The following is a 57,671-nucleotide window of genomic DNA, read 5'->3' on the forward strand; positions in this document are numbered from 1 at the left end:
AGGGTGATTGACTGGGCAAAAGGACACGTCACCTCCACGCTGTTTGTGTGTTGGGCGGTACAGGCGGCGTTAAATATCCTGTACGGTATTCCGAAAATGACCCGTACGGATAAGTTATCAGGCGTCTATTCGCATCATACGCAGCAACCGCATGCTTTATTGACGCGGGGCTTTGATGAAACCTTTTTGGCGCCTCATTCGCGCTATGCCGATTTCCCCTCTGACGTTATTCGCAGACAGACCGACTTGGAGATTCTGGCTGAATCCGAGGAGACCGGCGCGTACCTGTTTGCCAGTCGGGATAAGCGGCTGGCTTTTGTTACCGGCCACCCCGAATACGATGCCTTGACGCTGGCGAGCGAATACTTTCGCGATCGCGATGCCGGCCTCGAACCGACGATCCCGGTGAACTATTTTCCTGATAACGACCCGCAGGTTGTGCCCAAAGCAACCTGGCGTAGCCATGGGTATCTACTGTTTGTTAACTGGCTTAACTATTACGTTTACCAGATCACGCCTTATGATCTGAGCCGTATGAATCCTACGCTGGACTAAACCGTTTTTTACCCTGCTACTGGCGCCTTTCAGGCGCCTTTTTTACCTCCATGCTTTGTTGTTTGAAATCCATTTCCCATAAATATATTTTTTAAATATTTTATTTATCAAACTGATAGGTGTAATTAAAAATAAAAATGGAAATAGTTTTTGATTTTTATTTTTAATGAATTACGCTTAAAACTGTCGGTTAATAAATGTTCATATCTTTGACGTCAGCTGACCGGACTGCTGGTGAAAAAGAATCTGGGGAAGGAAGCAACGAAATGGCGCAACAGACGATAAGCAGAGACCTGGCCTTCAGCCAACGCTTTGGCGATAAGGAACGGGAGATCCTGAATGACGAGGCGATTGGATTTTTAACCGAGTTGGTCGACCGTTTTACCGCGCGGCGCAATCGGCTACTGGCCGATCGTCAGGCGCAGCAGGAGAAAATCGATAATGGGCTATTGCCGGATTTCCTGGCGGAAACCGCTTCCATTAGAGAAAGCGAGTGGAAAATCCGCGCTATTCCCGACGACCTCAGCGATCGCCGCGTTGAAATCACCGGGCCCGTTGAACGCAAGATGGTGATCAATGCCCTGAACGCCAACGTAAAAGTCTTTATGGCGGATTTTGAAGATTCGCTCTCTCCCGGCTGGGATAAAGTGATTGATGGTCAGATTAATCTGCGGGATGCGGTAACAGGGACGATTTCCTACACTAGCGAGGCGGGGAAAATTTATCAGCTGAAACCCGATCCCGCCGTGCTGATCTGCCGGGTGCGCGGTTTGCATTTGCCTGAAAAACATGTGACCTGGCAGAGAGAAGCCATTCCCGCCAGCCTGTTCGATTTCGCACTCTACTTTTTCCATAATCATCAGGCCCTGCTGGCAAAAGGCAGCGGGCCGTATTTCTATTTGCCCAAAATGCAGTCGTGGCAGGAGGCGGCCTGGTGGAGCGATATATTTTGCTATACCGAAGATCGCTTCGATCTGCCGCGCGGCGCCATCAAAGCCACGGTGCTGATTGAAACCTTGCCCGCCGTCTTTCAGATGGACGAGATCCTTTATGCGCTGCGCGATCATATTGTCGGTCTGAACTGTGGCCGATGGGACTATATTTTCAGCTATATCAAGACGTTGAAAAACCATCCCGATCGCGTTCTACCGGACAGGCAGTCGGTGACGATGGATAAACCTTTCCTTGGCGCCTATTCGCGCCTGCTGATTAAAACCTGCCATCGGCGCGGCGCGTTCGCCATGGGCGGCATGGCCGCCTTTATTCCCAGTAAGGATCCGCAACGCAATGACTGGGTGCTGGATAAGGTGCGCAAGGATAAAGAGCTGGAGGCCGGGAACGGTCATGACGGCACCTGGATCGCGCATCCCGGTTTGGCGGACGCGGTGATGGAGATTTTTGATCGGGCTTTGCAGGCGGGCAAAAATCAGCTTGAGGTCACGCGCGAAGAGGATGCGCCCGTCACCGCCGCGCAGTTGCTGGAGCCCTGTCCCGGCGAGCGGACGGAGGCGGGAATGCGCGCCAATATCCGCGTGGCGGTGCAGTACATCGAAGCCTGGATTTCCGGCAACGGCTGTGTGCCGATTTACGGGCTGATGGAGGATGCGGCGACGGCTGAAATTTCCCGTACTTCAATCTGGCAATGGATCCACCACGGTAAAACCCTGAGCGACGGTCGTCCCGTCACTAAGGCGCTATTTCGCCAGATGCTGGCGGAGGAAATGCTGGTTATTCAGGACGAGTTGGGTGAGGCGGATTTCAGCGGCGGGCGGTTTGATGAAGCGGCCCGTCTGATGGAGAAAATCACCACCCAGGATGAACTAATCGACTTCCTGACTTTGCCCGGCTATGCACTGCTTGATTAACCCTGACCGCCGACCATAAGGAATCTCAGCGATGACCATCTCTCGTACCCAACAGATCCAACAAATTGAACAGCAATGGAAAACGGCCCGCTGGGAGGGCATTACCCGCCCTTACCGCGCCGAAGACGTGATTAATCTGCGCGGTTCGGTCAACCCGGAGTGTACCTTGGCGCAGCTGGGCGCCGGTAAATTATGGAACCTGCTGCATGGCGACGCGCGCAAGGGTTACGTCAACTGTCTGGGGGCATTAACCGGCGGCCAGGCGTTACAGCAGGCCAAAGCCGGCATCGAGGCGATTTATCTTTCCGGCTGGCAGGTGGCGGCGGATGCGAATCTGGCGGCCAGCATGTACCCCGACCAGTCGCTGTATCCGGCGAATTCGGTGCCTGCCGTTGTCGAGCGGATTAATAACACCTTCCGGCGCGCCGATCAGATCCAGTGGGCCAATCAAATCGAACCGGGCGCTAAAGGCTATACCGACTATTTTCTGCCGATTGTCGCTGATGCGGAGGCGGGATTCGGCGGGGTGCTGAACGCTTTTGAACTGATGAAATCGATGATTGAAGCCGGGGCGGCGGCGGTGCATTTTGAAGATCAGCTGGCCTCGGTGAAAAAGTGCGGCCATATGGGAGGAAAAGTCCTGGTGCCGACGCAGGAAGCGATTCACAAGCTGGTCGCCGCGCGTCTGGCGGCGGACGTGCTGGGCGTGCCGACGTTATTGGTGGCCCGTACCGATGCGGACGCCGCGGATTTGCTGACGTCGGACTGCGATAGCTACGACCGGCCCTTCGTGACCGGCGAGCGCACGGTGGAAGGGTTTTACCGCACCCGCGCCGGGATAGAGCAGGCCATCAGCCGCGGACTGGCTTACGCGCCTTACGCCGACCTGGTATGGTGTGAAACCTCCACGCCGGATCTGGCCGCGGCGCGTCGTTTTGCCGAGGCGATACATGAAAAATATCCCGGTAAATTATTGGCCTATAACTGTTCCCCCTCCTTTAACTGGAAAAAGAATCTGGACGACGGCGCCATCGCGCGTTTCCAGGACGAGCTGTCCGCCATGGGCTATAAATATCAGTTTATTACCCTGGCCGGCATCCACAGCATGTGGTTCAACATGTTCGACCTGGCCCATGCGTACGCGCGCGGCGAGGGCATGAAGCATTACGTCGAGAAAGTGCAGCAGCCGGAATTCGACGCCATTAGCGAGGGCTACACCTTCTCGTCGCATCAGCAGGAGGTCGGCACCGGCTACTTTGATAAGGTGACGAATATCATTCAGGGCGGAGCGTCTTCGGTGACGGCGCTGACCGGATCCACGGAAGAGCAGCAATTCTGATCCCGGCCGCTTTTCCGGTGGAGAACATGATGGCGCGCGACCTTGAACAGCTGACGGCACAGACCATCCTTCAGGGGTTTGACGCCCAGTACGGACGCTTTCTGGAAGTGACCGCCGGCGCGCAGCAACGCTTTGAACAGGCGGACTGGCCGGCGGTGCAGCAGGCGATGAAACAGCGGATTCATCTGTATGATCATCATGTCGGGCTGGTGGTGGAGCAGCTACGCTGTATCACCGGCGCGCGCTGCGACGATGCGGATTTTCTGGCGCGGGTAAAACGGATTTACACCGCGCTGCTGCCCGATTACCCGCGCTTTGAGATCGCCGAAAGCTTTTTCAACTCGGTCTATTGCCGCTTGTTTCATCACCGCGAACTCACGCCGGAAAAGCTGTTTATTTTCAGCTCCCAGCCCGAGACGCGTTTTCGTGAAATTCCGCGCCCCATCGCCCGCACGTTTGCCCCGTCCGACGGCTGGCGGATGATGCTGGAAAAAGTGCTGGGAGAGGTGCCGCTGCGTTTGCCGTGGGAAAATTTGCCGCGGGATATCTTATACATCGAGACCTATTTGCAGCAGGCATTCTCGTCTGAACAACTTGCCCAGGCAACGCTGCAGGTGGCTAACGAACTGTTCTACCGGAATAAGGCCGCCTGGCTGGTGGGAAAACTGTTCCTGCCGCAGGGCGTTTTTCCTTTTCTGTTGCCGATTCACCATAACGAGCAGGGGGCGGTGTTTATCGATACCTGCCTGACCGGTAAAGCGGAAGCCAGCATCGTATTTGGTTTTGCCCGATCCTACTTTATGGTTTACGCCCCGCAGCCCTCCGCGCTGGTGGCCTGGCTGCGCGATATTCTGCCGGGGAAAACCACCGCCGAGCTGTATCTGGCGATAGGCTGCCAGAAGCACAGCAAAACGGAATATTACCGCGAATATCTGCATTTTATCGCCGCATCCCAGGAGCAATTTATTAGCGCGCCGGGCGTGAAGGGAATGGTGATGCTGGTGTTCACGCTGCCCTCCTTCGACCGGGTGTTCAAGGTGATTAAAGATCGCTTCGCGCCGCCGAAAGAGGTCGACGCCGAACGGGTGAAGGCGTGCTATCGGTTGGTGAAAGATCACGATCGCGTGGGAAGGATGGCCGATACCCAGGAGTATGAAAACTTCGTTATTGATAAACGGCGCATCAGCCCTGAATTAATGGCGGAACTGCGGCGGGAAGTGCCGGAAAAACTGCAGGATGCCGGCGAGCAACTGGTGATCCGCCATCTGTATATGGAACGGCGGATGACGCCGCTGAATCTTTACCTGGAACAGGCCGGCGGGCAGCAACTGCACGATGTTATTGAAGAGTATGGCAATGCCATCAAACAGCTGGCCGCCGCCAATATTTTCCCCGGCGATATGCTGTTTAAAAACTTCGGCGTGACCCGCCACGGCCGGGTGGTGTTCTATGATTACGATGAAATTTGCTATATGACGGAGGTGAATTTCCGCGATATTCCGCCGCCGCGCTATCCGGAGGACGAGTTGGCGGCGGAGCCCTGGTACAGCGTGGCCGACAACGATGTTTTTCCCGAGGAGTTCCGGCATTTTCTGTGCAGCGACAGAAAAGTACAGGCGCTGCTGGAGGAGATGCACGGCGAACTGTTCCGGGCCGACTATTGGCGGGCGTTGCAGCGGCGCATTCGCGACGGCCATATTGAAGACGTTTACGCCTATCGGCGCAGAAAACGCTTTAGCCAGCGGGCGGCGGCCGATCATGGGATGGAAGCGCTGCCCTTATCCGCGAGCTAGTCTATGCCGCTGTATTGGCGGGTGACCTCTTTTGCCGCTTTGATGACAAGGGCGCCCAGTTCGGTGACGCGATCGTCGGTAATGCGCGATACCGGTCCGGAAATGGAGATGGCGGCAAAAGCTTCATGGTGCTCGTCGAGAATGCCGGCCGCCACGCAGCGCAGCCCCAGCGCGTGTTCTTCGTCGTCGAAGGCGTAGCCTTGCTTGCGGATGACGGACAGGTTTTCCTTAAGGTTTTGCGGCGAGTTGAGGGTGTGCGGGGTATAGGCGTGCAGTCCCTTTTTATGCAGCAGGCGGATCACCTGTTCGTCCGGCAGGCCGGCCAGAAAGGCTTTTCCCGCCCCGGAGGCGTGTATCGGCAGCTTGCCGCCGATGGGCGCGGACATGCGCATCAGCGCGGTACACTGCACCTGATCGACAATAACGGCCTCAAAATCGCTATGGTCCAACACGGCCAAATTCACCGTCTCGCCGGAGGTTTCCATCAATTTGCGTAAAATCGGGTGCACGAGCGCCAGCAGATTACGGCTGCGCAGAAAGCTGCTGCCGACGATAAAGGCGTGGGAGGCGATGGTCCATAAACCGAGATCGCCCACCTGACGCACGAAACCCTGCTGCTGCATGGTGGTCAGCAAGCGGTGCGTGGTGGAGTTGGGCAACCCGGCCTGCTGCGCCAGATCGGTCAGCGCCACGCCGCCGTTGGCCCTGGCGATATATTCCAGCAACGTCAGACCGCGGGTCAGCGATTGCACCTGTCCGGCCGGCTGGACAGACGCGGCTGCGCTGGCTCTGGGTTTCTTCCCTCTTTTGGCTGGCTCTGCTGGCGACATGGTTTCGATTCCTTTTTTCAGATAATGGAATTGATTTTCGTTTTTCTGTCGAAGAATGCAACTCTTCTTTATCCGCGGCCTGTCTGAAAAAGTATCATGCGAGACCGCGCCAGACGATTGGCAACTTATGCTAGGATAAGCGCTTGCATTGGTGAGATATTCATCGCTGGAATGGGGTTTTTTGTGATTAATCGGCTAGACGAATTGCGCCGTCAGTTAGCGCAGCGGATTATGGTATTGGATGGTGGCATGGGAACCATGATCCAAAGTTATCATTTGCAGGAGGAAGATTATCGCGGCGAGCGCTTTGCGGACTGGCCGAGCGATGTAAAAGGCAATAACGATCTTCTGGTACTGACCCGGCCTCAGGTGATTAGCGCCATCCACGACGCCTATCTGGAAGCCGGCGCGGATATCCTCGAAACCAATACCTTTAATTCCACCACCATCGCCATGGCCGATTATGGGATGGAGTCACTCTCCGCCGAGATTAATACCGCCGCGGCGCGGCTGGCCCGCGCCTGCGCCGACAGGTGGACGGCGCTGACGCCGGATAAACCGCGCTTTGTCGCGGGAGTGCTCGGCCCGACCAACCGCACCGCCTCCATTTCCCCCGACGTCAACGATCCGGCATTCCGTAATATCAGTTTTGATCAGCTGGTCGCGGCTTACCGTGAATCCACGCGCGCGTTGATCGAGGGGGGTGTCGATCTAATCATGATCGAAACCATCTTTGACACCCTGAATGCCAAAGCCGCGGTCTTCGCGGTGGAAACCGAATTTGAGGCGCTGGGGGTGGAGCTGCCGGTAATGATCTCCGGCACCATCACCGATGCCTCCGGGCGCACGCTGTCGGGACAGACCACCGAAGCTTTCTATAACGCCTTGCGGCACGCCAGGCCGCTGTCGTTCGGCCTGAACTGCGCGCTGGGGCCGGAAGAGCTGCGTCAGTACGTGGCTGAACTTTCCCGCATCGCCGAGTGTTACGTATCCGCTCACCCGAACGCCGGGCTGCCGAACGCTTTCGGCGAGTACGATCTGGATGCGGCGGACATGGCGCGGCATATCGGCGAATGGGCGCGCGCCGGCTTTCTGAATATTGTCGGCGGTTGCTGTGGTTCAACGCCGGCGCATATCGCCGCGGTCGCCAAAGTGGTCGACGGCGTTGCGCCGCGCAAACTGCCGCAGATCCCGGCGGCCTGCCGTCTGGCAGGGCTGGAACCGCTGAATATCGATGCCGATACGCTGTTTGTCAATGTCGGCGAACGCACCAACGTAACCGGCTCGGCGCGCTTCAAACGGCTGATAAAAGAAGAGAAATATAATGAAGCGCTGGATGTGGCCCGTCAGCAGGTAGAGAGCGGCGCGCAGATTATCGATATCAATATGGATGAGGGCATGCTGGATGCGCAAGCGGCGATGACCCGCTTCCTGAGTCTGATTGCCGGCGAGCCCGATATCGCCCGCGTTCCCATCATGATCGACTCCTCGAAATGGGAGGTGATTGAGCAAGGGCTGAAATGCATTCAGGGCAAAGGCATCGTGAACTCGATTTCCATGAAGGAAGGGGTCGAGGCCTTTGTGCATCACGCCAGGCTGGTGCGCCGCTACGGCGCGGCGGTGGTGGTGATGGCGTTTGACGAGACGGGCCAGGCGGATAGCCGGGCGCGCAAAATTGAAATATGCCGCCGCGCCTACCGCATTCTGACGCAAGAAGTCGGTTTTCCCGCGGAAGATATTATTTTCGATCCAAATATTTTCGCCGTCGCCACCGGGATTGAAGAGCATAACAACTATGCGGTGGATTTCATCGAAGCCTGCGCGGATATCAAGGCGCAGCTGCCTCACGCGATGATCTCCGGCGGCGTCTCCAACGTGTCGTTTTCTTTCCGCGGCAATGACATGGTGCGTGAAGCGATCCACGCCGTCTTTCTTTATCACGCCATCCGCAACGGTATGGATATGGGGATCGTCAACGCCGGCCAGTTGGCGATTTATGACGATCTTCCCGCCGAGCTGCGCGATGCGGTCGAAGATGTGATCCTCAACCGCCGCGACGACGCCACCGAACGTCTGCTGGATCTGGCGGAAAAATACCGCGGCAGCAAGTCGGAAGACGAGAGCACCAAGCCGCAGGCGGAATGGCGCGGCTGGCCGGTGAATAAGCGGCTGGAATATTCGCTGGTTAAAGGCATTACCGAATTTATCGAACCAGATACCGAGGAGGCGCGCCGTCAGGCGCAGCGGCCGATTGAAGTGATCGAAGGGCCGCTGATGGACGGTATGAACGTGGTCGGCGACCTGTTCGGCGCCGGGAAAATGTTTTTGCCGCAGGTGGTGAAATCCGCCCGGGTGATGAAGCAGGCGGTGGCCTATCTCGAACCCTATATCGAGGCCAGCAAGGCCAAAGGCTCCACCGCCGGCAAGATCCTGCTGGCGACGGTGAAAGGGGACGTACACGATATCGGCAAGAATATCGTTGGCGTGGTATTGCAGTGCAACAACTATGAAATAATCGATCTGGGCGTAATGGTGCCTACCGATAAAATCCTCAAGACCGCTCGTGAAGAGCAGGTGGATATCATCGGCCTGTCCGGTCTGATCACCCCCTCGCTGGATGAGATGGTCAACGTGGCGAAGGAGATGGAGCGCCAGGGCTTTACCCTGCCGCTGATGATCGGCGGCGCGACGACGTCGAAAGCCCATACCGCGGTGAAAATCGAGCAGAACTACAGCGGCCCGACGGTCTATGTGCAGAACGCTTCCCGCACGGTGGGGGTGGTCTCCGCGCTGCTGTCCCCAACCCAGTACGCCGACTTTGTGGCGCGTACTCGCAAAGAGTATGAAACGGTGCGCATTCAGCACGGCCGCAAAAAGCCAAGAACGCCTCCCGTTACGCTGGAGGCCGCCCGCAACAATGCCTTCTCGCCGGATTGGGCAAGCTACACGCCGCCGGTTGCCCATCGATTAGGCGTGCAACAGGTTACCGCCAGCGTCGATACGCTGCGTCATTATATCGACTGGACGCCATTCTTTATGACCTGGTCGCTGGCCGGCAAATACCCGCGCATTCTGGAGGATGACGTGGTGGGCGAGGAAGCGAAGCGGCTGTTTGCCGACGCCAACGCCATGCTGGACGAACTGTCGGCGAGCGGTTCGCTTAATCCCCGCGGCGTGGTGGGATTATTCCCCGCCAACCGGGTGGGGGATGACGTGGAAATTTATAGCGACGAGCGGCGCGACAAGGTTCTGCTGGTCAGCCATCACCTGCGCCAGCAAACGGAAAAAACGGATTTTCCCAACTACTGTCTGGCCGATTTCGTCGCCCCCCAATCCAGCGGCAAGCCCGACTATCTGGGCGCTTTTGCCGTCACCGGCGGGCTGGAGGAGGATACGCTGGCCGAACGCTGGGACGCGAAGCATGACGATTACAACAAAATCATGGTCAAAGCGCTGTCGGATCGGCTGGCGGAGGCTTTCGCCGAGTATCTGCATGAGCGGGTGCGCAAAGTCTATTGGGGCTACGCGGCCAATGAAAACCTCAGCAATGACGAACTGATTCGGGAAAGCTATCAGGGAATTCGTCCGGCGCCGGGCTATCCGGCCTGTCCCGATCACACCGAAAAAGCGGAAATCTGGCAGCTGCTGGAGGTGGAAAAGCGCGCGGGGATGAAGCTTACCGACTCGTACGCCATGTGGCCGGGGGCGTCGGTATCCGGTTGGTACTTCAGCCATCCGGAGAGCAAATATTTCGCCGTGGCGCAGATTCAGCGCGATCAGGTGGAGGATTATGCCAAACGTAAAGGTATCAGCGTCAGCGAAATTGAGCGCTGGCTGGCGCCGAATCTGGGGTACGACGCGGACTAAGTCCGCGCCTGACGGATGGCGATGATGTTGTGAAAAACAACCCGATGAGAATAGTTATCAATATTATTGATGCTTGCCGACGGCGATGATATGGTGAGCCTGATAATAATTACTCTGGCATTTTTCTCCCCAGCGATGTCTGGCCTGATTCCGGGTTCAAAGCATGGTCAACTCCGTCTCTTCCGCGCTAGTAAAACGCCGCTTCTCGATAGAGGATTTTTTTGATTTTGGCGAGCGCTATGGGATTCGCTACCATTTTCCCACGTTGGCGAGAAGCGGCGATGGTGATAAAGAAAAGCGCATCGTCGTCCAGGGAAATGTTGAAGAGCTGGTGCTGTCGTCCGGTATTTGCCTGACGAACTCCGACGTACGGGTTTTGCAGCCCTATGAGTCGACCTCGCTGCAGTGTTCCCCCATGTATACGCTGGTGGTGCTGGAAGGCTGTGTGGCGATCCGGCTTAACGGCCGGGAATTCGTCGTGCGTTCGGGGATGGCGCTCAGCACCCGGCTGGGCGAGCATCTGGTGATGAATGCCAGCCACCCGGCCGATCGTCATCTCAAGACCCTGACGCTGGGCATTAATCCCGCCAATTTCCAGCCGCAGCCGATGATGTCCTCTCTGCTGCATGAATGGACGCATTCCCAAACCTGCGCGTTTATGTGGCAGGTGCCCGGTTATTTGCTGTCCGGCCTGCAACAAGCGCTGGAAAACGGCGCGGCCGGGCTGCCGCGCCAGCTGATGCTGGAAGGGATCATGCTGCAACTGCTGGGCTACGGCCTGTCGGCCGAACCGCGGGGGCGGGAAAATGGTTATCTGTCCGCGCCCGGTGAGCGCTGCCGTTTGGAGAACGTACGCCAGTTGCTGCAACGGCAGCCGGAAAACGCCTATACCTTGCATGAGCTGGCGCAAGCGGCCGCCATGAGCTCCAGCAGCCTGAGAAGCAAATTCCGTCAAACCTATGGGCACTCGGTGTTCGATTACCTGCGTGATTGCCGGTTGGCGCTGGCGCGCCGTTATCTTGAACAGGGATATAGCGTCCAGCAGGCCGCCTGGATGTCCGGTTATCAACACGCCACCAACTTCGCCACCGCTTTCAGGCGGCGCTACGGTATCGCGCCGAGCGCGGTACGTACCCTTCCCTGAGCGGCTTGCCTATGACGTTACGTCCGATCCGCATAGCAGGTTGTTACTCCATGGTTTTTCAATAGTTCCCGCCGCCGCGCGCTTTTGTCATTGCGCATACGCAAGCTGTCGTTGCGCATAGCTACTATGCGGCTAAAAACAGTAATAATTCTTATTTACAAAAAGATCGAGCGGAGATTGTCATGTTGAGAAAAACGCGGCTGGCGCTGGTGATTGGGTGCATCTCGGGCGGCTTTAGCGTATCGGCGCTGGCGGAGGAAGAGGCGGCTGCGCCGTCTGCCGCCGGCAGCGATACGATAGTGGTAACCACGCAAACGCAAAGCGGCGCCACCAAGCTGGCGACGCCGGATATTGAAACGCCGCAGGCGGTTTCCATCGTCACGCGCGATCAGATTCAGCAGCAGGGGGCGATCAGCGTACGTCAGGCCGTCAGCTATACGCCGGGCGTATTCAGCGACCAGATCGGCGCGTCTAACCGCTTTGATTACATGGTGCTGCGTGGTTTTTCCGACGGCAGCCTGGATAACGTCTATCTGGACGGTTTGAAAATGATGGGGGATACCAACTCCCACAGTTCTCTGGTGGTCGATCCCTGGTTTCTGGAGAGCATTGAAGTGGTGAGAGGTCCGGCGTCGGTGCTGTATGGCCGCGCTTCTCCGGGCGGGATTGTGGCGCTGAATTCCCGCCAGCCGTCTTTTGAACGCAGCGGACAGATCAAACTGTTTGCCGGGAATAATGCCCAGCGCGGCGCGGCCTTTGACGTCACCGGGCCGCTGGACGACGACGAACGTTTCGCTTTCCGTCTTGGCGGCATCGTGCGTAAAGCGGATACCCAGTTCGGGCCGCTGAAAGAGGAGCGTTATGCCATCGCTCCCAGCCTGACGTGGCGCATTTCCGATAAAACCCGGCTGGAGCTGATGGCTTACCTGCATCGCGATCCGGAAGGCGGCAGCCACTCGGGTTTACCCTATGAGGGCGCCGTGGTGGCGCACAACGGTCGTAAAATCTCGAATAACTTCTATGAAGGGGAAGAGAATTACGAGAAGTACGACCGTAAGCAGAATATGGTGGGATACAACTTCGAACAGGGTTTTGATAACGGCTGGGCGGTACGCCAGAAACTGCGCTATCTGAAGAGCAAGGTCAGGTTGGATCAGGTGTATGCCTATGGCTGGAGCAGCGCCGACTCGCTTTATCGCTACTATTCCGGCTCGCGGGAAGCGCTTTCGGCGCTGACGCTGGATAACCAGCTCGACGGCAGCTTTGATACCGGCGCGGTGAACCACCGCCTGCTGGTGGGGATTGACTACCAGCAGCGCCATAATGACGTGGACTGGCCTTCAGGCGCCTTCCCGGATATTGATGCTTTCAACCCGGTTTATGGCGCCTTGCCGACTGCCATGTATCCGTCAACGCTTGAGAAGCATAAGCTGCAACAAACGGGGATCTACGTTCAGGATCAGATGAGCTGGGAGCGCTGGCGTTTCACGCTGGGCGGGCGCCACGATCGGGTGAAAGTGACCAATATCGATAAGAGCACGGGCAACCGCAGCGAACTGGATAAGGATAATTTCAGCTCCCGCGCGGCGTTGCTCTATTTGTTTGACTCCGGCTTTGCTCCTTACGTCAGCTACTCCACCGCGTTTACCCCCACCAGTTTTGTCGGCGAGGACGGCAACGTGCTGGAGCCGATGAAAGGCAGGCAGTGGGAAGCCGGGCTGAAATATCAGCCGGAAGGTTCGCAAAACCAGTACAGCATGTCGCTATTCCGCATTAATCAAAAGAATGTCGCCACCAAAGTGCAGCCGACCGACCCCTACCGCTCGGTGGGGGAGATCGAATCGGAGGGCGTGGAGCTGGAAGCCGTCAGCCATATTACCGACAATCTGCGCCTGCAGGCCGCCTACACTTATACGGATATTCGCTATAAGAAGAGCAGTCCGGAAGAGCAGGGGAAACGCGCCATTTACGCGCCGCGTAATCAGGCCAGCGCCTGGGCCAGCTACGATGTGAATAGCGGTCCGCTGGACGGTCTGACGCTGGGGGCCGGGGTACGCTACGTGAACGGCGTGACCAGCGATCGCGCCAATACGCATACGCTGCCTTCCTATACGCTGGTGGATATGGCGGTGGGGTACGATCTGTCGAAGGTCGGCTTAAAGGGGCTGAGCGCGCAGCTGAACGTGAATAACCTGACGGATAAACGTTACGTGGCGGCCTGTAACTCGCTGGAGTTCTGCTACTTCGGCGCCGAGCGCAGTATCGTCGGCAGCCTGTCCTACTCTTTCTGATCCATGCTTTTGCCGCGATAAAACGAAACAGGCCGGATAACTCCGGCCTGTTCCCGCTCTAAAAATCAGTACAATCCGATCGCTTTCCACCACAGCATGCCCGCCGACATAAATACCGCCTGATTGACCAGGCTGACGACAAAGCCGGTTCGCCACCATACGGCCGTCGGCACATATCCGGCGCCGAACAGAATCGGTCCGCGAGCGTAGCTCCGCGATGTGCGCGTTGTCGCTGGCGATAATAAGAATAATCGCTAGCGGGAGCCAATTAAGGCCGTACGAGACGTTTTGTCCTCCATCCCTTTTCCTGGCTGCATTACATGTCTGAAGAATTACTTAACCTATAATTTAAATTGTCTGTAGGTCATAAAAATCCTATACCGAGATCGGATGGCTGTGAGGTTGAGTTATATATTGTTGATTTTAAATAATTTTTAATGTTTCTCTTTATTTGGCTATCCGCACTGAATCCAGTCAGCCTGTTTTCCAAAGGGAAATCGCTTTTCAGTCACAGCGGGAAACATCTGGTAATCTAATGGCTGCTGAATAATCAATCTCACATTTGTTTTAGGGAAATTAACTTAGTGTTAACTTTGCTGCATTTACTTTCGGCGATTGCCTTGCTGGTGTGGGGAACGCACATTGTTCGCACCGGCATCATGCGTGTTTACGGCGCCAGTCTGCGGCGCATTCTTAGCGACAGCGTGGATAAGAAACCCTGGGCTTTTGTCGCCGGGATTGGCGTTACGGCGCTGGTGCAGAGCAGCAATGCCACCGCGTTGCTGACCACGTCCTTTGTTTCTCAGCGCCTGGTGGCGCTGGCGCCGGCGTTGGTGATTATTCTCGGCGCCGATGTCGGCACCGCGCTGATGGTGCGGATACTGACGTTCGATCTCTCCTGGCTATCCCCGCTACTGATTTTTCTGGGAGTGATCTTCTTTCTCAGCCGTAAACAGACGCGCATCGGCCAGATCGGTCGGGTGGCTATCGGCCTGGGGCTGATTTTGCTGGCGTTGGAAATGATCGTGGCGGCGGCCACGCCGATCACCCAGACCGCCGGCGTGAAAGTGCTGTTCTCTTCACTGACCGGCGACATCATGCTTGATGCGCTGGTCGGCGCGTTGTTCGCCGTGGTGAGTTATTCGAGTCTGGCGGCGGTTTTGCTGACCGCGACCTTGACGGCCAGCGGGGTGATTTCTCTGGAAGTGGCGATGTGCCTGGTGATTGGCGCCAACCTGGGGAGCGGGATATTGACGATAATCAGCGCCAGCGCCCAGAACGCCGCCGGACGGCGCGTGGCTCTCGGCAGTATGTTATTCAAGCTGATGGGCTGTCTGGTGGTCTTGCCGATGGTGGAGATACTTTCCCGCTGGTTGGCACGGTTGCCGCTGAGTTCGGAAGAGCTGGTCATTTATTTTCATCTTTTTTACAACCTGATCCGCTGCCTGTTGCTGATCCCGTTCGCCGACGTGGTGGCGCGGCTGTCCTGCGCCATGATTGCCGATTCGCCCGAAGTGGATATGCAGATGAAGCCGCGGCACCTGGATACCAGCGCGCTGGATACGCCGGCATTGGCTTTGACCAACGCCGCGCGGGAAACCTTGCGCATTGGGGACGTGGTGGAGCAGATGCTGCGCCTGTACCGCGACGTTATGCAGGGCGACCATATGCAGCGGCGGGAGGTTCGCCGGCTTGATGACGACGTCGACGTGCTGTATACCGCGATTAAGCTCTATCTGGCGCAAATACCGAAAGAGAGTCTCGACGAGCGGGATTCCCGGCGTTGGGCGGAAGTGATCGAGGTGGCGCTGAATCTGGAACAGGCGGGGGATATTATTGAGCGCATGGCGGACGATGTCGCCAATACCTCCTCGACCATCCGCCGCGCGTTTTCCGCTCAGGGACTGACTGAGTTAAATCATCTGCACGAGCAACTGCTGTCGAATCTGCGCCTTGGCCTGTCGGTATTTCTTTCCGAGGATATCACCAGCGCAAAACGTTTACGCCGCGCTAAACATCGTTTCCGAATTCTGAACCGGCGCTACGCCCACGCCCACGTTGATAGGTTGCATCAGCAGAATGTGCAGAGTCTGGAAACCAGCTCCCTGCATCTGGGGCTGTTGGGCGATATGAACCGGCTGAATTCGCTGTTTTGTTCGGTGGCCTACAACGTGTTGATCACCCGGCAGGAGGGGGAGGATGAGCGGGAAGAGCCGACGTTGACGCTGTGAGCGTGGGAGTGACGCTCCCACGCTCATCCGGTCAATAAAAGAAACGGATTACTCGAACAGGCTGCGGTGCAGCGTTTGCACCACGCGCTCGGCGTCATTGCCGGGCACCAGGAAACAGAGGTTATTGCTGCTGGCGCCGTAGCAAATCAGGCGGATGCTGAACGGCTCCAGTACGCCAAACACCTCTTTGCCCACGCCGCAGGCCTGGGAAAGTTTGTTGCCGATTAACGCCACCAGCGACAAGTTTTCCTCTACTTCTACCCGGCACAGCGAAGAGAGTTCGGTCAGCAGGGCGCTGGACAGCAGGCTGCCGCCGGTCGAGGTGGAACCGGTGGTATCCAGCGTCAGCGCCACGTTCACTTCCGAAGTGGTGATCAAATCAACGGAGATATTGTGGCGGGCGAGAATGCTGAACACCTCGGCCAGAAAGCCGCGCGCATGCAGCATATTGAGACTGTGCAGGGTGAGCAGCGTTTGCTTGCGGCGCAGCGCCAGAGCGCGGAATAACGGCGGGTTTTCCGTTTTATTGCACACCAGAGTACCGCCGGCGGCGGGATCCTTGCTGGAACCGACAAACACAGGAATTCCGCTGCGTACGGCGGGCAATAACGTTGCCGGATGCAGCACTTTCGCGCCGAACGTCGCCATTTCGGCCGCTTCTTCAAACATAATCTGGTCGATGCGTTTGGCCGCCGGCACCACGCGCGGATCGGTGGTATAGATACCGGGCACGTCGGTCCAGATATCGATGCGGTCGGCATGTAGCGCTTCACCCAGCAGCGCGGCGGTATAATCGCTGCCGCCGCGGCCCAGCGTGGTCGTCCGCCCTTTCTCTTCGCTGCCGATAAAGCCCTGGGTAATGATTAAGCCTTTCTCCAGCCTGGGCTGCAGCTGGCTGCGGGTCAGTTCTCCCAGGGCGCGGCAGTTGGGTTCCGCACGGCCGAAATGGTCGTCGGTACGCATGATTTTACGCACGTCGAACCATTCGGCGATCACGTCGCGCTGGCGCAGGACTTCGACAAACAGCAGCGTGGACATCAGTTCGCCGTGGCTGACCAGCTCATCCGTCAGCGCGGTTGAGGTCGCCAGCGCGGCGGCTTCGGACAGGGTGGTGACGTTCTCCAGCATGCGGTCGATTTCATCGCCGATCACCGCCGGATTTTCCAGCCGGTCAATAATGGCGTATTGAATGTTGCGGATCTGCTCCAGAAGCCGGGCGCGCCGTTCCTGCCCCGGCCCTTCGGCCAGGGCGACCAGTAAATTGGTGACGCCGGCGGAGGCCGAGAGTACCACCACCCGCACATCAGGATTGGACAGAACAACGTCGGCGCTGTGGTTCATGGCGTCAAAGTCGGCCACGCTGGTGCCGCCAAATTTGGCGATAACCACCGATTGCGTTTTTGCGGAAATTTCAGTTACGGACATTTCAAAAAAACCTCGTGCAGGAAGCCATTGTTTTTATGTTACAACAGCGGTCTATTAATCAGCCTTGGCACAAGGAAAGAGCGGTAAGCAGGGAGCAGGCGTAGAAAGCTAAACTACGATACACCCAGAAGCGCTCCACCTTGCCGAACGCCCCTTGGGGCGAACCGGGTGACAACCCAGGGGATTCAGCCCCTGCGGTCGATGCGGTCGATACCGTGTTTCACCGCACCTCGGCGCCGCTCCCCCTCGGATATCGTCAATGGACCACGGATCCTCCGATATCTTACCTGGGCGGCGCGCCTCTTCTGGCTTGCGCGCTGGAAGCGCAAGTACGCTGTTAGAAATAACGGGTTATCCCGCCGCTGTCAATAATCAAACGCCGGGGGGGCGCATTTAGCAAGAAAAGGGATATCAAGCGGCGATTTACGGGATACAATCGATTCAGCAGCTTTTGATTTCACTTTCGGAGAGAAAAACATTGTTATGAAAAATATCAATCCAAGCCAAACCGCCGCGTGGCAGGCATTACAACAACACTTCGATGCGATGAAAGATGTGCAAATCAAAGATTTGTTTGCCCACGACAAGCAGCGTTTTGAACGTTTCTCCGCCACCTTTGACGATCGGATACTGGTGGATTATTCCAAAAACCGCATCACGGCTGAAACGCTGGAGAAATTGCAGGCGCTGGCGCGGGAAACCGATTTGGCCGGGGCGATCAAGTCCATGTTCGCCGGCGAAAAAATCAACCGCACCGAAGGCCGGGCGGTGCTGCACGTCGCCCTGCGTAACCGTAGCAACACCCCTATTCTGGTCGATGGCAAAGACGTTATGCCGGAGGTGAATGCGGTGCTGGAGAAAATGAAAGACTTCAGCGAGCGCATCATCGGCGGCGAGTGGAAAGGCTATACCGGCAAGGCGATTACCGATGTGGTCAATATCGGCATCGGCGGTTCCGACCTGGGCCCGTATATGGTGACGGAAGCGCTAAAACCGTATAAAAATCATCTTAATATGCATTTTGTGTCCAACGTTGACGGTACGCATATCGCTGAAACGCTAAAGCCGCTTAATCCTGAAACCACGCTGTTCCTGGTGGCCTCCAAAACCTTCACCACTCAGGAAACAATGACCAATGCCCATAGCGCCCGCGACTGGTTCCTGAAAGCGGCCCAGGATGAAAAGCATGTGGCGAAACACTTTGCGGCGTTGTCTACCAATGCCAAAGCCGTCGGCGATTTTGGCATTGATACCAACAATATGTTCGAGTTCTGGGATTGGGTCGGCGGGCGTTATTCCCTGTGGTCGGCGATTGGTTTATCGATCGTTCTCTCGCTGGGATTCGATAATTTTGAGCAACTGCTTAGCGGCGCTCATGCGATGGACAAACACTTTGCTTCCACGCCGGGGGAGCAAAACCTGCCGGTGCTGCTGGCGCTGATCGGTATCTGGTACAACAATTTCTTCGGCGCGGAAACGGAAGCCATTCTGCCGTACGATCAGTATATGCATCGTTTTGCCGCCTATTTCCAACAGGGGAATATGGAGTCCAACGGCAAATATGTCGATCGCAACGGCAATCCGGTCGATTATCAGACCGGGCCGATTATCTGGGGCGAACCGGGAACCAACGGTCAGCATGCGTTTTATCAGCTGATTCATCAGGGCACCAAACTGGTTCCCTGTGATTTCATCGCCCCGGCGGTAAGCCACAACCCGCTAAGCGACCACCACAGTAAGCTGCTGTCCAACTTCTTCGCCCAGACGGAGGCGCTGGCGTTCGGCAAAAGCCGCGAAGTGGTGGAAGAGGAGTTCGCCGCGGCGGGTAAAACCGCGCAAGAGGTTGAGCATGTGGCGCCTTTCAAGGTTTTTGTCGGCAACCGCCCGACCAACTCGATTCTGCTGCGTGAGATTACCCCTTATAGCCTGGGGGCCTTGATTGCCCTGTATGAGCACAAAATCTTTACCCAGGGGGCGATCCTGAATATTTTCACCTTTGATCAGTGGGGCGTGGAGTTGGGTAAACAGCTGGCGAATCGCATTCTGCCTGAACTGGAAGACGCGAAAGCGATCGCCAGCCATGACAGCTCGACCAACGGTTTGATCAATCGCTTCAAACAGTGGCGTGCTTAAGCGATAACTCAATGAAAAAAGGCGGGAAATCCCGCCTTTTTTATCTTGTGCTGTCGCGTAACGATTAAAGATTAATCGGTATTTCCACGCCCAGCCCGGCGCCAAAGTCGTCGCTGACGCTATTATCGCTATTGGTGTACCACAGGCTGGTATCAAACTTCACTTTTGACTGGAAGTCATAGCCCCATCCCAGTTCAATACCCTTCAGGGTATCCGCACGCGGGAACGCCTTATTGATGCTCTGATCCTCTGGGTTGACCTTGGCGTAGGTTAAACGGGTGCTCCAGCGTTGCCCGTCATCCAGCGCCAGTTCCACTTTCCCGGACAGAATGCGTCCGTCGCCGCCCATCGCGTGGCCCAAAGGATAGCCTTGCTGGTAGTAGCCGTCTCTGTAGATATGGTGAGCATAGGTATAATTTAACCGCGAGTCGTCGGCGCGGGTGGTGGCCCCTTCAATATACCAGTTGATGGTGGAGGTGCCCCATTCAGGGTGGCCTTCCAGGCCGAGAAGGTAGGTATTCTGCGACGGCAGCATTCCCGCTTCATCTTCGCCGACCAACTGGCCGTACAGGCTGACGGGCAGGCCGGTCAACGGCTGTAATTTCAGTTTGAAATCAAAGCCGGCGAGCTGGTTGCCGGGTTCGTTTTCTGTCCCGGTATTGTCCTTCCCAGCCAGACCATCCCAGAACGAATCCCACGACTGCGGACGGCCTTCCCCTCCCCACATCATGATGCGCGATGCGCCCAGTTCAACAAAGTTGGTGGGCATAAACGTCAGGCGTCCGCCGATAAGTTTGGTTTCAGGCACCGCATAATACTGTTCGAGCTGGCCGGCGGAAATCTGATACTGCCAACGGCCGATCCAGGAAAGCCACGGCGTTTCAAAAGGGGACTGATCGGCGCGCTGCAACATAAAGCCGGTTACCGGACGGGCTGCATCAGAGCGGATCAGGCTGCCTTCATAGCCCGGGCCCCACCATTGGGACACTTTCCCGAATGAGAGCCATTGGTTGAAAATCTTAACGGCGCCGTAGGATCCATCCACATTCCAGCGGGATTGATCCGCAATGCGCTGGTTGCCTTCAACGGTACCTTTAAGGTTTACGTCCCAGAATTCATCGCTGGCCCCGGCGGCCACGGAAAGGGCGTGGTCGCTGGCGTGGGTGCTGCCAAAACCCTGCGGCAGCCCGGGTTTATCGGTTGAGGTGTAGCCGGTAACGCGCAGATTGGATTTCAGCGAGCTCACTCGCTGCTCAACCCGGCTGATAACATTCTTTTCCGTGTCGGTCACCGGTTTTGCCTGGGAAAGAACGGATTCTATTTCTTCCTGACTTAACGGCCAGGTGGAGAGGCTGACGTTAATTACGCCTCGGTCCGAAAGCCAGGCGAGATCGTTACGCAGAGTATTATCCGGGGCGATCAGGCCGGCAGACTGGCTGGCTGACACACACAGAAACATGCCGCTGGCTGCCAGTAAGATTTTCTTGGTGAGCATACTGTTGTTTTCCTTCATGACACTACGTTGTCTTGCTACTTTTCGTTTTATCCAATATTAAACGAAGACGGGGTTAACGCCATAGTTTTGCAGTTGCAAATATAAATACAACAGGCAGGTACAACCAAAATGAACAATGATGAGACTAGTACATAGAGTACAATGATTGAAATGATTGATGCGAACATAAACTGCGTTATGGTTCTTTTCGGACAAAACCTAAGGCGTTATTTCGCAATCGGATATAGGGCGCACGCTATCCATGTGAGTGTTTTTTATTTAATATCATAATGTTGCAGGTTAAATTATTTTCTTCGGCTTTAGGGTATAGAATATCGATGAGGTTGTGGCATTAAACGCCGCGGGAACGGTCGGATCTTTTTTGCATTGCAGGATGATTATTCCCGCCGTATTTTATTTTTCAATATCATGGAGGGAAAAATGCGGATGCGCATATTATTCGGTATCTCTGCCGCGCTGTTGCTGGCAGGGTGCGGCACCACCAATCAACTCAGCTCCGCGGGGCAAGCCGTCGAGTTTACCGACACGCAACCCGGCAGCGAATGCCAATTACTCGGTCAGGTTAGCGGCACTCAGTCCAACTGGCTATCCGGCAATCATAGCGACGGCAGCTCCATGCGCGGCGCGGCGAATGATTTACGCAATAAGGCGGCGGCGCTGGGCGGTAATACGATTTATGGAACCAGCAGCCCGAGTGAAACCTTCTGGTCCAGTTTCGCGCCGCTGGACAGCAAGATGGTGGGCAGCGTTTACAAGTGCCCCTAAGCCGCGCTTGAAATGAATATTACCTCCGGCGAATGGAAAACTAACTTTCGCCGGTCTATTCCTCACTCTGCTTAAGTCCCAAATCCAACGGCGTTTTACTGGCCTCTCCGCCAATTTCCCGCGCCAGCCGCGGCACCAGATAGCCGGAAACCTTTTTCAGCAGCGCCTTGACCAGCGTACGCGCCTCCTCATCGTCAACCAGAAAATGGGCGGCTCCCTGAACTTTATCCAGTACGTGGAGATAGTAAGGAAGAATACCGGCATCAAACAGGGCGTTACTCAAGTTTGCCAGCGTGTCGGCATTGTCGTTAACGCCGCGCAACAACACGCTCTGATTGAGTAAGGTGACGCCCGCACGGCGTAACCGCGCCATACTTTGGGTGAAATCGGCATCGACCTCCTGCGCATGGTTGATGTGCGTGACCAGCACTACCTGAAGCGTGCTGCGTGATAGCCGCTGACACAAGGCGTCGGTAATGCGTGCGGGAATGACCACGGGCAAGCGGCTGTGTATGCGCAGCCGTTTCAGATGGGGAATGGCTTCCAGCTCGGTTATCAGCCAGTCAAGCTCATGATCTTTGGCCATCAGTGGATCGCCGCCGGAAAAAATGATTTCATCCAGTTGACTATGCCGGCGGATATAGTCCAGCGCCAGGCGCCAGTTGGTTTTGTTTCCCTGGTTTTCCTGATAGGGAAAATGCCGGCGGAAACAGTAGCGGCAGTTAACCGCACAGCCGCCTTTCACCAGCAACAGCGCCCGGTTGTGGTACTTGTGCAGCAACCCCGGCACCACGCTGTGCTGTTCATCGAGCGGGTCGAGGCTAAAACCCGGCGCCGCAACAAACTCTTCGCGCGCGGTTAAAATCTGTAACAGCAGCGGATCCCTAGCATTTCCCTTTTGCATCCGCGCCACAAAGGCGCGCGGCACGCGCAGCGGGAAAAGTTCGCGGGCGCCGTATCCCTGCCGCAGCTCGGCATGGTGATTTAACGCCAGAAGTTGCAGTAATTCGTCGGGATTGGTAATTACGTCCGCAAGTTGCTGCAACCAATCTTCTCTGGAAGGTATATTTAGGGTTACAATGTGTGCCATTTTTTGGCTTAGTACCGTATCAAATGTAGAGGGCCTTTATGGCGACTTATTTTAGCAACGATTTCCGTTCCGGTCTTAAAATCATGTTCGAGGGCGAGCCTTACGCCGTCGAATCAAGTGAGTTCGTTAAACCGGGTAAAGGCCAGGCTTTCGCGCGCGTGAAAATGCGTCGTTTACTGACCGGTAAACTGATTGAAAAAACATTTAAATCCACCGACTCCGCCGAAGGCGCCGACGTTATGGATATGAACCTGACCTACCTGTACAACGACGGCGAGTTCTGGCACTTCATGAATAATGAAACGTTCGAACAGCTGGCGGCCGACGAGAAAGCCGTTGGCGATAACGCCAAATGGCTGCTCGATCAGGCCGAATGCATCGTCACGCTGTGGAACGGCCAACCCATCGCCGTGACGCCGCCGAACTTTGTGGAGCTGGAAATCATCGATACCGACCCGGGTCTGAAAGGCGATACCGCGGGTACGGGCGGCAAACCGGCGACACTGAGCACCGGCGCGGTAGTAAAAGTGCCGCTGTTTGTGCAGATTGGCGAGGTGATCAAAGTTGACACCCGTTCCGGCGAGTACGTTTCGCGCGTTAAATAATCCACTCTTTTTAACAAGCCGCCGCCATTAATGCGTTATGGCGGTTTTTTTTCGCCACAACATGGGCGCGGTCTCCATTAAGCATGAAAAGTGCTACTAATCAGCCAATATTGACTACGCTTAAAGAGACGCTTTTCCCTAATCACCAAGAAGGAATCACCCATGTTGAAGAAGAGTCTTGTCGCTATTTTCTCTGTGTTAATTTTATCTGCCGTAGTGGGGTGTAATACCACCCGCGGTGTGGGGCAGGATGTTGAGGCAGGCGGTGAAGCGATACAGCGCAGCGCGCAGTAAGCAATAAATGTTTTCATACGAGGGAAGCGCTGCAATAGCGTTTTCCTTTGCACGGACACGTAATGCGGCGGTGGATAAAAGGGAAAGAAATGATGCCGCCGTTAGTCATTACCCTGTGCATGCTGACCCTCGGTAATGTGTTTATGACGTTTGCCTGGCGTGGATAGTTATGTTGCTTCGGCGGGGCAGCTTAAAATATTGCAGGAAGTTATCAGTCTTGGCGTTTTTATTCCCTTTCCCATGATTCTTTTAAAAGAACCTTTTCGCACGGATCATATTTGGGCGGGGCCGTGCTTATTGAGAGCGTTATTCTTTATGTTCCGCGATAAAATTGTGTAAAAAAAACGGCCTGCGCAGGCAGGCCGTTGACGGCGGACGGCAAATTACAGCGTGACGACGCCAATAATGGTGACGACGCTCAGAATGGCCGACAGGCCGTAGAAAACCCATTTCCCGGCGGGAACGTGGATTTTCAGATCGTGCATGGCGTGATGAATACGGTGCAAGCCACACCATATCGGCAGAATAATCATCAGCAGCAGGAATACGCGGCCGATAAAACTCTGGCTGAAAGCCAGGATACGCTCATAGTTCAGCGCATCCGGAAACAGACCCAAAGGCAGCAGCACACCGACCAGCAGAATGATGACCGGAGAGAAAAAGGCGGTCCACATGCCACCGGCGCCGAATAATGCCCAGAACGGCGGTTCATCGGAACGTTTTGGCGTTTGATTAATCACGTTATTCCTCCTGATCAGAATAGTAAGGCGATAGCCAGAACGGCCAGCGTTACTACAATGGTGACTGCCCAAAGCCCTTTGATAATCGGCTCCGGTCCCATTTTCTCATCTTTCACCACGATAATGGAGGCTTTGGGGGCCAGCTCAAACCAGGTTTTGGTATGCAGCACGGCGGCCAGCAAGGCGATGATGTTGATAAGCAGCACCAGTGGGTTCTGCAAGAACCCGAGGAAGCTTTCCCAGCCTTCCGGGCCGTTCTTCAGAGAAAACACGCCGCATAACAGTAAGATGCTGAACCAGACGGCCGGCACGGCCGTCCCTTCACGTAACATATAAAAGCGGTAGAACCCCAGCTTCTGCCACCAGGTTGGCGACATGCCGCGGACATACGCTTTGCGTTTGGATGTCATTATTGTCCCTCCCTTATTGTGGTTTAAGCGTGGCGATCATGAAGTCCTTCATGCTTTCAACCTTGCCTTGCTGAATGGCGGCGGCAGGATCGACATGCTTCGGACACACCTCAGAGCAGTAACCCACAAAAGTACAGCTCCACACCCCGTTATTACCATTAAGCTGCGGCATACGCTGTTTCTTGCCGCGATCGCGGTTATCCAGGTTGTAGCGGTGAGCCAGCGTGATGGCGGCCGGGCCGATGAACTCGGGATTCAGACCAAACTGCGGGCAGGCGGCATAGCACAAACCACAGTTGATACAGCCGGAGAACTGGTGATATTTCGCCATTTGGGCCGGAGTCTGCTTGTTGGTGCCATCCGCGGGTTTACGATCGTTGCCGATGATGTAAGGCTTGATGGCTTCCAGACTCTCAATAAAGTGGGTCATGTCGACCACCAGGTCGCGTTCGACGGGGAAATTGCCCAGCGCTTCAACCTTCAAGCCGTTCTGATAATCGCGCAGGAACGTTTTGCAGGCCAGTTTCGGGACATTGTTCACCATCATGCCGCATGAACCACAGATCGCCATGCGGCAGGACCAGCGGTAGGAGAGGTCGGCGGCCAGGTTATCTTTGATATAACCCAGCGCATCCAGTAAAGACGTCTGCTTATTGTAAGGAACCTCAAACGTCTCAAAATAGGGTGCGCTGTCCTTTTCAGGGTTATAGCGCATGACTTCCATTTTCAGGATTTGCATCTCATCAGCCATTCGCCTGCTCCTTCTTGCCTTTATCCTGAGCATCTCCTTCGGCGCCGTAAACGCGTTTGGCCGGAGGAAGTTTGGTGATTTTCACGTCGCTGTACTCCAGACGCGGCGCACCTTCAGGGTTATAAAAAGCCAGCGTATGCTTCAGGAAGTTAACGTCATCACGCTCGGTGCAGCCTTCATCCAGACGCTGATGAGCGCCGCGGGATTCTTTACGGTTGATGGCCGAGTGCGCCATACATTCCGCCACATCCAGACTGTGACCCAGCTCGATGGCATAGAGCAGGTCGGTGTTGAACACGCTGGAATGGTCGGTGATTTTTACCCGTTTAAAGCGTTCCTGTAGCTCGGTGATTTTATCCACGGTCTTTTGCATCAGGTCCGTGGTGCGATAAATGCCGCAGCCTTCTTCCATCGACAGACCCAGTTCGTCGCGGATTTTCGACCAGCTTTCGGTGCCTTCCTGCGCCAGCAGGTCATGCAGGCGTTGCTCGATGTCGCGGGTTTGCGCATCCAGCGCGCTGCCGTTGGCCGGCGCGGCTGCCGCGGAACGCTGCGCGGCGTGTTCGCCGGCAATACGGCCGAATACCACCAGCTCAGCCAGAGAGTTGGAACCCAGACGGTTGGCGCCATGCAGGCCGACGGACGAGCATTCGCCGACGGCGAACAGACCCTTGATGCGGGTTTCGCAATTCGGGTCGGTCTCGATGCCGCCCATGGTGTAATGCGCGGTAGGGCGAATCGGAATCGGCTCTTTAACCGGATCGACGTCGACATAGGCTTTTGCCAGTTCACAGATGAACGGCAGGCGCTCTTTGAGCTTTTTCTCGCCGAGGTGGCGCAGATCGAGGTAGACCACATCGCCCAGCGGGGTGGAGATGGTCCGTCCGGCGCGCCATTCATGCCAGAAAGCCTGAGACACCTTGTCGCGCGGTCCCAGTTCCATATATTTGTTTTTGGGTTCGCCGAGCGGCGTTTCCGGACCCATGCCGTAATCCTGCAGATAACGGTAGCCGTCTTTGTTGACCATGATACCGCCTTCGCCGCGGCAGCCTTCGGTCATCAAAATACCGGAACCCGGCAGACCGGTCGGGTGATACTGTACGAATTCCATATCGCGCAGCGGGACGCCGTGACGGAACGCAATACCCATGCCGTCGCCGGTAACGATGCCGCCGTTGGTGTTGTAACGGTAGACGCGGCCGGCTCCGCCGGTAGCGATAACCACGGCGTTCGCCCGGATCTGCACCAGTGAGCCTTCCATCATATTGATGGCGACCACACCGCGGGCCTGACCGTCATCCACCAGAACATCCAGCACGAAATGTTCGTCGAAACGCTGGATTTGCGGATATTTGAGGGAGGTTTGGAACAGGGTGTGCAGCATGTGGAAGCCGGTTTTGTCGGCGGCAAACCAGGTGCGTTCTATTTTCATTCCGCCGAAACGGCGAACGTTAACAGAACCATCCGGTTTGCGGCTCCACGGGCAGCCCCACTGTTCCATCTGGATCATTTCTTCCGGGCAGTGCTTAACGAAGTTTTCGACAACGTCTTGTTCGCACAGCCAGTCGCCACCGGAAACGGTGTCATTGAAATGATAATCAAAGCTATCGTGGTCCTGAGTGACCGCTGCTGATCCGCCTTCTGCCGCCACAGTATGGCTACGCATGGGGTAGACTTTTGAGATCAGCGCAATTTTCAGTTGGGGATTAGCTTCGGCGGCGGCAATTGCCGCGCGTAAGCCAGCGCCCCCGGCCCCGATAATGGCCAAATCGGCATTAAAGGTTTGCACTGCATTCCTCCAGTTACTTAAGTTATTTAAGTTAAAATAAGAAAATAATCTCTATTCATTTCAGTCTTTATATATCTGCTTAATTATTAGTGCATTAAACGCTATAAAAAATGATTTTTTTGGACATATTAAGAATAGATAAACCTCTATTTTTTGTGTGGAAATGATTATAGCGAATTAAAAGATGATGAAATTTGATGTGATCCAGCATTTTGCAGTTTTTTCAGAGTGCACTGAGATAACTTATAAAAACGTGATCGAAAGACTTATTTCCGCCTAAATAATGCTTTTATTTCTTTAATAACTCTTTTACAAAAGATATAAGAAAATGTTCCACTGGATATAAATGATGGCGGGCTGCCCCAGTTCGCCGCCCTGCGGGCATCGTTAAAAAGCTATTCGTGTTCACCTACCTGCGGAAATTTTTACTCGCCGCATTCCTGCTGCTCCCCCTACGGGCCAACGCTGCGCGTTGTTGAAATTTCCTATGGAAATTTTTGTTTGTCCGCGTTGATGCGGGTAGACTGCTCCACCTGTTTGACTTTGGAGTAGTAACCATGAGCGAAACGACAAGTTGGCAACCCAGCGCGCCTGTCGCTAATTTGTTGAAACGCGCGTCGATAGTCGCCGCTATCCGGCGATTCTTCACCGATCGCGGCGTTCTGGAGGTTGAAACGCCGGCGATGAGCCGGGCAACGGTAACAGACGTCTTTTTGTGTCCGTTTCAGACTCGCTTCGTCGGGCCGGGCGCCGCGGATGGTATGACGCTGTATCTGATGACCAGCCCGGAATACCATATGAAACGTCTGCTGGCGGCGGGCAGCGGCCCCATTTTTCAGCTGTGCCGCAGTTTTCGCAATGAAGAGTCCGGCAGATACCATAATCCGGAATTCACCATGCTGGAATGGTATCGGCCGCACTATGATATGTACCGCCTGATGAATGAAATGGACGATTTACTCCAGCAGGTGCTGGAGTGTGAAAGCGCGGAAATGCTTTCATACCAGCAGGCGTTCCAGCGTCATCTGGAAATCGATCCCCTGTCGGCGGACAAGGCGCAACTGCGCGAAGCGGCGGAAAAACTGGGATTGGGCGACATTGCCTGCCGCGAAGAAGACCGCGATGCCTTGGTGCAGATGCTGTTTGTCTTTGGCGTTGAGCCGAATATCGGGCGCGAAAAGCCGGCGTTTGTTTATCATTTCCCGGCGACGCAGGCGTCGCTGGCCGAAATCAGTACCGAAGATCATCGTGTTGCCGAGCGCTTCGAGGTCTATTTTAAAGGCATTGAGCTGGCGAACGGTTTTCGTGAATTAACCGACGACGATGAGCAACGCCGGCGTTTCGAACAGGATAATCGTAAACGCGCCGCCCGCGGCCTACCTCAGCAGCCTATCGATGAAAATTTACTTGCGGCGTTAAAGCACGGTCTGCCGGAGTGCGCCGGGGTGGCGTTGGGCGTCGACCGCCTGATTATGCTGGCGCTGGATGCCGAAAGGCTGAGCGACGTAATCGCCTTTTCCGTTGAGCGTTCCTGATATCGCCTGGCCGGGCGCGCGCTGCCGCACCCGGCCATTCTCTTCTTTATTATAGGCTTCCCGCCGTGCGGTTACCGGACGTCAGCGTTTTTCTATTGCGCGATAAACTCTCCATCCGTACCTGAAGCGGCGGGAACGGCATCACCAGATTATGCTTGCGGTAATTTTCCAGAATCAACTGATGAAGTTCATGGCGCAGCGGCATGCGATGGCCCATTTCGGCGGCGAAAATACGCAGTTCGAAAATCTGGATCCCCTGTTGCAGGTCAACCAGGAAGACTTCCGGCTCCGGCGTATCCAAGATCAACGAACAGCGGCTAATCGCGTCCTTCAGCAACTCGGTGACTTCTTTACTGTCGGCATCCGCCGGCGCCGGAACGGTCATCACCACGCGCGTTACCGAATCGGACAGCGACCAGTTGATAAATTGCTCGGTGATAAAGGCCTTGTTCGGCACGATAATCTCTTTGCGATCCCAGTCGGAAATAGTGGTGGCGCGGGTATTGATACGCATTACGCTGCCGGTGAGATCGCGAATGGTGACCGTATCGCCGATACGGATCGGCTTCTCGAACAGGATAATCAGCCCGGAGATAAAGTTGGCGAATATTTCCTGTAGGCCGAAGCCCAATCCGACGCCCAGCGCGGCCACCAGCCATTGCAGTTTGGACCATTCGATGCCGATAAGGGAAAAACCCATCAGGCTGCCGATCAGCATCAGAATATATTTGCTGATGGTGGTGATGGCGTAGCCGCTGCCCGGAGAAAGCGCCAGATGCTGTAGCAGCGCCAGTTCCAGCAGGGCCGGCAGATTACGCACCACCTGCGCGGTGATAACGAAGATAAGCACGGCGATCAGCACCGAGCCCAGCGTGATGGACTGTACGCTTTCGACGCCTTTTACCGTACTGCTGACGTCCCACAGGCTGATATTTTCCAGAAAAGCGAACGCGGAATGAATTTCCGACCACAGCACAATCACCGAAACCAGCGCGATTAGCGTCAGAATAGAGCGCACCAGCTGCAAGGATTTGGCGCTGATGGCGTCCAGATCCACCACCGGTTCTTCAATGGCTTCCGAACCGCCCTCATAAGAGGCGCCGGACGGCGCGTCCTCTTCTCCGCGCGCGCGCTGCGCCAGAATCTCCGAGCGCCGGTTTTTGGCGCGGTCGAAAGCGATACGCCGCCGCTGGATAAGCATCCAGCGGCGGATAATATGATAAATAACCAGCAGGAAGAACCAGATGGAGACCGAGGTTTCCAGCCGCACCAGCAGAGCCTGGGCCGTGGCCAGATAGCCGATGCAGGACGCCAGCGCGGCCGCCAGCGGCGCGCAGATCAGCAGATTCCACATCGCCCGGTTGAGGGAGTTCTCTCCCGACCCTTCCTTATCCAGATAAAGCGGAATGCCGGCCCGTTTCAGGCCGGTGGTGACCAGGCTCAGCGCCATACACAGTAAAATAAAGCACAGGCGCCCCAGGGTACTGGAAAATTCGCGATCGTTGAGCTTATCGAAGGTGATCAGCGCCATGATCAACGGCACGATAAAGGCAATCGACAGCCGGTAGTAGCGCATCGCCCGGGCAACCCGTTCCGGCGACCAGCGGAAGTGGACGATAAACAGCCCCTGAGGATGGGAGAACGATGCGCTGATCATCACCACCCACATTAACGGCACCGTGGCGGTTACGCTGTCGCCGATAGCCACGGCCACCGGATAGGGCCAGGCGTTTTGCAACCCGTAACCCAGCGCGGCCCAAAGCACGGGCAGCGGCAGCGCCACCAGAATCGACCAGAACACGGTACGCAGCGTCAGCATAAAATGGTCGAGCGTCACTTTCCCCACCCGGCTGCTGGCTCGTTCCATAAACGCATGGTAATGCCGGCGGGAACTGATGCTGAATCCCACCAGCAACAGCGCTCCCAGCAGCGGAATCACCGTTTCCCGGCTGGTGACCATCATCACCATGGCGCTACTGAGCTGGGTCAGGGTATCGAGCGACAGCAGGCGGGTGAGGTCCTGCACCAGCTTCAGCGGGTAGGAAAAGGTAATGGGATCGACATCCGCCACCCAGAAAAGATAGCGGTGCGCCGCTTCCCGGGTTTCGCTCAATGCGTCTTGCAGCTGATTGTTGGCCACCTTGAGTTTGGTCAACTCGAGGATTTGCGTGTCGCAACCGGAAATCAGCGACGTCAGCAGATCGCGCTGAGTACGCAACTGGTCGGTCAGGATGCGTTGCTGGGTACTGGTGAGCGGCGTGCCGTCATCCTGTTTTGCCTGGTCGACATCGTGTTGCTTATTAATCAGCTCCTCAAAATGCAGGCGCTGTACGCGCAACTGCGCCATATCGCTGTCCAGTAGCTGCGGCTTGGGCATTTCCGGTAATCGGGCCACCTGCGCCCGCAGGGTTTCCCCCAGTACCGGAGAAACCCCCAGCCACTGCGCCTGCTCGCGGATGGTGCTCAACGCCTGGCGGACCTGCAGAGTATGGGTGGCGGCCTGACGCTGCTGCGAAGCGATAAGGTCCATATGCTGCGCCTGCTGATTCAGGGCCATGGACAGCTCGCGGTTGATGGTCAGCAGTGAACTGATGGCGGAGGGCAAGCTTCCGCTTTGTTCCGCCAGCAGCTCCGTTTTTTCCAGCGCCTGTTCCGCTTCCCGCTGGCGCAGGCTGTTGATATTGCTGCGTAACCCCTGCAGCAGAGTATCCAGGCGGTCATGACGTTTTTTATACAGTTCGGCGCGCAGGCGGGACAGCTCCTGACGGCTGCTGGCGGAGAGCTGCGCCAGCTCCAGCTCGTCAACCCGGCTTTTACGCAGCGTGGACTCCGCCTGCAGCGCGGCTAACTGCGCTTGCCCCAGCGGGGTGGTCGGCGATCCCAGCGACTGGATGCGGCTTTCGATCTCACTGAGCGAGCGGCTGGCTTCGGTTTGCTGCTGAGGAAGCTGCCCCAGAGAATCGCTGATCTCCCGCAGCCGTTCCTGCTCCTGCTGAAGCTGGCGGGCCTGCTCCAAAAGCTGGCTGCTGGTTTGCAGGATCTGCTGTTCGAGATCGTTGACGGATTGATTCTCCGCGATGCTCGACGGTTTCTCATCTTCCGCCGTTATCTGTCGGCGGAGTTCCTGCACCAACTTGGGAAAATCATCAATAACGCGTTGATACTGCGCCGCGCGCTCGCGTGACGCTTTACGCTCCTGCATGGCGTTCAGGGCGGACTGCAGCTCTTCGACGATTTCGGTCTGATCGGCGGCGCCTTTGTTCGCTTCCGCCTGCTGTAATTGCTGGCGTAACTGCGCCTCGCTGGGCACCGGAGCGGCCAATGAGGCGGTTGATAATAAACATCCCAGCAGAAAAGTGACAATCAGACGCACGTTCATTCTACCTTTCATTTACCACAATAACGGGGTGATTATTTACGGCGCCGCGGGGCTTCAACCCGGATGGTCCGTGGCGCCGGCGTTAGTATCCGCATCAGGGGATGCAAGCGGCGCGGACGTCTCTTCTATGGCGTCGTCCGTCCGTTCATTATCCCGCACTTGCGCGAAAGGTTCACCCACGCGGGTGACGCTCAGGCAACCGAGGTGGGCGGAAAACTGAATCCGGCTGGATGAGAACAGGTTGATCACCGTAGAGCCCAGCTTAAAGCGCCCCATTTCCTGGCCTTTCGCCAGTGCGACCGCGCCTTCCTCGCCCGCCTGCGGGTAGGTCCGGCGTTTGATGATGCCTTCTCGCGGCGGCGTCGCCACGCCCGCCCAGACGGTTTCAATACTGCCGACGATGGTGGCGCCGACCAGAATCTGCGCCAACGGGCCGAATTCGGTGTCGAACAGGCAGATAAGGCGCTCGTTGCGGGCAAACAGATTGGGCACGTTTTGCGCCGTCAGCAGATTGACGGAGAACAGATCCCCCGGCACATAAATCATTTCCCGCAGCACGCCGTCGCACGGCATATGGACGCGGTGATAGTCGCGCGGCGATAAATAGGTGGTGGCGAACAGGCCGTCGCGGAACAGGTCGGCCATGACGTAGTTGCCCGCCAGCAGCGCTTCCAGCGAATAATGGTGATTTTTGGCCTGAATCAGCTTGCCGTCGGCGATGGCGCCCAGCTGGGACAGCACGCCGTCGGCCGGCTGTACCAGCCGCTGCGCGTGAGCGTCCACCGGGCGGACGTCGGGGCGCAGCGGACGGACAAAAAACTCGTTGAAGGTGCGGTAAGCGGCGGTATCCGGCTGCTGCGCTTCCTGCATATTGACCTTGTAGTAGCGGACGAACAGATCGATCGCCAGCTTGGTGAGTTTGCCCGCCGGTTTATCCGCTCCCCAGCCGGCCAAACGGGTCAGCCAGATTTTGGGTAGCCAATACTGTAATTTGATTTTGATGCGATCCAGCACAGTGAGCCTCTTGGATTAGTGATGCGCCATAAAATAGGGGATAAAGGCGGCGCATTGTAGCGATGGATAAGATAAATGTCAGTTATCCGTATCGGAAAAGGTTTTACGCGTTTTTACCTGAGCCATGCTTTCCAGAATGCGATGGTAGTTATCAAAGCGCTCGGCGGCGATTTCACCGCGTTCCAGCGCCGCGTTAATCGCGCAGCCGGGGTCGTTCTCATGCCGGCAATCGCGGAATTTGCAACTGCCGATGTATTGGCGAAACTCAATGAAACCCTGGGTAATCTGATCGGGGTCCAGATGCCAGAGACCGAATTCCCGCACCCCGGGCGAGTCGATAACATCTCCGCCGTGCGGGAAATGATATAGCCGGGCGGCGGTGGTGGTATGCTGCCCCAGCCCCGAGTTATCCGAGACCTCGTTCACCAGAATACGTTCTTCTTCCAGCGCCAGCAGGGCGTTGAGCAGGCTGGATTTGCCGACCCCCGACTGTCCGGCGAAGATGCTGATGCGTCCGGTCAGCGCCTGCTCCAGCTCGATGATGCCCTGCTGCGTATGGCTTGAAACCATAATCACCGGATAGTTGAGGGCGCGGTAGATATCCATCAGGCCGTCGACGAAGCGCCGGGCTTCGTCATCCAGCAGATCGATCTTGTTGAGCACGATCAGCGGCTCGACCTCCAGCGTTTCGCAGGCGACCAGATAGCGATCGATGATATTGAGCGACAGCTCGGGAAGAATGGCGGAAACGATCACGATCTGATCGATATTGGCGGCGATCGGCTTCACGCCGTCATAGAAATCGGGACGGGTCAGCACCGAACGGCGCGGGTGAACTGCTTCCACAATGCCGCTGATGCCGGACAGGGTTTCATTGCCGGCGCGCCACACCACGCGGTCGCCGGTGACCAGCGATTTAATGGTGCGACGGATATTACAGCGATGCACCACGCCGTTTGCGGCTTCCACATCGGCATGCATACCGAATCGGCTGATGATAATGCCCTCCTGGGCCTCGCCCAGCTGGCTGTCTTCCCATTCGATCTTGCTTTCGGAATGCTTAAGGCGGCGCTGGTGATTAGCGCTGACCCGGCGTTGTTGACCTTTCGACAGTTTCTTTTTGCTCACTGAGCCTCACTTAAATACTATTATGATCGCCATGACGCTGTTTATCGCTCATGGAGATTGCAGCGACTATAATAACACCCTATTTGATTAATGCTGGTCACTTAAGCCTGGTGCTCGGGATTGACGCGCTATGGTCGTCAACCGGCGGGCAATGGCACAGGCTAAACAGGAATACCTACGATGGTAGATGAAAATAACCTAATCTGGATCGATCTTGAAATGACGGGATTGGATCCCGAGCGGGATCGCATTATTGAAATTGCAACGCTGGTGACGGACGCCAACCTCAACGTATTGGCCGAGGGGCCTGTTTTGGCGGTACACCAGCCGGACAGCCAACTGGCGCTGATGGACGACTGGAATGTGCGCACCCACGGCGCCAGCGGCTTGATTGACCGCGTTAAGGCCAGCAAGGTGGACGATCGCGCGGCGGAGTTGGAAACGCTGGCCTTTCTGCAAAAATGGGTGCCGGCGGGCAAATCGCCCATCTGCGGCAACAGCATCGGCCAGGATCGCCGTTTTCTGTTTCGCTATATGCCGGAACTGGAAGCTTACTTCCACTATCGCTATCTGGATGTCAGCACGCTGAAAGAGCTGGCGCGCCGCTGGAAACCGGAAATTCTGGCCGGTTTTAAAAAACAGGGCACCCACCAGGCGATGGATGATATCCGCGAGTCGCTGGCGGAGCTGGCTTATTACCGCGAACACTTTATTCAACTTTAGAGCGGTCTGGGCAGTATCAGAGGGCGTACGGCGAGTCGGCCGGGCGGGCAACCGGCCCGACGCGCCGTATGCTGATGGATGAACGTTTTAGCGCGGATTGCTCTTTTTATCGGCAGTCAGATGGTTTTTCCTATTCCGGGGCTTGCGGTCGAAAGGATATTTCGTATAATGCGCACCCCGTACCGATGCACAATTTGGTATCCGTACGCCACTTCCCGAGCGGGAATAGCTCAGTTGGTAGAGCACGACCTTGCCAAGGTCGGGGTCGCGAGTTCGAGTCTCGTTTCCCGCTCCAATTCTTTTCTATAGACATCCACTGATGTCTGTAGGTCTATGAAAAAAGAGCGAAAAGCTCTTTTTTTGTTTCCAGAGCAATCCATTGAAAACCACCCACGCCAAGCCTTTTTAAGGCCAGAATTGAGGCCAAAAAAACAGGGTGGCAATGCGTTGCGGATTGTTGCTGGGATCAAATAAAGGCAATGACAAGCATAGAACCTGAGTTTCAACCTGGGAACTCTTGTCATGGCACTTTCCGATCTGATTATCCGGCAGGCCAAAGCCAACGGTAAAACCTTTCATCTTCCTGATTGCGATGGCAGCCCTCTACGATTAGCACCTCACAACTCAAAGTGGACGTTTACGCTCATGTGTGCTGACGCGGTTGAAGCTAATCTGATCCTGTCCAGGCCGCTGCACGCCGGCGGGGCAATCGGCGTGCAGCGTAGCCGCGTAGTTGGACGCTTCGGCATAGGCCGTCATCCCCTCGTTGGCGCGAATGACCTGCAGATGCTGCTGGGGCTGTTCGAAGAACCGGATCACCTGCAAGCCCATGGCCAGCGACCACAAGGTCTCGATGCTGGAATTGCCGATTGGCCCAGGAATTTACTCGCGCCTGGCATACGGCGCATGACTATTCAGGCGGAAACGGCGGGTTCCCGCCCTGCCGCCTGGGGGGTAGGGATAGCGGAGGATGATGCAGCCAGTTGGCGTTGTTATAACCAATCAGACGGCGACGAATGAGAAAGGGCTTGCCATGCTCCTGGAACAGGTTCATAATGCGCCCATTCCAAACGTCGATTTGTATTAAAGTCTTTTTAATCAATCGGTTATCATATAAAGCTTCGAATGGATAAGCTGTTTGGAATATCCACCATACGCGGGAATAGCTCAGTTGGTAGAGCACGACCTTGCCAAGGTCGGGGTCGCGAGTTCGAGTCTCGTTTCCCGCTCCAAATTCTTTTCTGTAGACAGCCACCAAAGTCTGTAGCTCTCTGATTCAACAGGGTAATCGTTCTATTGAGCATCCAGCGAAATCCGCTGAAAACCACCGTCAACCACGCCGACGTAGTACACAAATTAGTACACGAAAATCGGGTGAAAGGCGGATGCGGATTGTTTGCTGAGTCGCTTCCCTGTGCGCGGTACACCTCTCTTCAACCCTGAAGGAGGCATACCCTATGGCGTTAACCGATATTCAGATCCGCACGCTGCATAATGAAATGGCGGCGGTGTGGGTGATGCTGCGCACCGCCGGAGCGCTATCAGGCAGCGGTGCGCTATTACCGGCGACTGGGTTTCAGCAGCCGAGAAGCCTGCGTGCTGGTATCGATGGATTTGGGGCATGGTCAGCAGCATATTAATATTAGTAAGGACTACGTCTAAATCTTGAATCAACTCCTCATCCTGACTGATTAGGCAAACGTGGATGGTTCGAGTCTCTTGCCGTGTAAGCATTGGCTCCCCTCATTGATTATCTCTAAACATATTAATTAGACCCAGGCGATCAAATTGCCTGGTTTGCTGCAACTCCTTCCATCAATGGCATATCAACTACAACATCGGTGCCAAAAAACCGCCTTCCCGCAACTCCAGTTATTCCGGGTATACGACAAGGGAATATCAGGATAGGTCGTTAATTAATTAACAAGCTTTCCTTGTTGTCAGGGGGAATTCACCTGGCCTGTTAATGCTAAAAATATAACGTTATATGTCGAGTGTTTCGCAGTAAAATTCTTATTTTCATTATGCTAATAAATATCCATATTTTTTGCTGGCTGATGTTAATGATAGTTAATATATTTGAAACTTATGCGTTCAATTAGGGGCGGTTTTTTAAGTTTTTTACAAGTCATTGTTTGGTATGTTTTTTTATTTTTTTTAGAGAATATCGATAATCGTTATTCTCTTAAGGAAAAGTAATAATTTGGTGAAATAAATTATTGCGAATGATATTATTTTACTTTTGTATTGTATTAAATGATTTTATATGCCCGTTGTACTTGCAAGCTGCAAATGCGTTCGCTTTCTTCGATTATCGTTTTCCTGAATTCACCCTGCATTTCATCGAATGTGGGAAAAATGGACGGAGGCACGGTATATAATATCGTCCTTTACGTGTATGTTTTTAGCACAGATTAATAGCCGGTTGACCCGCCCCGGTTTTCTTGGAGAGTTTGGAGTCTGTGATTTAAGCTGCCAACGCTTCGCATATCATAAAACATGCGAGGCGTTTTTTATTTCAGACTTATTCGTCGCGCCAGCCCATTGCCGGAGCAACATGTTTTAGAATGGACTCGATAACATGCACGTTGTAATCCACGCCCAACTGATTCGGCACGGTCAGCAATAAAGTATCCGCTTCGGCAATCGCTTCATCCTGTTTCAGCTGTTCGATCAGTTTGTCCGGTTCTGCGGCATAGCTGCGCCCGAAAATCGCGCGGGTTTTCTCGTCAAGGAAACCGACCTTATCGCTGTTGTCACGGCTTGAACCGAAATACATCCGGTCGCGATCATCCATCAGGGCAAAAATGCTGCGGCTGACCGAGACACGCGGCGTACGTGTATGCCCGGCTTCCGCCCAAGCCTCGCGATACGCACGGATCTGTTTTGCCTGCTGAATGTGGAAAGGTTCGCCTGTTTCATCGTCTTTCAGCGTGGAACTTTGCAGGTTCATCCCCAGTTTCGCGGCCCACGCCGCTGTCGCATTCGAACCAGCGCCCCACCAGATACGGTCGCGTAAACCTTCAGAATGAGGCTCAGGGCGCAGCAGGCCCGGCGGGTTCGGGAACATCGGCTGTGGATTGGGTTTCGCAAAGCCTTCTCCACGTAACACGTCCAACAGCACTTCGGTGTGACGGCGCGCCATATCAGACTCATTTTCCCCTTCGGAAGGGACATAGCCGAAATAGCGCCAGCCATCAATCACCTGCTCCGGGGAGCCACGGCTGATACCAAGCTGTAAACGCCCGCCGGAGATCAAATCCGCCGCACCCGCATCCTCCGCCATATACAGCGGGTTTTCATAGCGCATATCGATAACACCTGTACCGATTTCAATACTCCGGGTTTTCGCTCCTATCGCTGCCAGCAGGGGAAAGGGCGAGCTGAGCTGGCGGGCAAAGTGATGCACCCTGAAATAGGCTCCGTCCGCCCCCAGTTCTTCGGCGGCAACTGCCAGATCGATGGATTGCAGCAGTGCGCCAGCGGCCGAACGGGTTCCAGACTGCGGAGACGGCGTCCAGTGACCAAATGACAAAAATCCGATCTTTTTCATGACGTGTTTATCCTGGTTTTCAGGGAAATTAGCAGCAGGCGGGGCAGCGTTCATGATGAAGTAAACCTGTTCCTGCCTTGGATTATCCCTACTTTACGCATTACCAGATGAGTATAAATATCATTTGTTTAACATAATGCATCAAATAAATTGATTGTTTAGCGCGAATTGCGGACATCAACGTCGCCACAAGCGATGAGCAAATGTAGGTTAAAATGTTGAGCGAAGCGGAACTGAGCAAAAGTTCACGAACCCGACTTAATAGCCTCAAAGGAGTATCGAGCAGATTACTGCGTCGCGATCGTCCTGATATAGCCAGTCGGTATGACTACAAGGGGGTTTTGTGGAGCCCGAGTTAATTCGCCAGTAGCCGCGGCGGCGCTCCGATTAATATATTGAGCAGCAAGAAACACCAGGTTATGCTGTTCCCACGTCTCATTGTATTTGAACTCCATTCATGCGATCTGTGTGGCTCACCTGGCAGGGAAAGTCATGCCAGCGCAGCAAACAGGCCGTCGCGGTTGCTGTCACGCCAAATCCCATGGCTATCACTATCTGTCCGTCGCGCAAACGAAAATGCTTTGCCATATCAATAAGGGCGACCGTGTTTAGCGCCGCTCCCAGGCTTCCGTAGCGCGAGAAAGTGGAAAAGATTTTTTTGCTGTCTATTTGCAACGCCTTCGCCGCTGCTTTATGCATCCAGTGAACAGGATCGTAAATATAGTATGCGTCAATATCCGACAGTTGCAAATCAGCAGAACGACAGACGCCGGTGCAACAGTCAACAATCGTTTCTGGCATATGGCTAAGAATATAATCTCCTGAACCGGAGGGCGTCCTGATATAGGATACGTTGTTGTCTGGAGTGCCATCCACATATTCCAGCGCCCGATAACCAGCAGTGGATACCGAATAAGACGCGATGATTTCCGGCCCGTTTCCCTGACCGATGATCATGCTGGCGGCGCCATCGCTGAGTAGTTGCTTTGTCGGGTCATTCTCATGAAAGAAATGAGTATAATTACAGCCGGTCACGACGGCAATTCGCTGATAATTTTCTGATAAAATCAATGAACCAGCAATTTCCATCGCCATACATCCACCACCAGTACCGGCATTGATGCCAATTGAGGGGCACTTCAGGCCCATTCTATTAGCCAGCAGGCCGGATTCCTGCCCCATAATATTATCCGACCATACTTGGCTCAATATAAGAAAGTCGATATCGTCAACAGATAGTCGCGCATATTCTATCGCGTCCCGCAAGCTGTCTTCGAGTAAAATATCAATATCCCGTTTATCGTTAAGGTGCCAGAGATGTGGCGTCCCCGTCTCAAACTGATAGAAGTTGGCGTTTAATTGAGTCGCTGTTTCGTCGTGGTGTTTGATATCAATCCGTTTCTCAGGCAATACGCCAGCGGCGGATAATATGCTGGGTGACTGCGGCATAATATTTAACTCCTAAAGTGACTTAATTGTATTGATCCGATCAAGCAACGGCGGCTGCGCATCTTTATCGATCAGAACATCAATAACAGCAGGAACGCCTCTCATGATGGCTGCACGTAATGAGGTTTCCAACTCGTCCGCCTGTGTGACCCTGACGCCATTTGCGCCCAGGGCCGTTGCAAACAATGAAAAATCAACCAGAGGAATAACACAGTCCAACGGCGGATTGCCTAACAGGCTCAATCCTTGCCGACACATATTATATGCGCCGTCGTTCATTATCAGCCAAATAGCGGGTAACTGATAACGAACAGCGGTGCTGATTTCATTATTCATCAGCATGGAACCATCGCCGATGATACCAAGGGTTGTTTTTCCTGACGCGCTCAGTCCAACGATCCCGCAAGCGTAATGGGCCATGGCGCCCAGCGCGGTACCAACCCGATAGCGGTTCGGTTTTGGAAAATGTAAATATCTGTTGGTCCAAACAAACGTATTTCCCGCGTCTGCGGCGATCAAACAGTCCTGTTCTTCAATGGCTATCTTTTGAACAATCGCCATTACCTGCTGCGGATGAATAACGCCATCCTTGACCGGTATCGGCTCTTGTTGTTCAGGATCCTGTTCTCTGGGGAGAATCTGGGGAGTATGATAAACGGCGGTTTCTTTTACTTTATCATCTACCCCATGCAGGAAATGAGAAATTTCCGTATCAATAATAACGGCATTGGAGGGAAGGTTTTTTTTGATATCCTCATTTCTTAGACCAATATAATAGATATCAACATTGTTCATCTGATTTTGAATATATGAAGAGCTAAGCTCCCCCAGATTCGAACCCAATATAATAACCGTCTTCAACGATGGGTTATTTAGTACCTGCCTGAGTTTTACACTATCTGAACCTAATCCCGTAGTACCAATATAAAGCGCGTGGTTTTCAGGAAAGATGCCTTTTCCCCTTGGCGTGGACATTACCGGGGTATGAGTTTTGATCGCCAGATGGGTTAATATTTCTGCCGCATGAAGACAGCCAAATCCATTCCAGAGGATAGCGCCTCCTGTCGTAAGCGCTTCCGCTATTTTCTGTTGTTTACTTTCAGCGTCGTTGCTATTTTCGTAAGAAATCGAAGCCGGTGTTATGCGTTCTATATTTATTCTGTTATTTTCCTTTAAAATTTCCTTTTGAATAGTTGTAGGTATAAAAATGCCCAGCACATGACCATAAGATATAGTGACATCATTTATAGCTTTTATTGCTTCTATTAATTTTTCCTGTCTGTCAACAAAGACAATACTATCGAAAAAACCGCTGACGCCATCTCCAGCAAGGTCGTTGATATCTTGACGGGTAGTTTGTTGTAATCCCCATTTCCCATTGTGTTCCTCAATGGTGGTTGCTGAAATAAATATTACTTTCGCGCCATCCAGTTTTGCCGTGCGCAATCCAGTCAAGGCATTGGTAATACCTGGCCCGGAAGTGGAAAAAACGACGGAGGGGACATTATTATATAAACTGTACTCTGAGGCTGAAAAAGCGGCGCCGCTTTCATGTCTGCAATGAATAACCTTGATTGAGGATTCCGATAACGCTTCCCACAAAGGTACAATAAATCCACCTGAGACGCCAAAAGCCGCTTCAACACCTGCTTTTTTTAAACTGTAGACTAATTCTTTTATAACTGCCTGCTGTTCTTCTTGGCACATATAGCCTTCCTCATAAAGTGTAAATACTCAAAAACACTTGATATAGAGAAAAGTGTCTTATTCTTTCATTATTACGTGAATGTTATTTTTTCAAGCGATAAAACTATAGCAGATCTATGAAAAAAACCTGAATATTTTAATTAAAGTTAATTTTTCTATTTATATATACTTAATTCATTGCTAACTAAACATGTTGTATTAATAACCCATGATTATTATTTATGCGATCATAATATTCCTTACCACCCTGTCAATTTCTGTTAATTCGACACATCGCGCCTATGCAAACGTAAAGGGGGGCTATTCTCAAGTCTCACGATAAAACGCCAAAATCTTCACGAGACCGCTCAATCTGGTGCATCCGCTCATGCCGAACTGTCATAGGCCATCGTCCGCGCCAGCTCATCATGGATTTTCCTCTGCGCATCACATAGTCCTATAACGCTTAGCGGTTTATCAAAAAATTAACTTTAGTCAGGAGGAAAACTTGTTTTCAGATTTTCCTCCTAGGAATTAATGTAATTGCATTAATTTCAATTGTTATTAATTCATGTGTTCAAATAACGCCTCCCGGACTTCCCCCGCGGGCAGTGAAGCAGAGAAACGGCGGCTTGAGATGGGGGGTGATTATCAGGTGCAATTCAGCGCGCGCGCGGGTTGTATTTTCCCATTAATTTCTTTGGTTGGAGGATATGCCTTGAAAAAGGTGATGTTGTTGTGGTTGGCCGCGCTGTTTTTTTCCCTGTCAACGGTAGGCGCCCGCAGTGCGGTTATTGATGAAAGTTATCCCCAGAAGACCGTGCGTATTGTCGTCCCGGTTGCGGCGGGCGGCAGCGCGGACAAGCTGGCCCGGGTGCTGGCGGAAGAGCTGAGCCGGGTATGGGGGCAGTCGGTGGTGGTGGAAAATGTCCCCGGCGCGGGCGGCGTAATCGGAACGTCTCAGGCGGTTCGCGAGCCGGCGGATGGCTATACCCTGCTGCTGCGCGGCGAGTCGGCGGTGCTGCCCACCCTGTTGCTGCCGAATCCCGGTTACCAGCTTGACGATCTGACCGGCGTGGTACAGGCGGCGGTCAATCCGCAAATTCTGGTGGTGCGTCCCGGTTTGGGCATTTCCACCCTGAAAGAGTACATCGACCTTGCCAAAACAAGGCCGGGAGAGATTACGGTGGGGCTGCCGGGTAATGCCGGCATCGCCCATATCGCTCATGAGCAGTTCAATCGTCAGGCGGATATCAAGGTGAATTTTATCCCTTATTCCGGCGGCGCGCCGGCGGCGGTCGACGTTATCGGCGAGCATATTGACGCTACTCTGATCACCCTGGCGGCGGTGACGGAATATGTCCGCGCAGGTCGTCTGGTGCCCATCGCCGTCACCACCTCCTATCGCTCTCCCGCACTGCCCGACGTCCCGACGTTTTCCGAGTCCGGCTTGCCCGGCTTCTCGGTGGAGAGCTGGCAAGGGCTGCTGGCGCCGGCCGGCACGCCGGACGGGGTGAAAAACAAAATCAATCGCGATGTGCAGGCGCTGCTGAACACGCCGCAGATCAAGGAACGCGTTGAAAACCTTGGCTTCGGCATTGCAAAGCCGCATACGCCCGCAGACGTGGACGCCATACTGCAAGAGCAGGGCAGTGCGTATGCGGAAATCATCAGGTCCGCCGGCATCAAGCTGCAATAAACACATAAAGGCGTTAATGCCATGCGCATCGTCGATCACAAGAGTTTTCTGACCGGGGTATTTTATAGCGTTGTCGGCGCAGGCGGCGTCGGCTACAGCAGCCTTTATTCTCTAGGGAACCTGGCCCGTATCGGGCCGGGGTATTTTCCGCTGGCGCTGAGCGCGTTGCTGCTGCTGCTGGGGGGGATTATCAGCCTGCGCTCCGTCAGGCTGAGCAAGCCGGACGTGGGGAAAAGCCCGCGGCGCGCGCCGGTATTCGACTGGCGCGGCGATATTTTTATCCTGCTGTGGATCCTCGCGTCCGTCCTGATGTTCGCTTTTTTGCTGCCGACGCTGGGGCTGGTGCTCGCCATTCCGCTGCTGGTGATTTTGTTGGGGCTGGCAAGCCATAACCGGCATTATCGGCAGATCCTGCTCAACGCTTTCTTTATTACGCTGCTGAGCCTGGCGGTATTTATTTACGGACTGGGGTTATTGCTCCCGCTGTGGCCGCGTTTGCCGGGGGGCGCGTAATGGAATTGCTGGATAATCTCTACCTCGGCTTTACCACGGCGCTCTCCTGGCAGAATTTGCTCTACGCGCTGATTGGCTGTCTGCTGGGCACGCTGATCGGCGTGCTGCCCGGTCTGGGGCCGGTGCCGACCATCGCCATGCTACTGCCGATTACCTACAGCCTGCCGCCCACGCCGGCCCTGATTATGCTGGCCAGCATCTATTACGGCGCGCAGTATGGCGGGTCGACCTCGGCCATTTTGCTGCGCATTCCGGGGGAGTCCTCCTCCGCCGTCACGCTGATCGAAGGACATGCCATGGCGCGCCAGGGGCGCGCCGGCATCGCCCTGTTCGGCGCGGCGGTCGGCTCGTTTATCGCCGGCTGTTTCGGCGTTATGCTATTAGCCGCTTTCGCCAATCCCTTAACGGAGCTGGCTTTCATCTTCGGCCCCGCCGAATATTTTTCGCTTATGCTGCTGGGGCTGGTGGGGGCGATCGCTCTGTCGTCGGACGCTTTCGACAAGTCTTTGGGCATGGTGATCCTGGGCCTGCTGCTGGGACTGGTGGGCACGGATGCCAACTCCGGCGTGGCGCGTTTTGACTTTGGCGTATTGCGCCTGATGGACGGCATCAGTTTCGTTTATCTGGCCATGGGGATTTATGCCATCGCCGAAATCGTCGGCAATCTGGCCCGGTATAAAAAGCAGCCGGCGGCGGCCACGACGAAAATCAATACGCTGTGGCCGCAGGGCAGGGATATAAAAAGGATGCTTCCGTCCATCGGACGCGGAACCTTGCTCGGTTCCGTTCTGGGCATTTTACCGGGCGCCGGCGTGACCATTGCCGCCTTTGCCGCCTATACCCTGGAGAAAAAAGTGTCCAGATACCGGGGAGAGTTCGGCGCGGGGGCGATAGAAGGGGTCGTCGGCCCGGAATCCGCCAACAATGCGGCGGCGCAGACCAACTTTATTCCGCTGTTGACGATGGGCATTCCCGGCAGCGGCGTGATGGCGCTGATGCTGGGCGCGATGATGATCCACAATATCCAGCCCGGCCCGCAGGTGATGGCCAACCATCCGCCGCTGTTCTGGGGGCTGGTGGCCTCGATGTGGATAGGCAACCTGATCCTGATTATCCTCAATCTGCCGCTGGTCGGCATCTGGGTGCGTCTGTTGTCCATTCCTTATCGGCTGCTCTATCCGGCGATTCTGGTGTTTTGCTGCGTCGGGGTCTACTCCATCAGCAACTCCGTGTTCGGCATCTATGTGATGGCCTTTTTCGGCGTGCTGGGTTATCTGTTCGTCAAACTGGATATTTCTCCGGTTCCCTTGCTGCTGGGGTTTGTTCTCGGGCCTATGATGGAAACCAGCTTTCGCCGGGCGCTGATGGTTTCGCGCGGCGACCTGAGCGTATTCATCGACCGGCCCATCTCGCTGTCCCTGTTGCTGGCGACGCTGGCATTTGTGCTGCTGGCCCTGTTGCCTAAGTTGAGATTGAGAAAACAGAAACTGTTGGGGGAGACGGAAACGTTATGACGACATTGATTGCGGCGGCGACGGTTAAAACCTGGCTGCACGACGGCGGTGAAATCGCCTTGCTGGACGTGCGCGAGGCGGGGGAGTTCGGCGAAGGGCATCCGCTTTTTGCCGCGTCCGTCCCTTACAGTCGGCTGGAATTGGATGTCGGGCGCCTGGTGCCGCAGACCCATACCCGCATTGTGCTGCTCGGCGGCGAAAACCAGACCGCGGAAAAATCGGCCCGGCGGCTGAAGGAACTGGGCTATCAGCAGGTTTATATCCTGTCCGGCGGCATTGAGGGCTGGCGACAGGCGGGGTATGGGGTATTCAAAGGCGTTTATGTGCCCTCCAAAGTGTTCGGCGAACTGGTGGAGCACGAATACGCCACGCCTAGCCTGAGCGCCGCCGAACTGCATGACTTGCAGCAAGGGCCGCAGCCGGTGCTGTTGCTGGATGGGCGTCCGCTGGATGAATTTCACAAGATGAGCCTGCCGGGGGCGGTATGTTGTCCCAACGCCGAATTGCCCTACCGGCTGCATTCGCTGGTGGCCGATGAGCGTATCCCGGTGGTGATCAACTGCGCCGGAAGGACGCGCAGCATTCTGGGGGCGCAAATCCTGCTGTCGGCGGGCGTCCGCAATCCGGTATATGCGCTGGAGAACGGCACTCAGGGCTGGTATTTGCAGGGATATCCGCTGGAGTCGGGCAGCGCCAGCCGCTATCCGCCGGTGGATGGCGCCGCGCCTGTCCTGCACTCGCGGCGCGAGGCGGCGCGCGCTTTCGCCGTACGCCAGGGGGTAAGCTGGATCGACGGCGCAACGTTGCGGACCTGGAAAAAGGAACAGCAGCGCAATCTGTTTGTGTTTGATGTCAGAACGGCGGAAGAGTTTGCGCAAGGCAGCCTTGCCGGAGCGGCGCACGCGCCGGGCGGCCAGCTGTTGCAGAATACCGATGTGTTTATCGGCGTGCGCGGCGCGCGGGTGGTGCTGGCCGACGTAGACGCGATCCGCGCGCCCATTATCGCCGGCTGGCTGAAACAGATGGGGCACGAGGTTTATCTGCTGGCCGAATTCGAACTCGCGCCTCCGTCGCCTGAAGCGCGGGAGGCGATAGCGGCGGAAAAAATCATCGATCTGCCACGCTTGGCGCAGGGGCTGGCGCAAAATAGCCTGCGCGTTATCGACCTCAGATCCAGCCAGAGCTATCGCCACGCGCATCTGGAAAACGCCGTCTGGTCCATTCGCCCGCGGATTGAAAGCCTGCTGGCCGCGGAGTCGCGTCCCGTGGTGTTGGTCGCCGACGATTTGCGCCTGGCCGCGCTGGCGGAAAAAGAGGTTCCCGCCGCGCTGCCGGTCTATTACGCGCGCGCCGATATCGACGCCTGGCGGGCGGCGGGACTGCCGCTGGTCTCTACGCCCGATGCGCCGCCCGATGCGCAGCGAATCGACTATCTGTTTTTTGTTCACGACCGTCATGCGGGCAATAAAGAAGCGGCTCGTCGCTATCTGGCGTGGGAAACCGGTCTGATTGACCAACTGGACGCGCAGGAAAGAGCGTCATTCAGGCTGCGGCCGTAAGCGTTTAGGCCGCGCCATGCGCCGGGTTGCCTGCTGATCACCGATCTGCTCAATTCGCGCATGGCCAGCCTGTAATCACTCCCCTCACGCTTCCGAACCCGGCGTGAGGCGGCTTAAAAGCATCCGCCTGGGAACGTTATCGATCCCGCATCACGTCCCGGCGGGCCCGATCGACCAGCGACAGGTAGCGTTGCAGGCGGTTTTTGCGCTCGGCCAGCAGCAGGCGCTTGGTCCACTCCAGCGCATTGCCGGAATGGGACGCCAGGCGCGCGGCCAGCTCCAATGCCGCGTCATAGGCATTCGGCGCCACCTGGTTGACCAGGCCCATGGCCAGCGCCTCGTCGGCAGCGAAAGTGCGGGCGCTGAGCATGATATCCAGCGCGGCGGCCTCGCCGATCAGGCCCGGCAGGGTAATGGCGCTGAAACCTGAAAGCATGCCGTGACGCACTTCCGGAAAGCTGAACTGGGTGTCGTGCTGGGCTATGCGGAAATCACAGTGGATCGCCAGGCTGATGCCGAGGCCCAGAGTGTAGCCGTGTAGCGCCGCCACCACCGGTTTAGTCAGGTCGTTGCCGACGCCGGGCAGGGCGCGGGCCAGCAGGTCGCTGCTCACCGTTTCGCCGGTGGCTTCGATCTCCTTAAGGTCGGAACCGGCGCAAAAAGCCCGCTCTCCGGCGCCGCGCAGCACAATGGCGCGAACCTCGCGGTCCTTTTGCGCCCGCTCCCAGATCTCGGCCAGCTCGTGTTTGGCCGCGCTGTCGAGCGCGTTCAGGCGCTCTGGGCGATCCAGCGTGACCACCAGCAGGCCCGCGCCCCTATTTTGGTATTCGACTGTCATGGCTTCGATTTCGCAATAGATGAAAGGTAAAAGAAAGACGTTTTGCCTCTTGAGCTCGGCGTCAAAGTAGGGAAAACTTAGTTGATGAGCACAATACGCACAACATGTTTGTTATATGAACATGCTCTTATAACATCACAAACGGTTATAAAACAATGAAAGCATTAGTCCTGCAAGCCTTCGGCGAACCGCATCAGCTGCAACTGCAAGAAGTGCCCACGCCCGCCGCCGGGCCCGGCGAGGTGCTGGTGAGGGTGCACGCGGCCGGGGTTTGTCACCACGATCTGCTGCACCGGGCGGGTAAGCTGCCGGGGGCGCAGACCGGCGTGGTGCTGGGCCATGAGGCGGCCGGCGAAGTGGTCGAGGTCGGCGCCGGGGTGCTGCAAGTGGCGCGCGGCGCCAGGGTGGTGGTTTACCAGCGCCGTTTTTGCGGACAGTGCCGCAACTGCCTGCGCGGCCGTCAGGATCTCTGTCGGGCGCTGGGGCTGCCGGCGGTGGATACCGAAGGCGCCTACGCCGAATATTTACGCGTTCCGGCGATCTCCGTGGTGGAACTGCCGGCCGGGCTCGACTACGCTCCGGCCGCGCTGGCCTCCTGCCCGATAGCCACCAGCGTGCGGGCGCTTTACGGCGAAGCGGCGCTCAAGCCGGGGGAAACCGTGCTGATTAACGGCGCCAGCGGCGGTCTGGGCGCGCATCAGATTCAACTGGCCCGTGCGCGGGGAGCCAGGGTGATTGCCGTCACCGGCAGGGCGGAAAAAGTCGCTTTTCTGCAATCGCTGGGCGCTGACGAGGTTATCGTCAGCGACGACGGCTACAGCGCCGAGGTGTGGCGACGTACGGCGAAACGCGGCGTCGACGTGGCCGTCGATAACCTCGGTCATACGCTGGAGGAGACGCTGCGCAGCATGGCGCTCGGCGGGCGGGTGGTGGTGCTGGGCAACGTTCGTCCCGGCAGCGTCGCCATCGCGCCCGGTCTGTTGATCGGGCGGCGGCTCAGGGTGCAGGGTTCCGGCAGCGCCACCCTTGAAGAGTTGCGCGTCGCCCTGGCGCTGATCGGCTCAGGGCAGGTCAAGCCGTTAATCGATCGGGTATTGCCGTTTCATCAGGTTGCGCTGGCCCATGAACTGCTGGAGTCGCGGCGGGTGAATGGGCGCATTGTGCTGAGCGGGTGGTAGCGATGGATGTGAGTACCCTGCTGGGACAGGCCGCCGGCAAATGGCCGGATCGGCTGGCGCTGCGCGAACCGTCCGACGCGCGCGCCCTGACCTTCCTCGAACTCGACCAGGCGGTTAGCGCGGTCGGTCTGGCGCTGGATCGGCTGTCCGTCGCACCCGGGGAGCGGGTGGCTTTGCTGGCCGACGCCGGGGTGGATTACCTGATCGCCGACTATGGCTGCATGGCCTGCGGACGGGTGCGGGTGCCGCTGGATCCGGCGCTGTCCGCGGAGGAGTTGCTGGCGCAACTGCGCGATTGCGGCGCGGCGCTGCTGCTTTTTGCCGAACGGTACGCGGCGCTGGCCGACGAAGCGCGACGGGCGGGGATTTCCTGTCGTCCTTTAGGCGCGGTGATTGATCCGGCGCCGGCGGCGCTGACGCCCAGACCGGCGCAATCCCCGCAGGCGCTGGCTTCGCTGAATTATACCGGCGGCACCACCGGCGCGCCCAAAGCGGTTATGCATCGCCATGCCAGCCTTTGCGCGGTGTTGCAGAACATCGTTATGGCCCGCGGGGCCTGCGTCGGCGATGTGTTGCTCAATGTGCGCCCGCTATGGCCGATCGCCGCGGTGGCGGTGCTGGCTCACCTATTGAGCGGCGGGCAGGTGGTGCTGGGCGGTCGTTTCGACAGCAAAAATTTTATCGCCCAGCTTGACGAGTATCAGGCCGCGTTCAGTTCCCTGGTGCCAACCCAGCTGTTGCGGCTGCTGCGCGAAGCGGGCGATGCGCCCGCGTCCTTGCCGCGTTTAAAAAGCCTGGATATCGGCGCCGCCGCGCTGGCGGAGGAGGTGTCGGCGGGCGCCGACCGTCTGTTCGGCCCGCGCATCGGCGTGCTTTACGGCATGACCGAAGCGCCCTGGAGCTGCTATCTCTCCGCCGCGCGGATGGCCGCGGCGCGCGGCGCCGGCGAGAGCGTAGAGGGGCTGGTGGGGCGTCCGCTATTTTCCGCGGCGGTGCGTATCGATCGGGCCGACGCCCAGGGCGTCGGCGAGATTCTTATCGGCGGTGCGCAGCTGATGGCCGGCTATTGGCGACGTGAAGAGCTGAGCGCCCGCGCGTTCGATAACGGCTGGTTGCGCAGCGGCGATCTGGGGCGGATACGCGCCGACGGACAATTGCAGGTGATGGGGCGTTGCAAGGATGTCATACGCAGCGGCGGCAAGTCGGTGCAGCCCGGCGAGGTGGAGCAGTGCCTGCTGGGCCATCCCGGCGTGCTGGATGTCCACGTCTTCGGACTGGCGGACGTCGAATGGGGGGAACTGGTGTGCGCCGCCGTGGTGGCGGACGGCGGGCGGGAGCTGTCGGCGCAGCAGTTGGTGGATCACTGCCGTGCGCGCCTGTCGCGCCACAAGATGCCGCGGCGGATTTATTTTATCGACCAGTTGCCGCGATCGCACTACGGCAAGGTGCAGAAGAAGCGCTTGCTGGCGGCGCTCGGCGCGGAACCGTCGTGCTAAACGACGAGCTGCGCCGAGATGCCTTCGCAGGCCCGACGCACATGGCTGGCCAGCGAAGACGCGGGATGGGTCTCATCTTCCATATCCAGCCCGGCCACCACGACCGCCCCCACGGCCACGCCGCTCGCAAGCAGAATGGGAAAGGCCAGCGACGACAGGCCGGGCTTGAATTCTCCATGGCCGAAAGCAAAGCCCTGCTGCCGGCGGATCTGCTCCAGGGTCGGTAGCACGCTGGCGTAGCGCGCTTCGCCAAGAATCCCCAACACGGCCGATTCGCCGTAGGTGGCCAGCACCGCGCGTCCGCTGGGGCTGCCGTCGATGGGGAATTGATCGGCCAGATCGACGATGGCGTTAAGCGGCGTGGACGGGGTCCACATGCGCTCGACCAGCACCACCTGATCGTTCACCGGAACCGATAACGAGACGATGGCCGGTCTTTCGCCTATCACCCTTTGTAATTCAATGGCATAGGGCAGGGCGTTCTTCCTCAGATTCAGCCGGTTCAGATAAGCCGCCGAATAGATCAGACTCTCGGGTCCGATACGATAGCTGGCGCCTTGCGACTCGATCAGGTTCCAGTAGGTCAACGTCTTGAGCAGGCGATGAATGGTGGTACGCTCGATCCCGGTCAGACGCGCCAGCTCAAGCGCGCTGGCGCCATGCCGCAGGCCGGCAAGGGTTCGGAGCAGCACTATCGACCGGTCGATAACCTGAACGCGCCTGCCGCCGGCGTTTTCCTTGCTGTGATTGGGTGAGGGAGGAGTCGCAGAAATATCCATGGCAGTAATCGTTTCCGTTATTTATTGGGATTGGCAGGCGCGGGTCAAGGTTAGCCGTTATCCGTTGCGGGGTGAAGAGGAGAGCGAACAGAGCCTAATCTAATATAAAAACGATATTTATTATCGGTTTTTTAGAACGTCTCATTTTAACCGGCGCGCGTGCGTTTACCGATTTTTCCGCCGGTCCGGCGGCGAACATGAATTAATGTTAATGCAAATACAAATTATTACCATTTATAACCAAGTTTCCCTATATTAAGGAAACTTGGTTAACGGTAATCCTGTGGCGGCAAGGTGCCCGTAGTCTTCGGCATCAGGTCCGAATGACGCCAAGGGCGCCGTGTGCATCGGATGGCAGGGCTATGCATGACAGCACTTTCTCTACAATAACGCGGCTGCGGACGGCGCTAATAACGGGGCCGCGTTGATGTGGGACCTCAAACGCCTGTTCCAGAAACACTCCAGGGACATCAACCGTTTTCTCCGCAAGCGGGGACACCGCCCGGACGTGGCGGCGGATTTGACCCAGGATGTCTTCCTGCGGATATTGTCCGCCGCGCCGCCCGAGCGGGACGACAATCCCCTGGCCTATCTGCGCCGTGTCGCCCGTAATCTGTCGATCGACCTCTATCGCCGTGAACAGCTGGTTGAAAAAGGCGACCTGCCCAACGAGGAGTACGGCGGAGTCGCCGATCCCGCCCCCAACCCCGAAACGATAAACCATGACCGCCAGCGGCTGGCGATGGCGCACCGGGCGCTGATGGAACTGCCGGAAAGGACGCGGCGCGCCTTTGAGCTGTATCGCCTGGGCGATATGACCATCGCCGAAGTCGCCGCCGAACTGGACCTTTCCGTGTCGCGCACCTGGTCGCTTATCCATCACGCTTACCTGCACCTGCGCAGCAGACTCAAGGAGAGCGGCGATTAATAGGCGGCGCGGGGTGAAAATTTTCTCCCTACATTCGTTAATGATAACGTAGAGGCGAAAATCGACCTTTCCCTTGATTTTTTTCCTGGCGCGGCGTTATCACCGGATTGATTCATGTATGACTGAAAAAACGTCGCAAGACGATAAATTATTTGCCGAGGCGTTTGACCTCATCATCCGTCAGCAGACCGAACCGGCGAATCCGCTGGTGCGCGAGCAGATCCGGCGCTGGCGTGGGCGCGATCCCTCCCATGAAGCGGTCTGGGCCGAAGCTATGGAGATCCATGTTTTGGCGGGGCAGGTGGTGCAGGCCCGCCGCGGGGAAAGCCGAGCGTCGGCGGGCATCTCGCGCCGCTCCCTGGTTTTCGGCGGTGCGGCGGCGCTGGCCGCATGGGGCGTCGGTTCGCTGGTCGCTCCGGGCGTGCTGCTGCGCGTCCGGGCCGATCATATAACGGCGACGGCCGAACTGCGGCGCATTTCCCTGGCCGACGGCACGCTGGTCGCGCTTGGCCCCGACAGCGCCATTCGTTCGCGCTTCACGCCGCGCGAACGGCGCGTGGAGCTGCTTTCCGGCATGGCGTTCTTTGAGGTGGCGCCGGACGACGGGCGTCCGTTTCAGGCGGTTGCCGATGACCTTGAGGTGGCGGCGTCCGGCGCGTTCGACCTTGGCTGGAACGCAGGCTTTCTGTCGGTGGCCGTCGAGCGCGGGCGGGCCGAGGCCGCTTTGCCGACCGCATCGTCCGCGGGCGGCGGGACGCTGTCCGCGGGAGAGTGGCTGACCTTCGACCAGGAGAGCGGCGGCGTCGAGCGCGGCTGGCGAGAGCCGGGCCGGATTGCGTTATGGCGCGACGGTCTGCTGCTAGTGGATCGGGAGGCCGTCGCTTCCGTTGTTGCGCGGATCGCGCGCTGGCAGCCCGGCCGGGTGGTGATCGCCACGCCGGAGCTCGGCCGGCGGCGCGTCAGCGGCGTGTATAACCTCACCTCCCCGCAGAGCGCCCTGCAGGCGGTGGTGCAGCCATACGGCGGCACGGTGCGCCAGCTTTCCTCCTTACTGACGGTGATTTCTTAATGGTGTTCTAAAAACGGCCGTTGCGTTTCCCGCGAGCACAGATATTGGCGCTGTAAAAATTGTCATTTTAGGGTGAAAAATTCTCATTCTCATTCGTTTCCATTAGCAGGAGTCGGCGACAGTCGGCCATTCGGGGAATTGTGTGAAACGAATTGGGGCCTGATAAGAATGACGCTTATAAATAAAAAATTAAAAAATAAACGCGGTGCGCGGCGGATGCTGATTGCCGCCTTGATAAATCTGGGCGGCGCTTCGCTGGCGATGGGAGTGATGCCGCAGGATGCGTGGGCCCAGACCGCGCAGCAGACGGCGTTCAACATTCCGGCGGGGCCGCTGGCCGGGGCGCTCGCCGAGTTCGGACGCCAGTCGGGGCGGCAGGTGACCTATGATCCCGGCGTCGCCGCCGGCAAGCGCTCGCCGGGCATTTCGGGGACTGTCGCGCCCGAGGCGGCGCTGGCCCGACTGCTTGAGGGATCGGGACTCTCCTATCGCCCTATCGGCGCCGGCACTTTCGCTATCGAGGCGGATGTCGCCGGCGATTATGCGTTGGGCGTCGGCGATGATTCCCTGCTGCTCGATACCATTACCGTCACCAGCGAGGGCGGCGTCAGCCCGGCGGACGAACCCTATCGCGGCGCGGGTTCGCGCGCCTATATCTCCGGCGAGCAGGTGGAGCGCTTTCGCGGCACCTCGGTGGGGGATTTTCTGTCCGGCGTGCCGGGGGTAATGGTCGGCGACAGCCGTAATTCCGGTTCTGTGGACGTTAATATCCGCGGTATGCAGGGGCAGGGACGCGTGCCGGTCATTGTGGATGGCGCTTCGAATGAGGCAACGGTCTATCGGGGGTATAACGGTTCTGCTTCCAGGACCTATATCGATCCGGATTTTATTGGTTCAGTGTCGATCGAGAAAGGACTGAGTTCGGCTGCCGATGCGACGGGAGCTTCGGGAGGCGTGGTTCGTATGAGCACTATTGGCGTCAACGATATCCTACTGCCCGGCAAAAATTTTGGCGTGAGGATTAAAGGTGGATTCAATACCAATAGCTCGTCTGTTCCTGCCGAAGGAACAGAGGGCGGGTGGCGTCAGGGCAACTATCCCTACTACGGTGTGATGCCGTCTAATGAAACTATGTTCGCAAATAACAGCGGCAGGCATCGCCCATCATTTCTCGAACCAACAGGCGGTTCCGGCAGCATAGCTTTTGCAGGTGTGACGGAATATGTGGATATTGTGATTGGCTATGTGCGTCGTAAAAATGGTAATTACTACGCCGGTAAACATGGAGGGGACGGGGCGCATCCGATTATTACCAGGAACAGCTATGGCAGCGTTGTCGTCGATAATGGCGGCTTGAGTCCTTTCAGGGCTGGGGAAGAAGTGCTGAACACTTCACTCGACAACGAATCATGGCTTTTGAAAAGCAAATTCAAATTTGATGATGACCATTCATTGGAACTTGGATGGAATAAATATGATAGTGAATATGGAGAAGTTCTTCCGACGCAGATTACAAACGTTGCCAATCCTTATCAAGGTTGGATGAATACGATAAAACTCAATACCTATACTGCTCGCTATCGTTATAACCCAGCTAGCAACGACCTGCTTGACCTCAAAATAGATACGTTCAAGACGGATACCGAGTTGAGGGTTAATTCCGCGACTCGTAGTTACAATCTTGATGGAACAGAAAGATGGACAGGAAGTAGAGTTTATATCGACTCGGACAAGTGGGGTATAACCGCTTCCAATGCCTCGCGTTTCTATACGGAAATAGGAGATATCAAGCTTGAATATGGCGGGGCTTTCACGCGCGAAAATACGGGCTTCCCGGATGATGTCGATCGAGAAACCTATGAAGGCTGGGAAGCGCGTGAGGGGTGGCGTAAAGAAGAGAGCGGTTTTACGTCTGTCGAGTGGAAGCCGTTTGATTGGCTTATTCTCAACGGTAGTGCCCGCTACTCCCATTTTAAGACACATGACGAGATCGATGGCTTTGGAAATTCAGCGAGAGGCTGGTCGCCTATTGGCAGCTTGACAATCGAGCCATTGGACGGATTTCAAATTTACGGGAAATATGGCAGCGTTCTTCGCTCACCAAGTATATTTGAAACGCTGAAAAGTGGATCATTCGATCTTGGAACGCAAAATCCTGTCAAGCCTGAGCGTGCCAGGAGTCTTGAAATTGGTCTGAATTACCTGATTGACAATGCATTTCTTACTGGTGATAAGGTTCGTTTGCATGCTGCATATTTCGATAACCATATTGATGATTATATAACGCGTGCAAATATTCGCACCGGAACAAGAGCGAATGGCCGGGGCATCTATGGATTAAGACGGTTGAACCTCGATTATGCAGAAATGCGTGGGATTGAAATTTCTGGCGAATACGATACGGGGCGCTATTTCGGTAGCCTGGCCTGGAACCACTATACGCATATGGAGTTTTGTGCGCCTGGTAGCGTTGAGCTGTCATCAGGTTCGCAATGTGCAATGGGCGGTATTCGCAACAGTTATGCGCTTCTGCATGTTCCGCCAAAGGATACAGTGACACTAAATCTGGGAACGAGGTTTTTTGATGAAAAACTCACCGTTGGCTCGCGCCTTAACTACATCGGTAGCCGTATCGTGGAAGGTGTTGGTGATGGTTCAACGTTTGGCACCGGCGAGATAAGGGCGCCGCGCTGGAATCCTGCTGCATTGGTCGATCTTTACGCGAGCTATAAGGTTAACAATAACGTCAGGTTGGATTTTACGATTGATAACCTTACCGATCGATACTATATGGATGCGCTTGGTGCGGCGCTTATGCCTGGACCGGGACGAACCGTGCGCGGCAGCGTGACCGCCAAATTCTGATATGAATTCTCTTGCGAATAATGACGATGGGCTGGTCGGCGCGGCGCGCTGGAGCTGCGCCAGCCTGCTGGCGCTGGCGTTTCATAGCGGCGGTATTCTCTGGATGCTGCACGAACCGCCGATGGCGGCGGCCGATAGCATGCCGCCCGCCTCCATTATGATCGAACTGGCCGATATGCCGCAGGCCGCCGCCACCGACCATAACGAGATATCGACCGAACGGCAGGATTCCCAGGCAAGCCAGGCGGCGGAAAAGGTGAAAACGCCGAAGGAGTCGCCGCCAGAGCCGCAGGAGGATATGCCGCAGCCGCAGACGCCCGAACCGCTCAAAGAGCCGCGCCTTGAGCGGAATGACCGGGCTGCGCTCAAGGTGCCGGCGGCGCGCAAACCGCCGCCGAAGCCAAAGACGCAAACCGAGCGCGCCAAACGTCTCGAGGATGCAGCAAAGCCGCGCCAGCAGCAGCAGGCGGCTTCGCGTCAGACTGTTCGCGCCCAGGCGCAGGTCGCTCCGTCGGAGCGCACCGCGGCGCGGCAATCTACCGCCGGCGCCTCCGCTGCTTCCGCCACCTCGGCTAAATGGCAGGCGCGCCTGATGGCCCATCTGGAACGGCGCAAAAAATACCCGCCGGGCGCGCGGGCGCGGGGAGAGGTCGGTACGGTGTTTATCCGTTTCAGCATCGACGATGCCGGTAACGTGCTGGACGCGCAGCTGGCGCGCTCTTCGGGGTTCGCTGAACTGGACCGGGAGGTGCTGGCTCTGGTGCGCCGCGCCTCGCCGGTGCCCGCGCCGCCCGCCGGCATGCCGCACGCCATTACCGCGCCGGTGCGCTTTAGCGTGCGGGATCGCTAGCCTGTCGGGGGAGTCACTCACCCGGCGGCGTTTATACCCCTTTTTATTACCCCATCCCGTTATAGCTATTCCTACTTTTTTATCTCAAATAAGAATAAAAATAACAATAATAACTATTCGTATTTTTATCGAAGTGTATATATATTAACCAATATAAGCATCGCTTATCTTTTATGAGTGGTTAGGTTGGGTGGAAAGTAGCGCAGCGATGCTTTACCGGGCATCCGGGAGACGCCATCTTCAAAGGCGTCCCCCGGAGAGCAACACGCAGTATCCGTACGTTAATCATTCGAGAGGAACGTGAATATGAACATTACATTGAGAAAAACGGCTCTGGCATTCGCAATTGCTAGCATCGCCAGCGTGGCTCAGGCGGCTGTCGTCGGTGGTCAAAGCGATGAGGACAGTCCCTTTCATGTTGGAACGGCGACATTTGGTAACATTGGTGCCGCTGGTGCAGGTGTGACGGGGCAAATCGGTAAC

43 protein-coding genes, 2 tRNA genes, 3 pseudogenes and 1 riboswitch (2 of these 49 running past the window's edge) are annotated in these 57,671 nt (G+C 56.2%); of the genes and pseudogenes, 31 read left to right on the plus strand and 17 right to left on the minus strand.

The window, feature by feature from the left end; all coding sequences use genetic code 11:
* The 4 genes from metA to aceK form a co-directional block, all read left to right on the plus strand.
* Window positions 1-555: the 3' portion of a homoserine O-acetyltransferase MetA gene (gene metA, locus EH206_RS02445; protein ID WP_009111235.1), read on the plus strand. Its footprint begins 375 nt before the window's first position; the window shows 555 of its 930 coding nt (coding positions 376-930); its start codon lies off the left edge, out of view; the stop codon is at window positions 553-555.
* Window positions 556-821: 266 nt separating this feature from the next.
* The gene (gene aceB, locus EH206_RS02450) at window positions 822-2,420 is read left to right on the plus strand and encodes a malate synthase A (protein WP_009111236.1); all 1,599 of its coding nucleotides are present in this window, start codon (window positions 822-824) and stop codon (window positions 2,418-2,420) included.
* A gap of 31 nt (window positions 2,421-2,451) precedes the next feature.
* Window positions 2,452-3,759 (plus strand): isocitrate lyase, encoded by a 1,308-nt coding sequence (gene aceA / locus EH206_RS02455; RefSeq protein WP_009111237.1) that lies wholly within the window; start codon window positions 2,452-2,454, stop codon window positions 3,757-3,759.
* 29 nt (window positions 3,760-3,788) lie between these two features.
* Window positions 3,789-5,552: a bifunctional isocitrate dehydrogenase kinase/phosphatase gene (gene aceK, locus EH206_RS02460; RefSeq protein ID WP_009111238.1), complete on the plus strand. Its 1,764-nt coding sequence runs from the start codon at window positions 3,789-3,791 to the stop codon at window positions 5,550-5,552.
* Here the strand turns inward: aceK and iclR are convergent.
* Entirely contained in the window at window positions 5,549-6,382 is an 834-nt protein-coding gene (gene iclR / locus EH206_RS02465; protein ID WP_009111239.1) for a glyoxylate bypass operon transcriptional repressor IclR, read from the minus strand. The genes aceK and iclR overlap by 4 nt on opposite strands.
* A gap of 183 nt (window positions 6,383-6,565) precedes the next feature.
* On the opposite strand from iclR, the gene metH reads away from it, so the two are divergent.
* The 3 genes from metH (at window position 6,566) to foxA (ending at window position 13,684) form a co-directional block, all read left to right on the plus strand.
* Window positions 6,566-10,249, plus strand: a complete 3,684-nt coding sequence (gene metH / locus EH206_RS02470; protein WP_040343615.1) for a methionine synthase — start codon at window positions 6,566-6,568, stop codon at window positions 10,247-10,249.
* A 163-nt stretch (window positions 10,250-10,412) separates the two neighbouring features.
* On the plus strand, window positions 10,413-11,393 hold the full coding sequence (locus EH206_RS02475) for a helix-turn-helix transcriptional regulator (RefSeq protein ID WP_009111241.1): 981 nt from the start codon (window positions 10,413-10,415) through the stop codon (window positions 11,391-11,393).
* A gap of 182 nt (window positions 11,394-11,575) precedes the next feature.
* On the plus strand, window positions 11,576-13,684 hold the full coding sequence (gene foxA, locus EH206_RS02480) for a ferrioxamine B receptor FoxA (protein WP_009111242.1): 2,109 nt from the start codon (window positions 11,576-11,578) through the stop codon (window positions 13,682-13,684).
* Between the two features lie 65 nt (window positions 13,685-13,749).
* On the opposite strand, the pseudogene EH206_RS02485 reads toward foxA, so the two are convergent.
* Window positions 13,750-13,905 (minus strand): annotated as a pseudogene (locus EH206_RS02485) (anion permease); the annotation flags it as partial.
* A gap of 363 nt (window positions 13,906-14,268) precedes the next feature.
* On the opposite strand from EH206_RS02485, the gene EH206_RS02490 reads away from it, so the two are divergent.
* A complete protein-coding gene (locus EH206_RS02490) occupies window positions 14,269-15,915 on the plus strand; it encodes a Na/Pi cotransporter family protein (protein ID WP_009111243.1) in 1,647 nt (548 codons plus the stop codon).
* 48 nt (window positions 15,916-15,963) lie between these two features.
* Here EH206_RS02490 and lysC read toward each other — a convergent pair whose 3' ends face one another.
* Window positions 15,964-17,340, minus strand: coding sequence for a lysine-sensitive aspartokinase 3 (lysC, locus tag EH206_RS02495; RefSeq protein ID WP_009111244.1), 1,377 nt, complete (start codon window positions 17,338-17,340; stop codon window positions 15,964-15,966).
* Window positions 17,341-17,460: 120 nt separating this feature from the next.
* A riboswitch (Lysine riboswitch) is annotated at window positions 17,461-17,653 on the minus strand.
* Window positions 17,654-17,823: 170 nt separating this feature from the next.
* Here lysC and pgi point away from each other — a divergent pair.
* Window positions 17,824-19,473, plus strand: coding sequence for a glucose-6-phosphate isomerase (gene pgi, locus EH206_RS02500; protein WP_009111245.1), 1,650 nt, complete (start codon window positions 17,824-17,826; stop codon window positions 19,471-19,473).
* A gap of 64 nt (window positions 19,474-19,537) precedes the next feature.
* Here the strand turns inward: pgi and EH206_RS02505 are convergent, their stop codons facing one another.
* Window positions 19,538-20,968: a capsule assembly Wzi family protein gene (locus EH206_RS02505; RefSeq protein ID WP_009111246.1), complete on the minus strand. Its 1,431-nt coding sequence runs from the start codon at window positions 20,966-20,968 to the stop codon at window positions 19,538-19,540.
* Between the two features lie 441 nt (window positions 20,969-21,409).
* On the opposite strand from EH206_RS02505, the gene EH206_RS02510 reads away from it, so the two are divergent.
* A complete protein-coding gene (locus tag EH206_RS02510; RefSeq protein ID WP_009111247.1) occupies window positions 21,410-21,754 on the plus strand; it encodes a DUF4156 domain-containing protein in 345 nt (114 codons plus the stop codon).
* A 55-nt stretch (window positions 21,755-21,809) separates the two neighbouring features.
* On the opposite strand, the gene epmB is transcribed toward EH206_RS02510, so the two are convergent.
* A complete protein-coding gene (gene epmB / locus EH206_RS02515; RefSeq protein WP_009111248.1) occupies window positions 21,810-22,844 on the minus strand; it encodes an EF-P beta-lysylation protein EpmB in 1,035 nt (344 codons plus the stop codon).
* Between the two features lie 38 nt (window positions 22,845-22,882).
* Between epmB and efp the strand changes: the two genes are divergently transcribed.
* The 3 genes from efp (at window position 22,883) to EH206_RS02530 (ending at window position 24,082) form a co-directional block, all read left to right on the plus strand.
* Window positions 22,883-23,449 (plus strand): elongation factor P, encoded by a 567-nt coding sequence (gene efp, locus EH206_RS02520; protein ID WP_009111249.1) that lies wholly within the window; start codon window positions 22,883-22,885, stop codon window positions 23,447-23,449.
* Between the two features lie 162 nt (window positions 23,450-23,611).
* Window positions 23,612-23,743 carry an entericidin A/B family lipoprotein gene (locus tag EH206_RS02525; RefSeq protein ID WP_009111250.1) on the plus strand — a complete coding sequence of 44 codons (132 nt, stop codon included), beginning with the start codon at window positions 23,612-23,614 and terminating at the stop codon, window positions 23,741-23,743.
* 159 nt (window positions 23,744-23,902) lie between these two features.
* A complete protein-coding gene (locus tag EH206_RS02530) occupies window positions 23,903-24,082 on the plus strand; it encodes a DMT family protein (RefSeq protein ID WP_342774596.1) in 180 nt (59 codons plus the stop codon).
* Between the two features lie 44 nt (window positions 24,083-24,126).
* Here the strand turns inward: EH206_RS02530 and frdD are convergent, their stop codons facing one another.
* From frdD to frdA, 4 genes are read right to left on the minus strand one after another with little or no spacing between them, the layout of a single operon-like run.
* The gene (gene frdD / locus EH206_RS02535; protein ID WP_009111251.1) at window positions 24,127-24,483 is read right to left on the minus strand and encodes a fumarate reductase subunit FrdD; all 357 of its coding nucleotides are present in this window, start codon (window positions 24,481-24,483) and stop codon (window positions 24,127-24,129) included.
* Window positions 24,484-24,497: 14 nt separating this feature from the next.
* The gene (frdC, locus tag EH206_RS02540; RefSeq protein WP_009111252.1) at window positions 24,498-24,893 is read right to left on the minus strand and encodes a fumarate reductase subunit FrdC; all 396 of its coding nucleotides are present in this window, start codon (window positions 24,891-24,893) and stop codon (window positions 24,498-24,500) included.
* Window positions 24,894-24,906: 13 nt separating this feature from the next.
* Window positions 24,907-25,644 (minus strand): succinate dehydrogenase/fumarate reductase iron-sulfur subunit, encoded by a 738-nt coding sequence (locus EH206_RS02545; RefSeq protein ID WP_009111253.1) that lies wholly within the window; start codon window positions 25,642-25,644, stop codon window positions 24,907-24,909.
* Entirely contained in the window at window positions 25,637-27,433 is a 1,797-nt protein-coding gene (gene frdA, locus EH206_RS02550) for a fumarate reductase (quinol) flavoprotein subunit (protein ID WP_009111254.1), read from the minus strand. Before frdA ends, EH206_RS02545 begins: the two co-directional genes overlap by 8 nt.
* A 557-nt stretch (window positions 27,434-27,990) precedes the next feature.
* Between frdA and epmA the strand changes: the two genes are divergently transcribed.
* Window positions 27,991-28,968, plus strand: a complete 978-nt coding sequence (gene epmA, locus EH206_RS02555; RefSeq protein ID WP_009111255.1) for an elongation factor P--(R)-beta-lysine ligase — start codon at window positions 27,991-27,993, stop codon at window positions 28,966-28,968.
* Window positions 28,969-29,017: 49 nt separating this feature from the next.
* Here epmA and mscM read toward each other — a convergent pair whose 3' ends face one another.
* The 3 genes from mscM to rsgA form a co-directional block, all read right to left on the minus strand.
* Window positions 29,018-32,341 carry a miniconductance mechanosensitive channel MscM gene (gene mscM / locus EH206_RS02560; RefSeq protein ID WP_040343617.1) on the minus strand — a complete coding sequence of 1,108 codons (3,324 nt, stop codon included), beginning with the start codon at window positions 32,339-32,341 and terminating at the stop codon, window positions 29,018-29,020.
* 60 nt (window positions 32,342-32,401) lie between these two features.
* Window positions 32,402-33,361: an archaetidylserine decarboxylase gene (asd, locus tag EH206_RS02565; RefSeq protein WP_009111257.1), complete on the minus strand. Its 960-nt coding sequence runs from the start codon at window positions 33,359-33,361 to the stop codon at window positions 32,402-32,404.
* A gap of 78 nt (window positions 33,362-33,439) precedes the next feature.
* Window positions 33,440-34,489 carry a small ribosomal subunit biogenesis GTPase RsgA gene (gene rsgA, locus EH206_RS02570; protein WP_009111258.1) on the minus strand — a complete coding sequence of 350 codons (1,050 nt, stop codon included), beginning with the start codon at window positions 34,487-34,489 and terminating at the stop codon, window positions 33,440-33,442.
* A 180-nt stretch (window positions 34,490-34,669) separates the two neighbouring features.
* Between rsgA and orn the strand changes: the two genes are divergently transcribed.
* From orn to EH206_RS02595, 5 genes are all read left to right on the plus strand, one after another.
* A complete protein-coding gene (gene orn / locus EH206_RS02575; protein WP_009111259.1) occupies window positions 34,670-35,212 on the plus strand; it encodes an oligoribonuclease in 543 nt (180 codons plus the stop codon).
* A gap of 219 nt (window positions 35,213-35,431) precedes the next feature.
* Window positions 35,432-35,507 (plus strand) — tRNA-Gly (locus EH206_RS02580).
* Between the two features lie 227 nt (window positions 35,508-35,734).
* Window positions 35,735-36,232 (plus strand): hypothetical protein, encoded by a 498-nt coding sequence (locus EH206_RS23585; protein WP_009111260.1) that lies wholly within the window; start codon window positions 35,735-35,737, stop codon window positions 36,230-36,232.
* A 136-nt stretch (window positions 36,233-36,368) separates the two neighbouring features.
* A tRNA-Gly gene (locus EH206_RS02590) sits at window positions 36,369-36,444 on the plus strand.
* 225 nt (window positions 36,445-36,669) lie between these two features.
* Window positions 36,670-36,852, plus strand: a complete 183-nt coding sequence (locus EH206_RS02595) for a hypothetical protein (protein ID WP_009111261.1) — start codon at window positions 36,670-36,672, stop codon at window positions 36,850-36,852.
* 884 nt (window positions 36,853-37,736) lie between these two features.
* On the opposite strand, the gene EH206_RS02600 is transcribed toward EH206_RS02595, so the two are convergent.
* Window positions 37,737-38,765, minus strand: coding sequence for an LLM class flavin-dependent oxidoreductase (locus tag EH206_RS02600; RefSeq protein ID WP_009111262.1), 1,029 nt, complete (start codon window positions 38,763-38,765; stop codon window positions 37,737-37,739).
* Between the two features lie 257 nt (window positions 38,766-39,022).
* On the opposite strand from EH206_RS02600, the pseudogene EH206_RS02605 reads away from it, so the two are divergent.
* A pseudogene (locus EH206_RS02605) lies at window positions 39,023-39,213 on the plus strand (transposase); the annotation flags it as partial.
* On the opposite strand, the gene EH206_RS02610 reads toward EH206_RS02605, so the two are convergent.
* The gene (locus EH206_RS02610; protein WP_009111263.1) at window positions 39,201-40,214 is read right to left on the minus strand and encodes a 3-oxoacyl-ACP synthase III family protein; all 1,014 of its coding nucleotides are present in this window, start codon (window positions 40,212-40,214) and stop codon (window positions 39,201-39,203) included. The pseudogene EH206_RS02605 and the gene EH206_RS02610 overlap by 13 nt on opposite strands.
* A 12-nt stretch (window positions 40,215-40,226) precedes the next feature.
* A complete protein-coding gene (locus EH206_RS02615) occupies window positions 40,227-41,921 on the minus strand; it encodes a thiamine pyrophosphate-binding protein (protein WP_009111264.1) in 1,695 nt (564 codons plus the stop codon).
* Between the two features lie 706 nt (window positions 41,922-42,627).
* Between EH206_RS02615 and EH206_RS02620 the strand changes: the two genes are divergently transcribed.
* Genes EH206_RS02620 through EH206_RS02635 form a run of 4 tightly spaced genes read left to right on the plus strand, consistent with a single transcriptional unit; the run spans window position 42,628 to window position 47,185 of the window.
* Window positions 42,628-43,599 (plus strand): Bug family tripartite tricarboxylate transporter substrate binding protein, encoded by a 972-nt coding sequence (locus EH206_RS02620; protein ID WP_232216590.1) that lies wholly within the window; start codon window positions 42,628-42,630, stop codon window positions 43,597-43,599.
* Window positions 43,600-43,620: 21 nt separating this feature from the next.
* Entirely contained in the window at window positions 43,621-44,112 is a 492-nt protein-coding gene (locus EH206_RS02625) for a tripartite tricarboxylate transporter TctB family protein (protein ID WP_009111266.1), read from the plus strand.
* Window positions 44,112-45,626, plus strand: a complete 1,515-nt coding sequence (locus EH206_RS02630) for a tripartite tricarboxylate transporter permease (RefSeq protein ID WP_009111267.1) — start codon at window positions 44,112-44,114, stop codon at window positions 45,624-45,626. The genes EH206_RS02625 and EH206_RS02630 overlap by 1 nt, the downstream gene beginning before the upstream one ends.
* Complete coding sequence (locus EH206_RS02635; RefSeq protein WP_009111268.1) at window positions 45,623-47,185, plus strand: rhodanese-like domain-containing protein; 1,563 nt, start codon at window positions 45,623-45,625, stop codon at window positions 47,183-47,185. The genes EH206_RS02630 and EH206_RS02635 overlap by 4 nt, the downstream gene beginning before the upstream one ends.
* A 136-nt stretch (window positions 47,186-47,321) precedes the next feature.
* Here EH206_RS02635 and EH206_RS02640 read toward each other — a convergent pair whose 3' ends face one another.
* On the minus strand, window positions 47,322-48,023 hold the full coding sequence (locus tag EH206_RS02640) for an enoyl-CoA hydratase/isomerase family protein (protein WP_009111269.1): 702 nt from the start codon (window positions 48,021-48,023) through the stop codon (window positions 47,322-47,324).
* A gap of 155 nt (window positions 48,024-48,178) precedes the next feature.
* On the opposite strand from EH206_RS02640, the gene EH206_RS02645 reads away from it, so the two are divergent.
* On the plus strand, window positions 48,179-49,201 hold the full coding sequence (locus EH206_RS02645) for an alcohol dehydrogenase catalytic domain-containing protein (RefSeq protein WP_009111270.1): 1,023 nt from the start codon (window positions 48,179-48,181) through the stop codon (window positions 49,199-49,201).
* A 2-nt stretch (window positions 49,202-49,203) separates the two neighbouring features.
* Window positions 49,204-50,697: a class I adenylate-forming enzyme family protein gene (locus tag EH206_RS02650; RefSeq protein ID WP_009111271.1), complete on the plus strand. Its 1,494-nt coding sequence runs from the start codon at window positions 49,204-49,206 to the stop codon at window positions 50,695-50,697.
* Here EH206_RS02650 and EH206_RS02655 read toward each other — a convergent pair.
* Window positions 50,694-51,476: an IclR family transcriptional regulator gene (locus EH206_RS02655; RefSeq protein WP_009111272.1), complete on the minus strand. Its 783-nt coding sequence runs from the start codon at window positions 51,474-51,476 to the stop codon at window positions 50,694-50,696. The genes EH206_RS02650 and EH206_RS02655 overlap by 4 nt on opposite strands.
* A 427-nt stretch (window positions 51,477-51,903) precedes the next feature.
* Here EH206_RS02655 and EH206_RS02660 point away from each other — a divergent pair, with 427 nt between their 5' ends.
* The 5 genes and pseudogenes from EH206_RS02660 to EH206_RS23590 all read left to right on the plus strand — a co-directional run.
* A complete protein-coding gene (locus tag EH206_RS02660; RefSeq protein ID WP_009111273.1) occupies window positions 51,904-52,404 on the plus strand; it encodes an RNA polymerase sigma factor in 501 nt (166 codons plus the stop codon).
* A gap of 73 nt (window positions 52,405-52,477) precedes the next feature.
* Window positions 52,478-53,473 (plus strand): FecR family protein, encoded by a 996-nt coding sequence (locus EH206_RS02665; protein WP_198008313.1) that lies wholly within the window; start codon window positions 52,478-52,480, stop codon window positions 53,471-53,473.
* A 168-nt stretch (window positions 53,474-53,641) separates the two neighbouring features.
* A complete protein-coding gene (locus tag EH206_RS02670) occupies window positions 53,642-56,338 on the plus strand; it encodes a TonB-dependent receptor (RefSeq protein ID WP_136163983.1) in 2,697 nt (898 codons plus the stop codon).
* Window position 56,339: 1 nt separating this feature from the next.
* Window positions 56,340-57,188, plus strand: coding sequence for an energy transducer TonB family protein (locus tag EH206_RS02675; RefSeq protein ID WP_009111276.1), 849 nt, complete (start codon window positions 56,340-56,342; stop codon window positions 57,186-57,188).
* 306 nt (window positions 57,189-57,494) lie between these two features.
* Window positions 57,495-57,671: pseudogene (locus EH206_RS23590) on the plus strand (Slam-dependent surface lipoprotein); its annotated part runs 147 nt beyond the window's last position; the annotation flags it as partial.

It is taken from the genome of Brenneria nigrifluens DSM 30175 = ATCC 13028 (assembly GCF_005484965.1).
Classification (GTDB): domain Bacteria; phylum Pseudomonadota; class Gammaproteobacteria; order Enterobacterales; family Enterobacteriaceae; genus Brenneria; species Brenneria nigrifluens.

Coding starts and splice junctions, on each gene's coding strand:
- aceB (WP_009111236.1), top strand. CDS start 822: ATGGCGCAACAGACGATAAGCAGAGACCTGGCCTTCAGCCAACGCTTT.
- aceA (WP_009111237.1), top strand. CDS start 2,452: ATGACCATCTCTCGTACCCAACAGATCCAACAAATTGAACAGCAATGG.
- aceK (WP_009111238.1), top strand. CDS start 3,789: ATGGCGCGCGACCTTGAACAGCTGACGGCACAGACCATCCTTCAGGGG.
- iclR (WP_009111239.1), bottom strand. CDS start 6,382: ATGTCGCCAGCAGAGCCAGCCAAAAGAGGGAAGAAACCCAGAGCCAGC.
- EH206_RS02475 (WP_009111241.1), top strand. CDS start 10,413: ATGGTCAACTCCGTCTCTTCCGCGCTAGTAAAACGCCGCTTCTCGATA.
- foxA (WP_009111242.1), top strand. CDS start 11,576: ATGTTGAGAAAAACGCGGCTGGCGCTGGTGATTGGGTGCATCTCGGGC.
- lysC (WP_009111244.1), bottom strand. CDS start 17,340: ATGTCCGTAACTGAAATTTCCGCAAAAACGCAATCGGTGGTTATCGCC.
- pgi (WP_009111245.1), top strand. CDS start 17,824: ATGAAAAATATCAATCCAAGCCAAACCGCCGCGTGGCAGGCATTACAA.
- EH206_RS02505 (WP_009111246.1), bottom strand. CDS start 20,968: ATGCTCACCAAGAAAATCTTACTGGCAGCCAGCGGCATGTTTCTGTGT.
- EH206_RS02510 (WP_009111247.1), top strand. CDS start 21,410: ATGCGGATGCGCATATTATTCGGTATCTCTGCCGCGCTGTTGCTGGCA.
- epmB (WP_009111248.1), bottom strand. CDS start 22,844: ATGGCACACATTGTAACCCTAAATATACCTTCCAGAGAAGATTGGTTG.
- efp (WP_009111249.1), top strand. CDS start 22,883: ATGGCGACTTATTTTAGCAACGATTTCCGTTCCGGTCTTAAAATCATG.
- EH206_RS02525 (WP_009111250.1), top strand. CDS start 23,612: ATGTTGAAGAAGAGTCTTGTCGCTATTTTCTCTGTGTTAATTTTATCT.
- frdC (WP_009111252.1), bottom strand. CDS start 24,893: ATGACATCCAAACGCAAAGCGTATGTCCGCGGCATGTCGCCAACCTGG.
- EH206_RS02545 (WP_009111253.1), bottom strand. CDS start 25,644: ATGGCTGATGAGATGCAAATCCTGAAAATGGAAGTCATGCGCTATAAC.
- epmA (WP_009111255.1), top strand. CDS start 27,991: ATGAGCGAAACGACAAGTTGGCAACCCAGCGCGCCTGTCGCTAATTTG.
- orn (WP_009111259.1), top strand. CDS start 34,670: ATGGTAGATGAAAATAACCTAATCTGGATCGATCTTGAAATGACGGGA.
- EH206_RS23585 (WP_009111260.1), top strand. CDS start 35,735: ATGGCACTTTCCGATCTGATTATCCGGCAGGCCAAAGCCAACGGTAAA.
- EH206_RS02595 (WP_009111261.1), top strand. CDS start 36,670: ATGGCGTTAACCGATATTCAGATCCGCACGCTGCATAATGAAATGGCG.
- EH206_RS02600 (WP_009111262.1), bottom strand. CDS start 38,765: ATGAAAAAGATCGGATTTTTGTCATTTGGTCACTGGACGCCGTCTCCG.
- EH206_RS02610 (WP_009111263.1), bottom strand. CDS start 40,214: ATGCCGCAGTCACCCAGCATATTATCCGCCGCTGGCGTATTGCCTGAG.
- EH206_RS02615 (WP_009111264.1), bottom strand. CDS start 41,921: ATGTGCCAAGAAGAACAGCAGGCAGTTATAAAAGAATTAGTCTACAGT.
- EH206_RS02625 (WP_009111266.1), top strand. CDS start 43,621: ATGCGCATCGTCGATCACAAGAGTTTTCTGACCGGGGTATTTTATAGC.
- EH206_RS02630 (WP_009111267.1), top strand. CDS start 44,112: ATGGAATTGCTGGATAATCTCTACCTCGGCTTTACCACGGCGCTCTCC.
- EH206_RS02635 (WP_009111268.1), top strand. CDS start 45,623: ATGACGACATTGATTGCGGCGGCGACGGTTAAAACCTGGCTGCACGAC.
- EH206_RS02640 (WP_009111269.1), bottom strand. CDS start 48,023: ATGACAGTCGAATACCAAAATAGGGGCGCGGGCCTGCTGGTGGTCACG.
- EH206_RS02645 (WP_009111270.1), top strand. CDS start 48,179: ATGAAAGCATTAGTCCTGCAAGCCTTCGGCGAACCGCATCAGCTGCAA.
- EH206_RS02650 (WP_009111271.1), top strand. CDS start 49,204: ATGGATGTGAGTACCCTGCTGGGACAGGCCGCCGGCAAATGGCCGGAT.
- EH206_RS02655 (WP_009111272.1), bottom strand. CDS start 51,476: ATGGATATTTCTGCGACTCCTCCCTCACCCAATCACAGCAAGGAAAAC.
- EH206_RS02660 (WP_009111273.1), top strand. CDS start 51,904: ATGTGGGACCTCAAACGCCTGTTCCAGAAACACTCCAGGGACATCAAC.
- EH206_RS02670 (WP_136163983.1), top strand. CDS start 53,642: ATGACGCTTATAAATAAAAAATTAAAAAATAAACGCGGTGCGCGGCGG.
- EH206_RS02675 (WP_009111276.1), top strand. CDS start 56,340: ATGAATTCTCTTGCGAATAATGACGATGGGCTGGTCGGCGCGGCGCGC.